Annotated in this window: 50 protein-coding genes (2 of these 50 only partly in view); 18 read left to right on the top strand and 32 right to left on the bottom strand. The window is 66.8% G+C overall.

Going from position 1 to position 56416, the window contains the following annotated elements:
• The 14 genes from ercA to ACQ5BL_RS25680 all read right to left on the bottom strand — a co-directional run.
• On the bottom strand, positions 1-44 hold the start of the coding sequence (gene ercA, locus ACQ5BL_RS25745; protein WP_243808243.1) for an alcohol dehydrogenase-like regulatory protein ErcA. 1120 nt of this gene lie to the left of the window's left edge; the window shows 44 of its 1164 coding nt (coding positions 1-44); it begins with the start codon at positions 42-44; the stop codon falls past the left edge of the window.
• Between the two features lie 98 nt (positions 45-142).
• Positions 143-1924: a S9 family peptidase gene (locus ACQ5BL_RS25740; RefSeq protein ID WP_243808242.1), complete on the bottom strand. Its 1782-nt coding sequence runs from the start codon at positions 1922-1924 to the stop codon at positions 143-145.
• Positions 1925-1926: 2 nt separating this feature from the next.
• Complete coding sequence (gene pqqE / locus ACQ5BL_RS25735) at positions 1927-3075, bottom strand: pyrroloquinoline quinone biosynthesis protein PqqE (protein WP_243808241.1); 1149 nt, start codon at positions 3073-3075, stop codon at positions 1927-1929.
• Positions 3047-3325 carry a pyrroloquinoline quinone biosynthesis peptide chaperone PqqD gene (gene pqqD, locus ACQ5BL_RS25730; RefSeq protein ID WP_243808240.1) on the bottom strand — a complete coding sequence of 93 codons (279 nt, stop codon included), beginning with the start codon at positions 3323-3325 and terminating at the stop codon, positions 3047-3049. Before pqqD ends, pqqE begins: the two co-directional genes overlap by 29 nt.
• A complete protein-coding gene (pqqC, locus tag ACQ5BL_RS25725; protein WP_243808239.1) occupies positions 3325-4074 on the bottom strand; it encodes a pyrroloquinoline-quinone synthase PqqC in 750 nt (249 codons plus the stop codon). The genes pqqD and pqqC overlap by 1 nt, the downstream gene beginning before the upstream one ends.
• Positions 4075-4099: 25 nt before the next feature.
• Positions 4100-5014 (bottom strand): pyrroloquinoline quinone biosynthesis protein PqqB, encoded by a 915-nt coding sequence (gene pqqB / locus ACQ5BL_RS25720; protein ID WP_243808238.1) that lies wholly within the window; start codon positions 5012-5014, stop codon positions 4100-4102.
• A 47-nt stretch (positions 5015-5061) separates the two neighbouring features.
• Positions 5062-5133 carry a pyrroloquinoline quinone precursor peptide PqqA gene (gene pqqA, locus ACQ5BL_RS25715; protein ID WP_003106462.1) on the bottom strand — a complete coding sequence of 24 codons (72 nt, stop codon included), beginning with the start codon at positions 5131-5133 and terminating at the stop codon, positions 5062-5064.
• Between the two features lie 518 nt (positions 5134-5651).
• Positions 5652-7172: an acetaldehyde dehydrogenase ExaC gene (gene exaC / locus ACQ5BL_RS25710; protein WP_243808237.1), complete on the bottom strand. Its 1521-nt coding sequence runs from the start codon at positions 7170-7172 to the stop codon at positions 5652-5654.
• Positions 7173-8105: 933 nt separating this feature from the next.
• A complete protein-coding gene (locus ACQ5BL_RS25705) occupies positions 8106-9878 on the bottom strand; it encodes a methanol/ethanol family PQQ-dependent dehydrogenase (RefSeq protein ID WP_243808236.1) in 1773 nt (590 codons plus the stop codon).
• A gap of 361 nt (positions 9879-10239) precedes the next feature.
• Positions 10240-11169: a quinoprotein relay system zinc metallohydrolase 1 gene (locus tag ACQ5BL_RS25700; protein WP_243808235.1), complete on the bottom strand. Its 930-nt coding sequence runs from the start codon at positions 11167-11169 to the stop codon at positions 10240-10242.
• A gap of 26 nt (positions 11170-11195) precedes the next feature.
• Entirely contained in the window at positions 11196-11945 is a 750-nt protein-coding gene (locus ACQ5BL_RS25695) for a quinoprotein dehydrogenase-associated SoxYZ-like carrier (protein ID WP_207888210.1), read from the bottom strand.
• Between the two features lie 10 nt (positions 11946-11955).
• The gene (locus ACQ5BL_RS25690; RefSeq protein ID WP_243808234.1) at positions 11956-12843 is read right to left on the bottom strand and encodes a substrate-binding periplasmic protein; all 888 of its coding nucleotides are present in this window, start codon (positions 12841-12843) and stop codon (positions 11956-11958) included.
• A 5-nt stretch (positions 12844-12848) separates the two neighbouring features.
• Positions 12849-13286, bottom strand: coding sequence for a cytochrome c-550 PedF (pedF, locus tag ACQ5BL_RS25685; RefSeq protein WP_207888212.1), 438 nt, complete (start codon positions 13284-13286; stop codon positions 12849-12851).
• A gap of 479 nt (positions 13287-13765) precedes the next feature.
• Positions 13766-13924: a hypothetical protein gene (locus ACQ5BL_RS25680; RefSeq protein WP_207888213.1), complete on the bottom strand. Its 159-nt coding sequence runs from the start codon at positions 13922-13924 to the stop codon at positions 13766-13768.
• A 169-nt stretch (positions 13925-14093) separates the two neighbouring features.
• Between ACQ5BL_RS25680 and ACQ5BL_RS25675 the strand changes: the two genes are divergently transcribed.
• From ACQ5BL_RS25675 to ACQ5BL_RS25645, 7 genes are all read left to right on the top strand, one after another.
• Positions 14094-15296 carry an ABC transporter substrate-binding protein gene (locus ACQ5BL_RS25675; RefSeq protein ID WP_243808233.1) on the top strand — a complete coding sequence of 401 codons (1203 nt, stop codon included), beginning with the start codon at positions 14094-14096 and terminating at the stop codon, positions 15294-15296.
• 26 nt (positions 15297-15322) lie between these two features.
• Complete coding sequence (locus ACQ5BL_RS25670) at positions 15323-16306, top strand: YVTN family beta-propeller repeat protein (protein WP_243808232.1); 984 nt, start codon at positions 15323-15325, stop codon at positions 16304-16306.
• A complete protein-coding gene (locus tag ACQ5BL_RS25665; protein ID WP_243808231.1) occupies positions 16303-17034 on the top strand; it encodes an ABC transporter ATP-binding protein in 732 nt (243 codons plus the stop codon). The genes ACQ5BL_RS25670 and ACQ5BL_RS25665 overlap by 4 nt, the downstream gene beginning before the upstream one ends.
• Positions 17031-17849 carry an ABC transporter permease gene (locus ACQ5BL_RS25660; RefSeq protein WP_243808230.1) on the top strand — a complete coding sequence of 273 codons (819 nt, stop codon included), beginning with the start codon at positions 17031-17033 and terminating at the stop codon, positions 17847-17849. The genes ACQ5BL_RS25665 and ACQ5BL_RS25660 overlap by 4 nt, the downstream gene beginning before the upstream one ends.
• A 105-nt stretch (positions 17850-17954) precedes the next feature.
• Positions 17955-18518, top strand: coding sequence for a PQQ-dependent catabolism-associated CXXCW motif protein (locus ACQ5BL_RS25655; protein ID WP_207888218.1), 564 nt, complete (start codon positions 17955-17957; stop codon positions 18516-18518).
• 54 nt (positions 18519-18572) lie between these two features.
• The gene (agmR, locus tag ACQ5BL_RS25650) at positions 18573-19238 is read left to right on the top strand and encodes a response regulator AgmR (RefSeq protein ID WP_207888219.1); all 666 of its coding nucleotides are present in this window, start codon (positions 18573-18575) and stop codon (positions 19236-19238) included.
• A 30-nt stretch (positions 19239-19268) separates the two neighbouring features.
• On the top strand, positions 19269-20129 hold the full coding sequence (locus ACQ5BL_RS25645) for a DMT family transporter (RefSeq protein WP_243808229.1): 861 nt from the start codon (positions 19269-19271) through the stop codon (positions 20127-20129).
• A 348-nt stretch (positions 20130-20477) separates the two neighbouring features.
• On the opposite strand, the gene nahK is transcribed toward ACQ5BL_RS25645, so the two are convergent.
• From nahK to ACQ5BL_RS25615, 6 genes are all read right to left on the bottom strand, one after another.
• Positions 20478-23105: a hybrid sensor histidine kinase/response regulator NahK/ErcS' gene (gene nahK / locus ACQ5BL_RS25640; RefSeq protein WP_243808228.1), complete on the bottom strand. Its 2628-nt coding sequence runs from the start codon at positions 23103-23105 to the stop codon at positions 20478-20480.
• Entirely contained in the window at positions 23035-24192 is a 1158-nt protein-coding gene (gene nosP / locus ACQ5BL_RS25635) for a nitric oxide-sensing protein NosP (protein WP_207888222.1), read from the bottom strand. Before nosP ends, nahK begins: the two co-directional genes overlap by 71 nt.
• Positions 24193-24947: 755 nt before the next feature.
• Positions 24948-25340: a hypothetical protein gene (locus tag ACQ5BL_RS25630; RefSeq protein WP_243808227.1), complete on the bottom strand. Its 393-nt coding sequence runs from the start codon at positions 25338-25340 to the stop codon at positions 24948-24950.
• 80 nt (positions 25341-25420) lie between these two features.
• Complete coding sequence (locus ACQ5BL_RS25625; RefSeq protein ID WP_207887663.1) at positions 25421-26620, bottom strand: porin; 1200 nt, start codon at positions 26618-26620, stop codon at positions 25421-25423.
• A 280-nt stretch (positions 26621-26900) separates the two neighbouring features.
• The gene (pqqF, locus tag ACQ5BL_RS25620; RefSeq protein ID WP_243808226.1) at positions 26901-29171 is read right to left on the bottom strand and encodes a pyrroloquinoline quinone biosynthesis protein PqqF; all 2271 of its coding nucleotides are present in this window, start codon (positions 29169-29171) and stop codon (positions 26901-26903) included.
• Positions 29172-29303: 132 nt separating this feature from the next.
• Positions 29304-30230 carry a site-specific integrase gene (locus tag ACQ5BL_RS25615; protein WP_243808225.1) on the bottom strand — a complete coding sequence of 309 codons (927 nt, stop codon included), beginning with the start codon at positions 30228-30230 and terminating at the stop codon, positions 29304-29306.
• Positions 30231-30410: 180 nt separating this feature from the next.
• On the opposite strand from ACQ5BL_RS25615, the gene ACQ5BL_RS25610 reads away from it, so the two are divergent.
• The gene (locus tag ACQ5BL_RS25610) at positions 30411-31382 is read left to right on the top strand and encodes a DNA-binding protein (protein WP_243808224.1); all 972 of its coding nucleotides are present in this window, start codon (positions 30411-30413) and stop codon (positions 31380-31382) included.
• A gap of 15 nt (positions 31383-31397) precedes the next feature.
• Here the strand turns inward: ACQ5BL_RS25610 and ACQ5BL_RS25605 are convergent, their stop codons facing one another.
• From ACQ5BL_RS25605 to ACQ5BL_RS25570, 8 genes are all read right to left on the bottom strand, one after another.
• Positions 31398-32306: a LysR substrate-binding domain-containing protein gene (locus tag ACQ5BL_RS25605; protein ID WP_243808223.1), complete on the bottom strand. Its 909-nt coding sequence runs from the start codon at positions 32304-32306 to the stop codon at positions 31398-31400.
• A gap of 200 nt (positions 32307-32506) precedes the next feature.
• The gene (locus ACQ5BL_RS25600; protein WP_243808222.1) at positions 32507-33931 is read right to left on the bottom strand and encodes an OprD family outer membrane porin; all 1425 of its coding nucleotides are present in this window, start codon (positions 33929-33931) and stop codon (positions 32507-32509) included.
• An 11-nt stretch (positions 33932-33942) separates the two neighbouring features.
• Entirely contained in the window at positions 33943-34884 is a 942-nt protein-coding gene (locus ACQ5BL_RS25595; protein ID WP_243808221.1) for a pirin family protein, read from the bottom strand.
• Between the two features lie 48 nt (positions 34885-34932).
• Complete coding sequence (locus ACQ5BL_RS25590) at positions 34933-35331, bottom strand: OsmC family protein (RefSeq protein WP_243808220.1); 399 nt, start codon at positions 35329-35331, stop codon at positions 34933-34935.
• Positions 35332-35397: 66 nt separating this feature from the next.
• The gene (ycaC, locus tag ACQ5BL_RS25585; protein WP_207887647.1) at positions 35398-36024 is read right to left on the bottom strand and encodes an isochorismate family cysteine hydrolase YcaC; all 627 of its coding nucleotides are present in this window, start codon (positions 36022-36024) and stop codon (positions 35398-35400) included.
• Between the two features lie 56 nt (positions 36025-36080).
• Complete coding sequence (locus tag ACQ5BL_RS25580; RefSeq protein ID WP_243808219.1) at positions 36081-36767, bottom strand: hydrolase; 687 nt, start codon at positions 36765-36767, stop codon at positions 36081-36083.
• 119 nt (positions 36768-36886) lie between these two features.
• Positions 36887-37753, bottom strand: coding sequence for a pirin family protein (locus tag ACQ5BL_RS25575; RefSeq protein WP_243808218.1), 867 nt, complete (start codon positions 37751-37753; stop codon positions 36887-36889).
• A gap of 195 nt (positions 37754-37948) precedes the next feature.
• A complete protein-coding gene (locus tag ACQ5BL_RS25570; RefSeq protein WP_243808217.1) occupies positions 37949-39148 on the bottom strand; it encodes an NAD(P)/FAD-dependent oxidoreductase in 1200 nt (399 codons plus the stop codon).
• Positions 39149-39285: 137 nt separating this feature from the next.
• On the opposite strand from ACQ5BL_RS25570, the gene ACQ5BL_RS25565 reads away from it, so the two are divergent.
• Positions 39286-40785: a PLP-dependent aminotransferase family protein gene (locus ACQ5BL_RS25565; RefSeq protein ID WP_243808216.1), complete on the top strand. Its 1500-nt coding sequence runs from the start codon at positions 39286-39288 to the stop codon at positions 40783-40785.
• Between the two features lie 118 nt (positions 40786-40903).
• Here the strand turns inward: ACQ5BL_RS25565 and katG are convergent, their stop codons facing one another.
• Both katG and mqo read right to left on the bottom strand, forming a co-directional pair.
• Entirely contained in the window at positions 40904-43090 is a 2187-nt protein-coding gene (gene katG / locus ACQ5BL_RS25560; protein WP_243808215.1) for a catalase/peroxidase HPI, read from the bottom strand.
• A 242-nt stretch (positions 43091-43332) separates the two neighbouring features.
• Positions 43333-44967, bottom strand: a complete 1635-nt coding sequence (mqo, locus tag ACQ5BL_RS25555; RefSeq protein WP_243808214.1) for a malate dehydrogenase (quinone) — start codon at positions 44965-44967, stop codon at positions 43333-43335.
• 465 nt (positions 44968-45432) lie between these two features.
• On the opposite strand from mqo, the gene ACQ5BL_RS25550 reads away from it, so the two are divergent.
• The 8 genes from ACQ5BL_RS25550 to ACQ5BL_RS25515 all read left to right on the top strand — a co-directional run bounded on the left by ACQ5BL_RS25550 (position 45433) and on the right by ACQ5BL_RS25515 (position 52978).
• Complete coding sequence (locus tag ACQ5BL_RS25550) at positions 45433-46182, top strand: GntR family transcriptional regulator (RefSeq protein WP_207887635.1); 750 nt, start codon at positions 45433-45435, stop codon at positions 46180-46182.
• Positions 46179-47930 carry a fumarate reductase/succinate dehydrogenase flavoprotein subunit gene (locus ACQ5BL_RS25545; RefSeq protein ID WP_243808213.1) on the top strand — a complete coding sequence of 584 codons (1752 nt, stop codon included), beginning with the start codon at positions 46179-46181 and terminating at the stop codon, positions 47928-47930. The genes ACQ5BL_RS25550 and ACQ5BL_RS25545 overlap by 4 nt, the downstream gene beginning before the upstream one ends.
• Positions 47931-48186: 256 nt before the next feature.
• On the top strand, positions 48187-48432 hold the full coding sequence (locus ACQ5BL_RS25540) for a 4Fe-4S dicluster domain-containing protein (RefSeq protein ID WP_207887633.1): 246 nt from the start codon (positions 48187-48189) through the stop codon (positions 48430-48432).
• 206 nt (positions 48433-48638) lie between these two features.
• The gene (locus tag ACQ5BL_RS25535; protein WP_243808212.1) at positions 48639-50045 is read left to right on the top strand and encodes an ABC transporter substrate-binding protein; all 1407 of its coding nucleotides are present in this window, start codon (positions 48639-48641) and stop codon (positions 50043-50045) included.
• 50 nt (positions 50046-50095) lie between these two features.
• The gene (locus ACQ5BL_RS25530) at positions 50096-50884 is read left to right on the top strand and encodes an ABC transporter permease (RefSeq protein WP_243808211.1); all 789 of its coding nucleotides are present in this window, start codon (positions 50096-50098) and stop codon (positions 50882-50884) included.
• Positions 50881-51729, top strand: coding sequence for an ABC transporter ATP-binding protein (locus ACQ5BL_RS25525; protein WP_243808210.1), 849 nt, complete (start codon positions 50881-50883; stop codon positions 51727-51729). The genes ACQ5BL_RS25530 and ACQ5BL_RS25525 overlap by 4 nt, the downstream gene beginning before the upstream one ends.
• On the top strand, positions 51726-52697 hold the full coding sequence (locus tag ACQ5BL_RS25520; RefSeq protein ID WP_430293330.1) for a HEAT repeat domain-containing protein: 972 nt from the start codon (positions 51726-51728) through the stop codon (positions 52695-52697). The genes ACQ5BL_RS25525 and ACQ5BL_RS25520 overlap by 4 nt, the downstream gene beginning before the upstream one ends.
• Positions 52694-52978: a DUF971 domain-containing protein gene (locus tag ACQ5BL_RS25515; RefSeq protein WP_243808208.1), complete on the top strand. Its 285-nt coding sequence runs from the start codon at positions 52694-52696 to the stop codon at positions 52976-52978. Before ACQ5BL_RS25520 ends, ACQ5BL_RS25515 begins: the two co-directional genes overlap by 4 nt.
• A gap of 136 nt (positions 52979-53114) precedes the next feature.
• On the opposite strand, the gene ACQ5BL_RS25510 is transcribed toward ACQ5BL_RS25515, so the two are convergent.
• A complete protein-coding gene (locus ACQ5BL_RS25510) occupies positions 53115-53888 on the bottom strand; it encodes an ABC transporter ATP-binding protein (protein WP_243808207.1) in 774 nt (257 codons plus the stop codon).
• Between the two features lie 131 nt (positions 53889-54019).
• Here ACQ5BL_RS25510 and ACQ5BL_RS25505 point away from each other — a divergent pair, with 131 nt between their 5' ends.
• A complete protein-coding gene (locus ACQ5BL_RS25505) occupies positions 54020-54358 on the top strand; it encodes a hypothetical protein (RefSeq protein WP_243808206.1) in 339 nt (112 codons plus the stop codon).
• A gap of 46 nt (positions 54359-54404) precedes the next feature.
• On the opposite strand, the gene ACQ5BL_RS25500 is transcribed toward ACQ5BL_RS25505, so the two are convergent.
• Positions 54405-56416 carry the 3' portion of a LuxR C-terminal-related transcriptional regulator gene (locus tag ACQ5BL_RS25500; RefSeq protein ID WP_243808205.1) on the bottom strand. Its footprint extends 631 nt past the window's final position, so only the last 2012 of its 2643 coding nucleotides appear in the window; the start codon falls outside the window, past its right edge; the stop codon is at positions 54405-54407.

The raw sequence follows: 56416 nt of genomic DNA, 5'->3' as shown, positions 1-56416 counted from the left end.
TCTGGCGAGACGAATTTGCGCAGTTGGCTGAGCTCGTGAGACATCGGGGGCTCTGTCGTTATTGTTATGGGATATTTCCCGCAGCCTACTGCATCCGTCAGGGTTTGCAATGCGACCTTGGCAGACGTTTCAGACAGCCAACTCAGACAGCCAACAGAGCCTGGTAGAAACGCCATTCCGCTTCCAGGGCGTGGGCCAGGTTGGCGCTCTGGCGAAAGCCGTGGCGTTCGCCCGCATAGCGATGAACTTCCACCGGCACACCCCGTCGCCGCAGGCTTTCGACCATGGCGTCGGTCTGCGCCGGCACCACCACCGCATCCAGCTCGCCCTGGAAGAAGATCACCGGCACCCGGATATCGCCGGCCAGCAGTACCGGCGTGCGATTGCGGTAACGCTCGGCGTCCTGCACGGGGTCGCCGATCAGCCAGTCCAGGTAGTCCGCCTCGAACTTGTGGGTCACCCGCGCCAGGGCCTGCGGGTCGCTGACGCCATAGAGACTGGCGCCGCCGCGCAGGCCGTCGAGTCGCGCCAGGGCCATCAGCGCGCTGTAGCCGCCGGCACTGGCGCCACGCACGAACACCCGCTGGCGGTCGATGCGCCCGGCCCTCGCCAGGAAGTCCAGCGCCGCGCCGATGTCCTCCACTTCCACCTGGCCCCAGCCCAGGTGCAGCCGTTCGCGGTAGGCGCGACCGTAGCCGCTGCTGCCCCGGTAGTTGAGATCGGCCACCGCGAAGCCGCGCCGCGTCCAGAACTGGATGCGGCCATCGAATACCGGGTAGCAGGCCGAGGTTGGCCCTCCATGCAGGAACACCACCAGCGGTGGCGGCCCGCTGGCTCCGTGGGCGGGATAGAAGAAGCCGTGGCCGCACTCCTCGGCGCCCACCCGGTAACGGAAGGCTTCGCCACGGGACAGTTCGGCCTCGGCCAGCGGCCGCTCGCCCCCGGCCAGCACCTGGGTGGAGCCGTCCACCCGGCGGATCGCCAGCAGCGTCGGCAAACGGTCCGGCGCGGCGGCTATGCAATAGAAATGCTGTTCGTCAGCCGCCAGCGAGCGGAAGCGGCTGTACTTCGGCGCCAGTCGCCGCTCGTTGCCGCGCCCGTCGTAGAGCACCAGCACGCCGCAGCCTTCCTCGTAGCGGGTCGCCAGCAGGTTGCCGTCCGCCAGCGGCAGGAAGGTGCTGCCGCCCAGCTGCCAGGGCGCGCTGGCGTGGTCCGCGGCGGCGCACGGCAACGCACCGCGCTCCTCGTGGTACGGCTGCCAGTAACCGTCGTGATCGCTCAGCCAATGCAGTCGTCCGTGGCTGTCGAAGCGTGGCTGCTGGATGGATTCGATCGCAGTCTGTCCGGCCAGGCAGCGCTGCTCCCCCGCGAAGGATTCGACCAGCCGGGTTCGCGTCCAGGGCTGGTCGGGGCGATCCCACTCGACCCAGGCGATGCGCCTGGCGCTGCTGTCGGCCACCGGTGACGCGTAGAAGTCCGCGCCTTCGGCGATCACCCGGCGCCGGCCATCGCCGTCGAGGCGGACTATCCGGTGGCGCATACCCTCTTCTTCCACCGCCAGCAACGCATTCCAGGCGGCGACGTAATGCAGATCGCCGTAGCGGCAGTCGCCGCGGTGGGTGATGGAGCGCGGCGTGCCGCCCAGGCGCAGCCAGCGCACCTGCTGGTCGCCCTCTTCCACCCAGGCCACGCCGTCGGCGGTGGCGCAGCAGGAGCCACCACCGTATTCGTAGACGCGGCTGCGCACCGAGGCGCCGAGCGGAGTCAGTTCGCGGCCCTGGCCGTCACGGTGCAGGAACAAGCGGCAGCGCGCGCTGGCCGGGTCGAAGGCAACCCACAGCAGGCCGCCGTGGGCCACATGCAGCTCGGTGAAATCTCCGGCGGCAGCTACCGCACGTTCGGCGTTCCAGTCGCTGCGGTGCATGCTCAGGCCTTGCAGATCAGCTGCGAGGCCCGCTCATTGCGCAGGGTCAGCGCGCTGAGCGGCGCGGCCGCCGTTTCCGCCTCGCGGCGGGCGTCGAGGATGATGCCGTGGTGGGCCGACTTGGCGCACACCGGGTCGGTCGCCTCGGCATCGCCGGTGAGCATGAAGGCCTGGCAGCGGCAGCCGCCGAAGTCGCGCTCCTTCTCGTCGCAGGAACGGCACGGCTCGGGCATCCAGGCATCGCCGCGGAAGCGGTTGAAGCCGAACGACTCGTACCAGATGTGCTGCAGGCTGTGCTCGCGCACATTGGGAAACTTCACCGGTAGTTGCCGCGCGCTGTGGCACGGCAGCGCGGTGCCGTCCGGGGTGACGTCGAGGAACACGCTGCCCCAGCCGCCCATGCAGGCCTTGGGGCGCTCCTCGTAGTAGTCGGGCACCACGAAGATCAGCTTGCACGGGTTGCCTTCGGCAGCCAGGCGCTCGCGGTACTGCGCGGTGATGCGCTCGGCGCGTTGCAGTTGCTCGCGGGTCGGCAGCAGTCCGGCACGGTTCAGCTCCGCCCAGCCATAGAACTGGCAGGTGGCAAGTTCGACGAAGTCGGCTTCCAGTTCGATGCACAGCTCGATGATACGGTCGATGCTGTCGATGTTGTGCCGGTGGGTGACGAAATTCAGCACCATCGGGTAACCGTGGGCCTTCACCGCTCGGGCCATGGCGAGCTTCTGGGCGAAGGCCTTGCGCGAGCCGGCGAGCAGGTTGTTCACCTCCTCGTCGGCGGCCTGGAAGCTGATCTGGATGTGATCCAGCCCCGCGTCGGCGAATTCCTTCAGGCGCGTCTCGTTGAGACCGATGCCGGAGGTGATCAGGTTGGTGTAGAAGCCCAGCCCGCGCGCGGCGGCGATCAGCTCGGCGAGGTCCTGGCGCACCAGCGGCTCGCCGCCGGAGAAGCCCAGCTGCGCCGCGCCCATCTCGCGGGCCTGGCGGAACACTTCGATCCATTGCTGGGTGGAAAGCTCCTCGCCGCCCTTGGCGAAGTCCAGCGGGTTGGAGCAGTACGGGCACTGCAGCGGGCAGCGGTAGGTCAGCTCGGCCAGCAGCCAGAGCGGCGGGCCCACCGGCGCCTCAGCGCAGCTCGATCCAGAATTGCGCATGGGCCACCTCGAGGAATGCCAGGATGTCTTCGTCGATGCCCGGCACGCCGGGGAAATCGCCACGCAGGCCGTCGATGATGCCGGCGACGTCACGTTGGCCGTCGACGCGGCCGAGGATCGCCCCAGCGCTCTCGTTGAGCTTCACCATGCCCTCCGGGTAGAGCAGCACATGGCAGCCCTGGGCCGGTTCGAATTGCAGGCGGAAGCCCCGGCGCAGCGCCGGTACGCTGTCCAGCGAAGGCAGACTCATCACAGCAACCCCCTGTGCCATACGCGCTCGGTCGTCACCGTGTGGTACGGCGGGCGCTGCAGTTCATAGGCCATGCTCATCGCGTCGAGCATGCTCCAGAGCACGTCGAGCTTGAATTGCAGGATTTCCAGCATGCGCTCCTGGGCCTCGCGGGTGCGATAGTGCTCCAGGGTGATGCGCAGCCCGTGCTCGACGTCGCGGCGCGCCTGGGACAGGCGCTTGCGGAAGTAGTCGTAGCCGGTGGCGTCGATCCACGGGTAGTGCTGCGGCCAGCTGTCCAGCCGCGACTGGTGGATCTGCGGGGCGAACAGTTCGGTCAGCGAACTGCTGGCCGCCTCCTGCCAGCTGGCGCGGCGGGCGAAGTTGACGTAGGCATCCACCGCGAAACGCACGCCGGGCAGCACCAGCTCCTGGGACAGCACCTGTTCGCGGTCCAGCCCCACGGATTCGGCCAGCCGCAGCCAGGCCTCGATGCCGCCCTCCTCGCCCGGCGCGCCGTCGTGGTCAAGGATGCGCTGCAGCCATTCGCGGCGTACTTCGCGGTCCGGGCAGTTGGCGAGGATCGCCGCATCCTTCAGCGGAATGTTCACCTGGTAGTAGAAACGGTTCGCCACCCAGCCCTGGATCTGCTCGCGGGTCGCACGGCCTTCGTACATGGCCACATGGTACGGATGGAAGATGTGGTAGCAGGCGCCCTTGGCGCGCAGCGCCTGCTCGAACTCGGTAGGGCTCATGGCTTCGCGGGTCATCGCGCGGTTCCTTCTACAAGGGCCGTCACAGGAAGATGCCCATGCCGTCGTAGGCCACTTCGACGCCGTGCGCATCCAGTTCGGCGCGTTCGGGCGAGGCGATGTCGAGGATGGGGTTGGTGTTGTTGATGTGGATGAGCACCTTGCGCGGCCCGTCGATGCCATCGAGCACGTCAAGCATGCCGCCGGGACCGCTCTGGGCCAGGTGGCCCATCTCGCTGCCGAGCTTGTCGCCCACTTCGCAGACGCGCATCTCGTCGTCGCGCCAGAGAGTGCCGTCCACCAGCAGGCAGTCGGCCTGGCGCATCCACGCCAGCAGCGCGTCGTCCACCTGTCCCAGGCCCGGCGCGTAGAACAGCTTGCCGCCGGTGGACAGGTCCTCGACGAACAGGCCGATGTTGTCCCCCGGATGCGGATTGCCGCGGTGCGGCGAATACGGCGGCGCGCTGCTGCGCAGGGCGATGGCGGTGAGGCGCAGGCCCGGACAGGCGGGAATGACGAAGGGTTCGGCGTCCAGCTCGATGAGCTTGTGCTTCAGCCCGCCGTTCCAGTGCGAGAGCATGGGGAACAGCGGGAAGCCCGTGGACAGGTCCTGGTGGACCATCTCCGTGCACCACACCTCGTGCGGGCAACCCTCGCGCAGGCTGAGAAGGCCGGTGGTGTGGTCGATCTGGCTGTCCAGCAGGACGATGGCGGCAATCGCCGAATCGCGCAGGCGTCGCGCCGGCTGCAGCGCCGGGAAGGACGCCAGCTGGGCACGGATATCGGGTGAAGCGTTGCAGAGAATCCAGTTCTCGCCATCGTCGGACAGCGCGATGGAGGACTGGGTGCGTGGCTGCGCGATCACGCTGCCGTCGCGTACGCCGCGGCAGTTGCGGCAGTTGCAGTTCCACTGGGGGAAGCCGCCACCGGCGGCCGACCCGAGAATTCGGATGTGCATGACAGTGCCCCGTGGGCAGGGGCCCCGGCGGACCGGGGCCGCGTGGATCAGCGGTTGGCGAAGTACAGGGTCACTTCGAAGCCAAGGCGCAGGTCGGTGAAGCTAGGCTTGGTCCACATGGGTCTGTCCTCTTGTTGTTGGGGATGTCGTTCGGGCATCGCACCGGTTGTCCCGGTAGATCGAGTTAACCACCGGGTGCGGACGCGCCGAATGATACTTTCGAAGGAGATTCCCCCCTGATTTGGTAGCGAGTGAGGGCCTTGCGGCGTAGGGCGTACAACTGTTCCGAGGTGGTACGCCGTTTAACCATAGTTCGCCGCTGGTGCACCGGTCGATTTCGGAGTGCCCTGAAAGCCAGGAGCATCGCGGGCATGGCCCGCTCCTACGGGTAGGCGTAGCGCAACAGCTCACTGTAGGAGCGGGCCATGCCCGCGAACAGAACCATCACCCGGAAAAAAGAAAACGCGACCGGAGTCGCGTTCGACGAAGGCCGTCACCCGAGGGAGTGGGCACGGAAGCGGACGGCCGCCCGGGCGGGCGCGTCGACACAAGGGATGCCCGTTGGAAAGACTGACGGGTACACCGGAGAGGTGGCCGACGGACCCGATGGGGGAAGGTCCGCCGGCCTGCTGCTCGCTTAGAAGAAGCCCAGCGGGTTGATGTCGTAGCTCACCAGCAGGTTCTTGGTCTGCTGGTAGTGGTCGAGCATCATCTTGTGGGTTTCGCGGCCGACGCCGGATTTCTTGTAGCCGCCGAACGCGGCGTGGGCCGGGTACAGGTGGTAGCAGTTGGTCCACACGCGGCCGGACTGGATACCACGACCCATGCGCCAGGCGCGGTTGATGTCGCGGGTCCAGACGCCGGCGCCGAGGCCGAACTCGGTGTCGTTGGCGATTGCCAGCGCTTCGGCTTCGTCCTTGAAGGTGGTCACGCCCACCACCGGCCCGAAGATTTCCTCCTGGAACACGCGCATCTTGTTGTTGCCCTTGAGCAGGGTCGGCTGGATGTAGTAACCGCTGGCCAAATCACCCTCCAGGCGCTCGCTTGAGCCGCCGGCGAGCAGCTCGGCGCCTTCGCTCTGGGCGATGTCGAGGTAGGAGAGGATCTTCTCGTACTGCTGCTGCGAAGCCTGGGCGCCGACCATGGTCTCGGTGTCCAGCGGGTTGCCGCGCTTGATCGCTTTGATCTTCTTCATCACCTCGGCCATGAACGGCTCGAAGATCGACTCCTGCACCAGCGCCCGCGACGGGCAGGTGCACACCTCGCCCTGGTTGAAGAAGGCCAGCACCAGGCCCTCGGCGGCTTTCTCGATGAAGGCCGGTTCGGCCTGCATGATGTCCTCGAAGAAGATGTTCGGGCTCTTGCCGCCCAGTTCCACGGTGGACGGGATGATGTTCTCCGCCGCGCAGTGGAGGATGTGCGAGCCGACCGGGGTCGAGCCGGTGAAGGCGATCTTGGCGATGCGCTTGCTGGTGGCCAGCGCCTGGCCCGCTTCCTTGCCGAAGCCCTGGACGATGTTCAGCACACCCGGCGGCAGCAGGTCGCCGATGATCTCGGCCAGCAGCATGATCGACAGCGGCGTCTGCTCGGCCGGCTTGAGCACCACGCAGTTGCCGGCGGCCAGGGCCGGGGCGAGTTTCCACGCGGCCATCAGCAGCGGGAAGTTCCACGGGATGATCTGCCCGACCACGCCCAGCGGTTCGTGGATGTGGTAGGCGACGGTGTTCTCGTTGATCTCGGCGGCGCCGCCTTCCTGCGCGCGGATGCAGCCGGCGTAGTAGCGGAAGTGGTCGGCGGCCAGCGGCACGTCGGCGTTCAGGGTTTCGCGCACGGCCTTGCCGTTGTCCCAGGTTTCGGCGACGGCCAGTTGTTCCAGGTTCTGCTCGATGCGGTCGGCGATCTTCAGCAGGATCAGCGCGCGGTCCTGCACCGAGGTGCGGCCCCAACTGCCAGCGGCGGCATGGGCGGCGTCCAGGGCGCGCTCGATGTCTTCGGCGGTGGAACGCGGGAATTCGGCGATGACTTCGCCATTCACCGGCGAGGTGTTGCTGAAGTACTGCCCCAGCACCGGCGCGACGAACTCGCCGCCGATGTAGTTGCCGTAGCGCGGCTTGAGGGTGACGACGGCGCCTGGGGTTCCGGGTGCGGCGTAGATCATGGTGGTGCTCTCCTGTCGGGTCCCGGCCTCCATCGGCCAGGTCATGGAGCGATCTTAGGCAGCGCCCTTGCCGGCTCGGAATGCACCCATGGGAGGGGTGGGTTACTCATTTGGTAGTAGACGCGGTGGGCATGGCTGTTTGTAGGAGCGGGCCATGCCCGCGATTGCGTCCATGGGGCGCTTCTGCAGGTTGAGACCGGCAATTCAGGCCAGCTACCGAGCCGCCTTGAACGCCGGCCCTGCCGGCGGATCGCGGGTATGGCCCGCTCCTACAAGGAAACGCCGGCGCTGGGCGGTTCGCGAGCGAGCTCGCTCCTACAGCTGGCGTGCGATCTCGATTTTCTTCTGAGACTCCGGGGTCCGCCGCGTGGGATTTCGCGGACAAGGGCTAGGCGCCCCCGTCTCTCCTACGGGCGCACCACCCGCGAGGCTCCCTGCGCTCTTCGCTCTTGAGCGATTTCCAGGGAATATCCGCACACTCCGAAGCGCCCCTTCAGGAGGCCGAGTGGAATCGGAGTTTCAGGGGTTGAGCGACATGGATGTCGCGAGAGCGTCGTTGGGCCATGGATGGCCCGTCGATGCGTGCCCCTGAAACTCCGATGGAGCGAGGGAAGTCCCGCGAAGCGGGACCCGGATGCAGGGGCAAGCCTTCTTGGTTACTTCTTCGGCGTTTGGAAGAAGTGACTCGCCCGAGGGGGCGAAACAAAATGTCCGAGCGCATGCCGAGGCGACGCTGAAACACCCACGTAGAAGCAGCAACCCTGCAACGTCATCGGAGCAGAGGCTAGGCGCCGGCCCTGCCGGCGGATTGCGGGCATGGCCCGCTCCTACAAGGTGAATTCCGTGTCGCCGCCCCCGGCAACGGCACCGGCGGTCGCGCCAAAAACAAAGGGCCAGCTCAACGGCCGGCCCTTTGCTCACCTCACAACACCATCACTTCTTCGCCACCAGATCCTTCGGCAGCTTGAAGGTCCAGATCATCCCGCCCTGGTCCAGGTCCTTGATGCGCTTGGCCACTTCGCCACCCCACAGCGGCACTGCCCCGCCCCAGCCGGACAGCACGGTCACATACTGCTCACCATCCATCTCCCAGGTGATCGGCGAGGCGATCACGCCCGAGCCGGTGTTGAACTCGTAGAGCTTCTTGCCCGACTTGGCGTCGAAGGCCATCAGGTAGCCCTCGGGGTTGCCGGTGAACACCAGGTTGCCGTGGGTCGCCAGCACGCCGCCCCACAGCGGCGCGTAGTTCTCGTAGCGCCAGACCTGCTTGCCGGTCTTCGGATCGATGGCGCGCAGCACGCCGATGTACTTGTCGTTCAGCGGCTTGATGGTGAAGCCCGCGCCGAGGTACGCCGCGCCCTTCTTGTAGGCAATGTTCTCGTTCCACATGTCCATGCCCCACTCGTTGGACGGCACGTAGAACAGCCCGGTGTCCTGGCTGTAGGCCATGGGCATCCAGTTCTTGCCGCCGAGGAAGGACGGCGAGACGAACACCGAGGAGCCCTTCTCGGTCCCCTGCCCCGGCGCGCCCGGACGGTGGGCGTCGTCGTAGATCGGCCGGCCGTCTTTATCCAGGCCCTTGGCCCAGGTCACCTTGTCCACGAACGGGAAGCCGCGGATGAACTTGCCGTTGGTGCGGTCGAGCACGTAGAAGAAGCCGTTGCGGTCGGCGGTGGCCGCCGCCTGGACGTTCTTGCCGCCGTCCTTGTAGTCGAAGGACACCAGCTCGTTCACGCCGTCGAAGTCCCAGCCGTCGTGCGGGGTGGTCTGGAAGTGCCACTTGATGGATCCGTCCTCCGGGTTCAGCGCCAGGCGCGAGGAGGAGAACAGGTTGTCGCCCGGACGCAGGTGCGAGTTCCACGGCGACGGGTTGCCGGTGCCGATGAACAGCGAGTCGGTGCTCGGGTCGTAGTAGCCGCCCAGCCAGGGCGCGGCGCCGCCGGTCTTCCACAGGTCGCCCGGCCAGGTCTTGCCCGCTTCGCCGCCGGAAATGCCGTTCTCGATGGCCTTGCCGTCCTTGTAGACGTAGCCCATGTGGCCTTCCACGGTCGGGCGGCTCCACAGCAGCTCGCCGTTGGTGGGGTCGTACGCCTCGATCTTGCCGACCACGCCGAACTCGCCGCCGGCCACGCCGGTGATCAGCTTGCCCTTGGCGATCAGCGGCGCGGCGGAGATGGAATAGCCGGCCTTGTAGTCCGCCACGGTCTTCTTCCACACCACCTTGCCGGTGTCCTTGTTCAGGGCGACCAGCTTGGCGTCCAGGGTGCCGAAGATCACCAGGTCGCCGTACAGCGCCACGCCACGGTTGATCACGTCGCAGCAGGGCATGATGCCGTCGGGCAGGCGCGCGTCGTACTGCCACAGCTTGCGACCGGTGCGCGCATCCACCGCGAAGACCCGCGAATAGGAGGCGGTGACGTACATCACGCCGTCCTTGACCAGCGGCTGGGCCTGCTGGCCGCGCTGCTTCTCGCCGCCGAAGGACAGCGCCCACACCGGCCGCAGCTCCTTCACGTTGTCGCTGTTCAGGGTCTTCAGCGGGCTGAAACGCTGGCCCTGCTGGTTGATCCCGTTGACCACGACCTGGTCGGTGCGCTTGGCGGAATCACTGATGTCCTGGTCGGTGACCCCGGCATGGGCACCCAGGCTGGCCAGGCTGATGGCGGTGAACAGCACGGTGCGGGCGAAAGGTTGGAGCTGTCTCATGGCGTGCGCCTCTGCGATTGTTGTTGTACCCGGGATAATTTCCCGGTCTGTCGCAGATTCTTGGTTGGGGGACGGTGGCCAACAATTGAACGCAGTGCCGAATTTTCTAGTTCCTTGGTAGCAATACCGGACCGCAGAGGCGCGGAAATAGTGGCGTGCGTAGGAGCGGATACGGCGGAGTTGACCTGTAGGAGCGGGCCATGCCCGCGATCGCGCGCATGGCGCGCTCCTACAGTTGAACCCGCAACAAATGTATCAGGGGGCGTCTCTGTAGGATGGGTGGAGCGCAGCGATACCCATGCGGTCGGCGCATGGAATTGATGGGTATAGCTTCGCTCCACGCCATCCTACGAAAGCAAAATCACTGCTCGTCGACGCGCGGCAAAGCCTTCTGCTCGTAGCGCGGATACAGATGGCTGACGCTGCGGATCAGCTCATAGCGCGTCAGGCTGACGCCGGCGAAGCGCTCGGGGATGGGAGTGCGCAGGAGATCGTTCATGTCCGCCCCCTGGGCGATGCCGTCGCGCATCACGCCGTCGAGCCAGCCGAGGTAATCGCGCATCTGCACAAAGGGCGCGGCGTCGGTGGCGATGGGACCGTGCCCGGGAACGATGAGTTTCCACGGCAGCTGTTGCAGCGTATCGAGATCGCCCAGCCACACGTCGAGCCCCGGACTGTTCGGCGTGGTCAGCGCGCGCTGGTAGAAGACGATGTCCCCGGCAAATAGCACGCCGGTGGTCTCGTCGAGGATCGCCAGGTCCGCGCCGGTATGCCCACGCAATCCCACCAACCGGAACCGGTGACTGCCCATCTGCAGAGTGCCCGGCTCCACCGTCTCGGTGGGCAGCACCACCTCCGTGCCGCGCATCCAGTCGCCGACCAGGCGGTACATGTTCTCCGCCATGGCATTGCCCTGCTCCTTCAGCAGCTTGCGGGTGCCGGCCAATGCGCCGATGGGCACGTCGGTGAAGGCCTGGTTACCCAGCACGTGATCGGGGTGGTGATGGGTCAGCAGCACGCGCTTCACCGGCTTGCCGGTGGTCTGCTGGACCACCGTACGCAAGGCTTCGCCGTAGCGTTTCGACGGACCGGTATCGATCACCAGCACACCGTCGCCGGTGTCGATGAAGGCGATGTTGACGATGGCGCCGCCATTGTCCTTGCCGAAGTTGTCGGTACTGCCCTCCACCAGCCAGGTGCCCTCGGCGATCTGCCGGGGCTGGAGGTGGTACTGCAGGTCGGCCAGTGCCGGCAGGCACAGGCAGGCCAGGGCGATCAGGAGGAAACGCATGGGCACCTCGTCAGTACAGGGCGGCGTCAGCGCAGAGCGGCCTGGAATTGGTTGCCGTTGTTGTCGTGCAGCCAGAGCTCGGTGTGCGGATGGCCGCGCACCTCGAAGGTGAAGGTCGGGTTTTCGCTCACCGCCGGGAACAGGTCCAGGCGGGCGAAGACTTCCCCGCCCGGCCCGCGCAGTTCGGCGTGGTCCAGGTAGAACTCGGGAATGCCGCCGACCAGCCCGTTGTCCATCGGGTGCGACACCGACAGGCGCACGCGGCTGTATTCGCCCCTCGGGTAAGACTCGCCATGCACCTGGCCGAGCCGGTCCTCCCAGCCCGGTTGCGCACGCACCACGCTGGGCGCGGTGCAGCCGCCACCGGCGGCGTCGACCCAGGCCGAGCCGACGTGCCAGACACCCTTCTCGTCCCGCAGCGCGGCACGGATCGGCGTGGCCTGCTCGATGCGGATGCGCACCGCCAGCAGCGGTTCCAGGTGCTCGCCCGGATAGAGCGTCAGCACGTGGGGAATCGGGTTCAGCTCGGCCCACAGCAGCAGGCGGTCGAAGCGCCCCGGCAAGGCGCGGGCGTCCACTTCCACCGGCACCTGCCGCGAGTCCTCGGCGAACGGCGGCACGCCCAGCTTCACGCGCTCATCGAACACGTACGGCTCGCCGTTCAGCAGGCGCTTGTGGTGGTACTCCCACATCACCGAGGGCATCGGGTCGCCCTCCACCGCCGCTGCCAGCAGCGGCAGCGCGCAGATTCCCAGCAGCAGTTCTCGCCTGCGCATCAGCTCTCCCTCATTGCACGTCCTGATAAAGCCCCGGCAGTTCGTAGCGCACGCCGTAGGCCGCGTAGAGCTTTTCCATCTCGCCGCTGCGCACCAGCTCCTCCAGTTCGCCGTCCAGGGCGTTGGAGAGCTGGCGATTGCTTTCATGCACCGCCATGCCGATATCCCACTCGGGCTGACCGAGGTTGGGATAGGTGTTTTCGGCATTCTTCAGGTGTTCGTCGCCGGCCTGCTTGCGCATCCAGTCCAGCTCGCCGCGCAGGGCCATCACCGCGTCCACCTTGCCCGCGCGCATACCGTCGAAGGCCGCCTGGGTGCTGGGGAAATGTACGGTCATGCGGCTGAGCTGGCCGCCCAGCACCGAGGTCAGGTAGAAGGACGGCACGCTGTCCAGTTCGACGCCGATGGGGTGTTCGCGGAAGGCGGCGATGGTGTCCACCTTCGCTAGCCGTCGGTCATCGTTGACCACCTGCCAGCGCTCGCGCTGGTACGGGCCGAACATCACCACCTGGGCGTTGGCAAACTCGCCCACGTCGTTGCGCCGGTTGGCGTATTCACGGTCGTAGGGCACGCGCAACATCACGTCGGCCACCACGCCGGGGCGCAGGTAATGCCCCTTCCAGATGAAGTTGCGCAGGTCATCGTCCAGGCGCTCGCCCGGTGTGACCCAGAGGAACTCCGCGCGCAGGCCCAGCCCGCTGGCCAGGCGTGTCGCCAGGTCGATGTCGATGCCATGCGGCTGCCCGCCCTGCATGAAGCTGTAGGGCGGGAAGTTCTCGTACACGGCCACCCGCAGCACGCCGCTGGCGACCATGTCTTCGTAGGGGCGGACCCCGGCCTGCGCCTGTCCCAGCAGGAGGCACAGGACCAGGCCGAACAGCACTCCGGGCAGGCGCATGGCGGTCACTCGTCCACGTGCACGCTGTCCAGGTAGGTGCGGATCGCCCAGAGGCCTTCCTGGCTGATGTAGTCAGCCATCTTCGGCATGTACACCGCGCCGTCGCGCACCGCGCCGTTGATCACCCGCTCCTTGAACCACTCATCACCCTCGGCACCCGGATCCAGCTTGCGCAGGTCGGGGGCGATGCCGCCGGACTTGGCCTCCAGGCCGTGGCAGCGGGCACAGTTCTGGTTGTAGGCCGAGGCGCCGATTTCCACCGCCTTGGCGTGGTTGGCGTAGGGCTCGCGGTAGGGGTTGGTGTCGCGCCATTCCTTGCCCAGAGGTTCCAGCCCCGTGGTATCCACTGCTTGGGGCGTCACATTGCCGTGGGACAGGGCCAGACCCGAGGTACCCAGGCCAGCCAGCAACAGCAGGCCGCACAGCACATTCTTGTTGTTCATCACTTCATCCTCATCGAGATGCTTGGCAAGGCTCGGCGCCTGAATCGGCGACCGTGGTGACGATGGTAAGAACGCTTGCGCGGATGCCGAATCCTGCTTTGGGTGATGCCGACTACTCCCTTGGTACTAGAGCGGCGGTAGGCCAAGGGGCGCTGCGCGCGCCGGGATCCGGCCGGCGCGATCTTCGGGATAGACGGAAACGGTTCGAAGGAGCGCCCAATGGGCGCTATCGCGGGCGTGGCCCGCTCCTACGAGAGCGCACCGATCTGCCCCGTAGGAGCGGGCCATGCCCGCGACAGTGTGTTGCACCAATACCCGGATCGACGATCTACGGCGCGCTTCGCCAACTCCCGAAGCACCCCGCCGGCGACACCGGCGCACGCACCTCCGCCGGGTTCCCACGAGAGCGCACCGATCTGCCCCGTAGGAGCGGGCCATGCCCGCGACAGTGGGTCGGCACCAATACCCGGATCGACGATCTACGGCGCGCTTCGGCAGCTCCCGATGCACCCCGCCGGCGACAATGGCGCACGCACCTCCGCCGGGCTCGGATAGCTGTTGCGGGCATAGAGGAAATCGAAGCCGAGCAGGCTGAGCATCAGCAGGATCGGCAGGACGAGAGTGACGGCGATACGCATGGCGACGTTTCTCTTCTGATTGTTGTAAAGCCATCCTAGGACGCGGGCCCGGCGCGCAACCTACTACCTTGGTACTGCCCCATCGGTACTTTCTGCATATTTGCCGCACCCCCGGCGCTTCCTATGCTGGCCGCACAAGAACATGTCGGCCCGGAACAAGGAGTCGCCCATGCGCCAGCTCGTCCTGCACGGCGTGGCCTATCTGCTCGCGGTTGCCTGCGCCGCCGCCTTCGCCCTCGATGCCCGCGCTGAAGAAGCGCCTGCGCTGGAAGTTCGCATCGGCTACCTGGGCTACACGCCCGACCCCGGCCCGCTGCTGTCCAACGTCATTCCCGAACCCGCCGATGCGGGCCTGCGCGGCGCCGAGCTGGCGATCACCGACAGCAATAGCACCGGGCGCTTCCTCAGGCACCGCTACAGCCTGGAAACCGCCAGCACCGACACCCCTGAAAAGCTGCTGGCCGAAGCCCGGCGCCTGCACGACGCTGGCCTGCGCCTGTTCGTGGTCAACGCCCCGGCCGACACCCTGCGCCAACTGGCCGCCGCCCTGCCGGACAGCCTGCTGTTCAACGCCGGCGCCGCCGACGACGAGTTGCGTGCCAGCCAATGCGCGCCGAACCTGCTGCACACCCTGCCCAGCCGGCTGATGCTGACCGACGCCCTCACCCAGTTCCTGGTACTGCGCAAGTGGACGCGCTGGCTGCTGATCGTCGGCCAGCGCCCGGAAGACACCGCCTATGCCAATGCCCTGCGCCGCTCCGCCAAGCGCTTCGGCGCGAAGATCGTCGAGGAGAAACCCTTCACCTTCGCCAACGACCAGCGCCGCAGCGCCCAGGCCGACATGGCGTTGTTCACCCAATCCAGCGAGGACTACGACGCCGTGCTGGTGGCCGACGAACACGGCGACTTCGGCGAGTACGTGCCCTACAACACCTGGCTGCCGCGCCCGGTCGCCGGCACCCAGGGACTGGTCGCCACCGGCTGGCACAAGACCGTGGAAACCTACGGCGCCGCGCAACTGCAGAAGCGTTTCGAGGAACGTGCCGGGCGCTGGATGAACGACCGCGACTTCGCCGCCTGGATCGCCGTGCGCAGCATCGCCAGCGCCGTCACTCGCCTGCGCGACACCGACCCCATGGCGATCCGCAAGCTGTCGCTCTCCCCGGACCTGCCGCTGGACGGTTTCAAGGGCTACAAGCTCGGCTTCCGCCCCTGGGACGGCCAGCTGCGCCAACCGATCCCGCTGGTGCAGCCGCGCGCCCTGGTCAGCACCTCGCCGCAGGAAGGCTTCCTGCATCCCGCCAGCGAACTCGACAGCCTCGGCCTCGACGCACCGGAAAGCCAGTGCCACCTCGCCGACGCCACGCCATAAGAAGACTGCCCATGAGGACCGCGTCCATGCCCTGCCCCTCCCTGCCCCGCCTGCTGGCCCTGGCCTGCCTGGGCGTCGCACTCTATCAGACGCCACCCGCCATTGCCGCCACCGCCTATGTGTCCAACGAGAAGGACAACAACCTCAGTGTCATCGACCTGGACAGCATGACTGTCACCGGCACCATCGACACCGGCAAACGCCCGCGCGGCCTGGCGCTGTCCCATGACAACAAGCTGCTGTACATCTGCGCGAGCGATTCGGACACCGTGCAGGTGCTGGACCTGGCCACCCGCAAGATCATCAAGCAGTTGCCGTCGGGCGCCGACCCCGAGCAGTTCGCCCTGCACCCCAACGACCGCTGGCTGTACATCTCCAACGAGGACGATGCGCTGGTCACGGTGGTGGATACCCAGACCGCCCAGGTACTCGGGCAGATCGACGTCGGCGTCGAGCCCGAAGGCATGGCGGTGAGCCCGGACGGCAAGTGGGCGGTGAATACCAGCGAGACCACCAACATGCTGCACTGGATCGATACCGGGACGCAGAAGCTGGTGGACAGCACCCTGGTGGACCAGCGCCCGCGCCACGCCGAGTTCACCCGCGACGGCTCGCAGGTCTGGGTCTCCGCGGAAATCGGCGGCACCGTCAGCGTGGTCGACACCGCCAGCCGCAAGATCCTCAAGACCCTGCGCTTCGCCATCCAGGGCGTGCACCCGGACAAGGTGCAGCCGGTGGGCGTACAGCTGACCCGGGATGGCAAGTACGCCTTCGTCGCCCTCGGCCCGGCCAACCATGTGGCCGTGGTGGATGCGAAGACCTTCGAGGTGCTCGACTACCTGCTGGTGGGCCGCCGGGTCTGGCACCTGGCGTTTACCCCGGACGAGAAGACCCTGCTCGCCACCAACGGCGTCAGTGGCGACGTGTCGGTGATCGACGTGGCTTCGCGCAAGGTCAGCAAATCCATCAAGGTCGGCCGCTATCCCTGGGGCGTGGTGGTGACGCCATGAACGCGCTCACTGTCCGCGACCTGAGCTTTGCCTACGGCCCACGGCGCGCCCTCGACGGGCTGGACTTCGAACTGCCCGCCGGGCGCTTCACCGCGCTGCTGGGGCCCAACGGCGCCGGCAAGTCCACTCTGGTGGCCCTGCTCACCCGCCTCTACGACCTGCAGCAGGGTGAGATCGAGGTGCTCGGCTGCAGCCTGCGTCGCCAGCCACGCCTGGCCCTGCGCGAGCTGGGCGTGGTGTTCCAGCAGAGCACCCTGGACCTGGACCTGAGCGTGGAGCAGAACCTGCGCTACCACGCCGCCCTGCACGGCCTGCCGCGCAGCGTGGCGAACGAGCGGATCGACGCCGAACTGGCCCGCCAGCAGCTGCAGGAGCGCCGCCGCGACAAGGTCCGCGCACTCAACGGAGGCCACCGTCGCCGGGTGGAAATCGCCCGCGCCCTGCTGCACCGCCCGCGCCTGCTGCTGCTCGACGAGGCCAGCGTCGGCCTCGATCCGGCGGCGCGCCAGGCGCTCAACGAGCACGTCCGCCGGCTGTGCCGCGAGGATGGCCTGGCGGTGCTCTGGACCACCCATCTGCTGGACGAAGTCCGTGCCGAGGACGCGCTGCTGGTGCTCGATCGCGGCCACCTGGTCGCTCGTGGCGAGGCGCGTGACATCTGCGCGCCGGACGCCGGCAGCCTGGAACGTACCTTCGACCGCCTGACCCGCCTGGAGGCCTGCGCATGAGCGCCCTGGAGAACCCGCGCTTCGGCCCCGCCGCCTACTGGCAATGCCTGCGCGGCATCGTCGTGCGCGAGTGGCTGCGCTTCGTCCTGCAGCGCTCGCGCTTCCTCAGCGCCCTGGTGCGGCCGCTGCTCTGGCTGCTGGTGTTCGCCGCCGGCTTCCGCGCCGCGCTGGGCATCTCGATCATCGAACCGTACGACACCTACGTCACCTACGAGACCTACATCGTGCCCGGGCTGTGCTGCATGATCCTGCTATTCAACGGCATGCAGGGCTCGCTGTCGATGGTCTATGACCGCGAGATGGGCAGCATGCGCGTGCTGCTGACCAGCCCGCTGCCCCGCGCCTTCCTGCTCGCCAGCAAGCTGCTGGCCACCGCGCTGGTCTCGCTGCTGCAGGTCTATGCCTTCCTGCTGATCGCCTGGCTGTACGGCGTGCAGCCGCCCGCCGTGGGGCTGGTGGCGGCGCTGCCGGCTCTGTTGCTCGCCGCCCTGCTACTGGGCGCGCTGGGGCTGCTGCTGTCCAACGGCATCCGCCAGCTGGAAAACTTCGCCGGGGTGATGAATTTCGTCATCTTCCCGCTGTTCTTCCTCTCCTCCGCGCTCTACCCGCTGTGGAAGATGCGCGAGGCCAGCCAGTGGCTGTACTGGCTGTGCGCGCTGAACCCGTTCAGCCATGCGGTCGAACTGGTGCGTTTCGCCCTCTACGAACGCTTCAACCCGCTGGCCGCTGGCGTCTGCCTTGGGCTGACGCTGCTCTTCGCCGGCCTCGCCGTACTGACCTTCAACCCGCAGCACGCCGCCCTGCGCAAGGGGTGAAACCTACTACTTTGGTACTGGTTCGCCCCTCCTCACGTCGAATTTCCAAAGACGCGCCGCTGGCATGTAATGGCCAGCACAAGAAGAACTATCAGAGATACCGCCATGCCTCGCCTTGCCTCTGCCCTGCCCGGCTGCCTGGCCGCGTGCCTGCTCAGCCTGACCTTCGCGCTCCCGACCGCGCAGGCCGACGACGCGCCGCTGTTTTCCGCCGACGGCTACCGCCAGACCCAGTACCGTAGCCCGACGCCGCCTTCCGCCGACCACGCGACCACCCTCGACACCCCTGCCCTGCAGGCGCTGCTCAAGCGCGAGCCGCAGACCCGGCTGGTGGACGTCTACCGCCGCACCGTCCTCAACGGCCAGTTCGTCGAGGACGAGAAGCACCGCAACCTGCCCGGCAGCCTGTGGCTGGCCAACGTCGGCACCGGCACCCTGGAGCCACAGTGGCAGGCCTACTTCGAGCAGAACCTCGCCCGCCTGACCGAAGGCGATGCCAAGCGTCCGCTGGTGTTCTACTGCCGTTCCGACTGCTGGATGAGCTGGAACGCCATCCGCCGCGCACACGCGCTGGGCTACTCCAGCCTCTACTGGTACCGTGACGGTATCGACGCCTGGGAACAGGCAGGACTGCCCCTGCAGGATGCACAACCGCAACCGCTGAAGTAGACCAACGGCGCCTTGCCGCTCGCCACCCATAACGACAATAACGAGGTGTAGGCCATGTACAAGATACTGATCGCCGACGATCACCCGCTGTTCCGCGAGGCCATCCATAACGTCATCGCCGATGGCTTCCCCGGCAGCGAAGTGATGGAGACCGCCGACCTCGACAGCGCCCTGGGCCTGACCCAGGAACATGACGATCTCGACCTGATCCTGCTCGACCTGAACATGCCCGGCATGCACGGCCTCAACGGTCTGATGAGCCTGCGCAACGAGGCGCCGACCATCCCGGTGGTGATCGTCTCCGCCGAGCAGGACAAGCAGGTCGTGCTGCAGGCCATCACCTATGGCGCCGTGGGCTTCATCACCAAGTCCTCGCCGCGCGTGCAGATGACCGAGGCCATCGAGCAGATTCTCAACGGCAACGTCTACCTGCCGTCGGACATCATCCGCACGCAGAAATCCTCGCCGCGCCGCAGCGGCCAGGAAGACCACAGCATCCCGCCGGAACTGCTGCAGGCACTGACCCGCAAGCAACTGCTGGTGCTGGAACGGATGACCAAGGGCGAATCCAACAAGCAGATCGCCTACAACCTGGAGATCGCCGAAACCACGGTGAAGGCCCACGTCTCCGCCATCCTGCGCAAGCTGAAGGTGCACAACCGCGTGCAGGCCATCCTCTGCGCGAGCGATATCGACTTCACGGCCTATCTGCGCCGCTGATTGATCAAGTGCCGTTCCGGGAACCCCTCGATGCCTTCCACCCGCACTTTGAGCCTCACCGGTCTGGCGATGATCGCCTTCGCCGGCAATTCCATCCTCTGCCGCCTGGCGCTGAAGGCCACCAGCATCGATGCGGTGAGCTTCACCGGCATCCGCATCTGCTCGGGCGCACTGATGCTGACCCTGCTGCTGCAACTGCGCCGCCGTGCCGCCAGCCAGGGCGGCAACTGGCGTGCGGCGGCGGCCTTGTTCGTGTACGCCGCGGCATTCTCCTATGCCTATGTGCAACTGGACGCTGGTACCGGCGCGCTGCTGCTGTTCGGCGCGGTACAGGTGACCATGATCCTGGTCGGCCTGCTGCGCGGTGAAAGCCTGCGTGGGCAGGCGCTGCTCGGTTTCCTGCTGGCCCTGGGCGGGCTGCTCGCCCAGTTGCTGCCCAGCGCCAGTGCGCCGCCGCTGGCAGGTGCGCTGCTGATGCTGCTCTCGGGCGTGGCCTGGGGGCTGTATTCGCTGCTCGGGCGCAAGGGCAGCGATCCGCTGGCGATCACCACCGGCAACTTTGTCCGCGCCATTGCCTTTGCGGCATTGCTGGCGGTGTTCTTCCACTCGCATTTGCGGGTCGACACCCTGGGCATTGCGTATGCCGTGCTGTCCGGCGCGGTGGCCTCGGGGATCGGCTATGCGATCTGGTACAGCGCGCTGCCCGGTTTGTCGGCGATTCAGGGCGCTTCCGTGCAGTTGAGTGTACCGATTCTGGCCGCCCTCTCCGGCGCGCTGCTATTGGGCGAGATGATCAGCCTGCGCCTGGCGCTGGTTTCTATCGCCGTGCTGGGCGGGATCGGCCTGATCCTGCTGGCCAAGGTGCGCGCGCCCGTCGCCCAACGCGCCTGATCTGCCTTTGCTCTTTGTAGGAGCGAGCTTGCTCGCGAACAGACTCCGCTGTGGGACCAGGTTCGCGAGCAATAACGATGGCGTCCCCCTCGCTCCTACAGGTAACTTGATACCTCGGCGCAGTCGACTCTCCCTCACCCCAACCCTCTCCCAGAGGGAGAGGGTTGGGGTGAGGGCAAGCCCAAACGACGGAGCCTCCCTGTAGGAGCGGACCTTGTCCGCGAAATCCATCGCGACGAAATCCACTCTCACCAGGAAACGCCGACGTACAGCGCCCATCTGTAGGAGCGGGCCATGCGCGCGATCGCGGGCATGGCCCGCTCCTACAGGAGGAATGCCGCAGCCGAATCAATGAGCGCTATCGATGAGATGGCACAGCGCTGTCTTCAGCTTCATCGGCCGGACCGGCTTGTGCATCAGCGTGTGCCCCAGTTCGCGGACCTGCTGCTTCAGCTCGTTGCTGTAGTTGGCGGTGATCATCAGCGCCGGCAGCGGTGTGGCGCGGCGGGCGTTGATCGAGGCCACCGCGTCGATGCCGTTCACCCCGTCGTCCAGGTGATAGTCGACGATCAGCAGGTCGGACTCGGCATGGAAATTGTCCACCTGCCGCGCCAGGTCCTCCTCCGACAGCGCCGTGATCACCTGGCAGCCCCAGGTTTCCAGCAACGTACGCATGCCGGCGCAGATCGAGGCATCGTTATCCAGCACCCAGACCCGCGAGCCGCGCAGCCGCTCCACCAGGTCGTCGGCGGTGCGCTCCGGCTCGGGGGCAACACGGGCCACACGGCGTGCCAGCGGCACTTCGATGGCGAAGCGCGAGCCCTTGCCCGGCACCGACTCCACCTGGATACGATGGCCGAGCATGCGGGCGATCTTCTCGACGATGGCCAGACCCAGGCCGAGCCCGCGATCCTGGTGGAAGCGCTGCACGTCACCGCGCTTGAACTCCTGGAATATCTCCCCGAGCTTGTCGCCGGCAATGCCCACGCCGGTGTCCCAAACCTCGATCCACAGGCTGTGCCGACGCCGCCGGCAACCCAGCAGCACCCGCCCGGAAGGCGTGTAGCGGATCGCATTCGACAGCAGGTTGCGCAGGATCCGCGCCAGCAGCTGCAGGTCGCTGCGCACCTGGGCGCCGCAAGGTACGAAATCCAGCGCCAGCCCTTCGCTGGCCGCCACCTGGCGATACTCGGCGGCGAGGTTGCCGAGCAGCTCTCCAACGTCGAAGGACGCGATGTCCGGCTTGATCACCCCGGCGTCCAGCTTGGAGATGTCCACCAGCGTGCCGAGCAGGTTCTCCACGTCCTCCAGCGACTGGCTGATGTTGCGCACCAGCGCATCGCCGCCACGTTCCTGCAAGGCGCTGGTGAACAGCCGCGCGGCGTTCAGCGGTTGCAGCAGATCGTGGCTGACGGCGGCGAGGAACTTGGTCTTCGACAGGTTGGCCTGCTCCGCCTCGCGCTTGGCCTCGCGCAGGCGTCCCTCGACCTGGCTGCGCTCGTCGATCTCGCGCTTGAGCTGGTCGTTCAGGCTGGTCAGCTCGGCGGTCCGTTCGCGCACCCGCTGTTCCAGGTTCTGGTAGGCCTGGTGCAGCGCCTCGGCGGTACGGCGGCGCTCGGTGATGTCGCGGATCAGCACGAACAACCCGCTCACCGTGCCGTCGGCCTGGCGGTTGGGCACGTAGGAGCGCTGCATGTAGCGCTCCTGCCCGGACAGGTTGGTCTCGGCGATCTCGAAGGTGACGCTCTCGCCGGACAGCGCGCGCTCGAAGTACGGTTCCAGGCGCTGGCAGTGCTCCGCGCTGTGTACCTCGCGCAGGTTGCGCCCGAGCATCGAGCCGCTGGGCCAGCGGTACCACTCCTCGTAGACCTTGTTGGTGAAGTCGTAGTCGAGATCGGCAGTCAGGTAGGCGATCAGCGCCGGCACCTGGTCGGTGATCAGGCGGATCCAGCGCTCGCTCTCGCGCAGCGCCTCGGCGTGGCGGTAGCGCTCGGTGATGTCGGTGAAGGTGTTGACGAAGCCACCGGTGGGCAGCGCATGGGTGCGGATTTCCAGCATGCGCCCGTCGAACAGGCGTTGCTCGATCACCCCTTCCGCCTCGCCCTTGCGCGGGCGGCTGCGCGGGGTCAGCAACGGCAGTTCGCTGTCCGCCATGACCTCGGCGAAGGGCCGGTGCGCCTCGATCGGCGCCAGCCCGCAGAGTTCCAGGAAGCGCCGGTTCCACAGCTCCAGCGTGCCATCGGCGCCGACCATGGCCACGCCCTGGGACAGGTTGTCCACGGCGCGTTGCAGCAGGTGCGACTTCTGCGCCACCGCCTGCTCGCGGCGGGCCATTTCGTTCTGCTTGATCTCGGTGATGTCGCTGTAGAGCACCACCAGCCCGCCGTCGCGGGTCGGCCGCTCGGTGACGCGCACCCAGCGGTCGTTGCGCAGGCGGTAGAGGGTGTGTTCATCGTCGCTGCTGCGCTGCTCTTCGACGATCAGCCCGCTGCTCTGCGCCAGCCGGCGGACTTCGCTGAGCCGCGTTCCGGCGCCGACGCGCGCACGGGTCTGCGCCCAGAAGGCACGGAAGCGCTCGTTGTAGAGGACGATGCGCTGCTGCGGGTCGAACAGCACGAAGGCGTCGGAGATGCTCTCGATGGCGTCCAGCAGGTGCTGGTGCGCGGTCTCGGCGCGCAGGCGCGCGTCGCTGAGCAGCTGATTGCTGGATTTCAGCTCGACCATCGCCTCGCTCAGCGCATCGGTGCGCTCGCGCACCTGCTCGGCCAGCACCACCGAATGCTGGAAGGCGCCGTAGGCGTTGTCGCCGCGCGAAGTGGCGGACTCGACGCGTTCGATCAGCGCCGCGTTGATCCGCTGCAGCTTGCGATTGTCGCGCTCCAGCTCCTCGATGCGCGCGCGCAGCTCAGCGTCCGCCGTTGCCCCGGGGACGGCCAATGGCGACACCGGTGAAGGTCTGGTTGATGTGCATGCCATTGAACTGCTCTCCGTAGGTGTTGAAGCCGATCACCTGCTGGCTTCGGAGAAATTCGGCGGTGGGTTCGGTATCGCCGGCCACTTCCAGCTCCAGGCGACGCAGGAAGCAGTCGCAGCCGATGGTCAGGAGTGGCGGGCCGAGGCGTTCGTGCAGGCGCTGGAACTGCGCCTGAAGGCCTGGCAGCAGCGGGCCGGTGCGCATGGCGGTGAGGACGATGCCGTTCTCCACCGCGCAGTAGAAGGTCAGGCTGAGGTCGTCGTTGATCTGCTGGATCGAGCGCACGTAGTACTGGTCGCGCACCCGTACCGCCAGCGGATGCGCCGGGAACAGCGAGAAATCCAGCTGCTCCAGCGGCACCCCGACCAGCCGGGCGAACTCCAGCGCGGCCGGTTCGGCGTTGAGTTCCAGCACCCGGCGGCTGTCGCTGTCGGCACGGGTGACCACCAGCTTCTCCTCGCTGGGCAGTACGTGGTGGGTGGTGAACACCTCGAAATCCAGCCAGGTGTTGAACAGCACGACCACCGCTGCCCCGGTGTGGAACTGGCCCTGGTAGTAGACGTGGGTGTGGGTCAGGTGGTTGTCGTCGCCGGCCGAACCGCCGAAATGCGGAATGGCGCCGAGGGCGGCGCTGAGCGCGGCGAGCACCACTTCCTCGCGGCTGGAGAGGCCGTCGAGCAGGGTCAGGGCGAAGCTGTGGTCCTTGATCGGCGCGAGCCCGGCACTGCGGCAGTCGGCCACCAGGGATTCGACCATCTGCTGCGCGTCGATCAGGCTGAAGCGCTCCATCTCGTCCACCAGCGCGCAGGAGATGGCGAAGCTGCGCAGGTCGAAGCCGACGGCGGTGACACAGCCACGGCCATAGCCCTGCGGGGTGATTTCCCCGGCGGTGGTGCAGCCGGCCAGGTCGATGCCGCCGAAGTATTGCTCCAGCGCGGCGGCCAGCGCCGGCAGGTCGTACTCGGCGGAGCAGAAGAACAGCACGAAGCCGAGATTGGGGTGCAGCAGCTGGCGCGCCAGGTCCTGGGCGACTTCCTCGGCGTCGCGGGCGCTGGACGTGCCGCGAACGACTCCTTGTGTTTCGTGCATGGCGGGCGCCTGGTCAGGATATCGACGTTGGCATTCTACGAAGGGGCTGGCGCGGGCCCCATGCTACTTGGGTCTTGGCGGGGTTATCCGAAAGTAGCGGGATATCTTGCAGGAGCGGAGCTTCTCCTCGATCCGCCGGCAAGGCCGGCGTCAGTCGGGTTCGCGAGCAAGCTCGCTCCTACGGACTGGCCACACACATCGGAATCAATCTGTCAGCGCTGCTTCCGCCGCGATGGATTTCGCGGACAAGGTCCGCTTACGTTGTTTTCTGGGTCCCCGCGTTCGCGGGGATAACGCAGGGGAACGCGAATCACCCCCCGTCACTCCCGCGAACGCGGGAGCCCAAAAGACAGTTGCTCCTACGAAAGCGCATCATGCCCTTTGCTCTGGCTTTGGCTCTTGATGACTTCCAGAAAAACCTCCGCGCACTCCGAGCGCCCCTTCAGGAGGCCGAGTGGAATCGGAGTTTCAGGGGTTGAGCGGCATGGATGCCGCGAGAGCGTCGTCGGGCCAGGGATGGCCCGTCGACGCGGGCCCCTGAAACTTCGATGGAGCGAGGGGAGTCCCGCGAAGCGGGACCCGGATGATGGGGCAAGACCTTTTGGTTCCTTTTGTGTCGTTTGACAAAAGGGACTCGCCCGAGGGGGCGAAACAAAAAGTCCCAGCGCACGCCGAAGCGGCGCAGAAACACCCAAACGAAAAGCATCGCGGACGGAGTCCGCTCCTACGAGAGCTGATACGCCATCAGGTCCGCATCAGGTAACCGGCCAGAACAGCAACGTCAGCACCAGCATCCCCACATAAAACCCGGTCTCCACCGTCTCCGTCCATGGCTGAACCCGCCGCAGCGCCCCGTAGACATGGACGACCACCATGAACCCCGCCACCGCCGCCAGCACCTCGAAGGTCGTCACCAGCGCCTCTCCCGTCAGCGCCGCACGCAGCATCAGCCCCTCGACGATCAGAATGAACGCCCCCAGGCAGCGCCCGAAATACACCGCCAGATCAGTCTGCTCCGGCAACGTCCAGCGCATCACCCGCGCCCACAGCAGCGGCACCAGGAAGATGGGCAAGGCAAATACCAGGGTGGTGGCGATGGATAGAACCACCAGGTACGTCTGCGCGTGTGCGCTCCACAATCCGAACATGACAATCCGTCCTTGAGATAAAAAAAGCGGGCAACCCGAAGGTCAGCCCGCCGAAATGGAGCCAAAGGAGTCTTGGAGAATTACCAGTTGAGCACCGCTCCCACGGCGAGCGTGTCGGTGTCTTCGCTGACGGTCGAACCCTTGCGCCCGTCGATCTCGTACACGTTGTACTCGGCCACCAGCTTCAGGTTGTCGTTGATGGTGCGGAAGTAGGCAATGCCCTTGGTCGAGTAGTCGGCGGCAGTGCCCAGGCCGTTGCCGTCGTCGCGGGTTTCGCCGTAGGACAGCGCCATGCGGTTCTTGCCCCAGGTGTAGGAGCCCTGCAGCAGCATGCCGTTGCTGTCCACTTCGCGCAGCGCAGCTTCGCCGGCGTTGTTGGTGAAGAAGGGGTTGATGCCCTTGGCGGTGAAGCCCGAGCCGGTCAGCGAAATGCCGCCCATCTTCGCCTGGATGCCGTAACCCAGGCCCTTGGAGGTCACGTCGTCGACTTCGTCGTTGGTGTTCTTCGAGGTCTGGTAGGCGCCGTTGACCCAGCTGTAGATCTGCGCGCCGGCCAGGTCGAACTGGTAGCTGACCTCGCTCTCGTAGCGCGGGTTGTCCTGGTAGGCCTTGTCGTCGAGGCCGTCGCTGGCGTCCTTGTCGATCTGGTTGGTGTCGATCGGGTCCATGATACCGACCGCCACGCGCAGGCCTTCCACCAGGTTGTTGTTGCGGTAGGTGATCTGCGAGGTCGGGAACGGGTACGGGTAGCCGGTGCCGATGTTGCCGAAGGACACGCCCTTGCCGTCCACCAGGCCCAGGGTGTCGCTGGCGTTGCCGAAGCCGGCGAGGAGTTCGTCGAGGAAGATGTTGGAGCGCGAGAACAGGCCGAAGTCCTTGCCGATCAGCACCTCGCCCCAGTCGCCGGCGACGTTGCCGTAGAACTGGCGGACATCGATGGCGGTGCTGGTGCCGTCCTGCTCGCTGTCGTTGATGGTCACCCAGAACGAGGAACGCCCGGTGAGGGTCAGGTCGTTGACCTGCTTGCCGAAGGTGAAACCGATGTAGTTGGGCAGAAAGCCCATCTTCACCCGCGACTGGCGACGGTCGTAGGTTTCGCCGTTCCGGTCCACGTCGCTGTTGACGTAGAAGGTATTGAAGTAGCCGTCGGTGGAGAAAGTGGTTTCGTCCTTGTCGTACAGCTTGATGTCGGCGACGGCCGCCTGCAGGAAACCCAGCGCCCCAAGGGAAACCAGGGACAGGGGCAGGATACGGCGAATGGCGGTGTTGTTCTTGTTCATGACGCTCTCCGCGTGGATGTAACGACTGCGGTTCAGTCGTGGCGGAAGCGATTATCGAAACGGGGCGACAGCGGCCATACGCTGCATTGGGCGCGTTTTGCCGCTGCCTTGGCCGGGGCGCGGGGCCTGCTGCGCAAGGCCATGGCCCGTCCCCGACGCTGGGACGGGCACCATGGTCGAGACGGTATTGCCACCTAGGGAGCAGTCCTTGCGGCGCCGGACAAAAGTCGCAGGAAAGCCTCCAGGGCGACAGGCCCCGGAAGCGGCGTAAGGAAGGATTTCAGGCGCGGTTGGCGAGCAGCCACCAGCCGCCGTTGGCTGCGAGCAGCTCGGCGTGGGCGGCCTTGAGGTCGGCGCGGGTCAGGTGGCGGGTGCAGTCGATCAGGCGTTCGTGGTGGTCGTCCGTGACGCCGGCCAGGCGGTCCTGCCAGGCATCCCTGGGGCCGGCCAGGTGGCTGGCCAGGTCGTGCAGCTGTTGTTCGGTCATCACGTCCAGGGCGGCGCCGTCGAGGAAGTCCTGCAGATGACGCAGTAGCTCGTCAGGCCCGGCGTGGGGCGATTGCACCGCGAACAGCAGGCCGCGCCAGCCGCCGACCTGGCGGAAGCCGCAGTACAACGCATAGCCCAGGTTCAGTTGGCCGCGCAGGCGCTGGTGAAAGCCGGGCTCCAGCGCCCGTGCGAGCAGCCGCCAGCGGGCCTCGCAGGCCGCATCCCGATCGGGCAAGGGGCAGAACAGCGCCAGCGCCGCCTCCCCTTCGGCCGCCCAGCGCTGCCAGTGACGTCCGCCGGGCAGCACCGGCAAGGGAAGCGGTATGGTGGCACGCACACCGGGGATATGGACGTTTGCCGGAAGCGCCGCCCCTTGTTCCAGCAGGTCCCAGCGCGCGGTCGCCCAGTCTGGAGCGGCCATGGCGCTCCCTGCCAGGACGGAGGGCAAGGCGGCGAGCAACTGGCGGATGGGCAGGTCCGCCGTCTGGCGGTCGCGCTCGCGCCGCAGCAGACGCTCGCCTTGCTCCAGTACCGAGGGTGACGGCTGTTGCAGTGCCTTCAGCGCATCGGTCAGGGGCGCTTCCAGACGGTCGCGCGGCCCGCTCACCGACAACGCCCAGTCAGGGCCCTCCTCCTCCAGTTTCAGTGTCACGCCGCCGGATCGCGCCTGGCCGCCGATGGGGCGCAAGGCCAGGCGCAGGGCGAGGAAATGGCTGCGGCACGGACGCTCCGCAAAACGCCAGCGCAGGTGCAGCGCCCCCGCCTCAGCCGTGCTGGCTGGCAAGGGCGCGGTGAAGGTCCAGGGCTGTGGATGCAGATCGCAGGTGGGCAGCGCGGGTCGATCGAGCCGCAGCGGGAAGCCTGCCGTCTCGACTGCCTTGCCCTGGACATCCGGTGCGACCAGCATGAGGACCCTGGGTGCCCGGCCGAGGCTCTCCAGCCAATCGCCAGCCGGAGCAGCGGGCAGCCCCCGTATGCGCAAACGCAATTGCTCCAGCGCTGGCAGTTGCTCGAAGTCTCCCAGGCTGGTCTGTATCACCTCGCTGGCGCATTCGCCCAAGGCACCTAGCCAGTCGAGAAACGCGGCTTCCACGACTGCGGCGGCGCTGACCTGCGCCAACTCGAATGTCACCGCCAGCAGGGCCTGCCCCTGGGCGTGATAGACAACACGCAGGGCGGCGTCATCCGCCAGCCCGCGCTCGCCCAGCCAGGCCAGCAGACCGCCGGAAGACTCGTCGCGAAGGCGCTCGCCCAGACTCTCCACGGCCTGCTCGGCGGACGCGTCCAGCCCGTCGAGGGCGAATGCCAGCACCAGTCTCGGTACTCCGGGGAGCCGCAGGGCCAGGGCGTCCTGCGCCCAGGGCAACAGCGGAGGCGCTGAGCTTCGGGGGCACGAGGGCTGTGCCGGCCAGTCCGAGCAGCTGTGTTCCGCCAAACCCTGCAGTTCATCCAGCGGTTGCGGGCCCAGCAGCCAGAGTTCCAGGTTGCCGGGGTGATAATGCGCTCGATGATAGGCGGCCAGGGCATGCTGGAAAGTCGCGCTTTCCACCGGCAGGCTGGCACGCCGGCCCGCCACGAAACGGCGCAGCGGGTGATCCAGGGCCACGGCAGCCGCCAGGGCCGCATCGATCAGCGTGTCGGCATCCGCCGAGCGCGCGATGTATTCGGCCTCCAGCACTTCGCGCTCGCTCAATTGCGCGGAGGGGTCGAGCAGCGGCCGGGCCAGCATGTCCACCAGGCGCAGCAGGCCGTCACCCAGGTCTGCGGCCGCCACCTCGAAGAAGAAGTCGGTCGTACGCGCCTGGGTACTGGCATTCAGGCGGCCGCCGTGCCCCTGCACCCAGGGCATCAGCCGCTGCTGCGCGCGATGGCCGGCGCTATCGAGAAACAGCAGATGCTCGAGGAAATGCGCGAGCCCCGGAAAGTCCGCCGGCTCGTCGTGGCTCCCCGCCGCGACCCGGACCAGCGCCGCGGCCCTCGACGACTCCGGCGCATGGACGAGCACGACGCGCAGGCCGTTGGGCAGGCACAGCTCTCGTATCCGGGCAGAAGGGGTTGCCATTGCGTGGATCGGCTCCAGTGGCGGTCAGACTTCCAGATACCTTAGCGGCATCGCAGGGGAAGCAAAATACTCCGTTAGGCAGGCTCCAAGCCGCTCGATTTCTTCATCTGCCCCCAGAACAAAGCAGGCGGTCTAGGTAATGGCGAACTGACCGGGAAACGAACCTGCCGGATCGACATAGCGCAAGGCCGACTTCGGGTCCCGCCAGCCCACATAACTCATCAGGGTCTTCTGATCCCAACCGCTGCGCGTCGCCCAGGTCGCAAAGCCGCGCCGCAGCGAGTGGCTGCTGTAACGCTCCGCAGACAGGCCGCATTCACTCAAGGCGGCGCGCAGGATCGGAATGACGCTGTTGGGATGCAACTGGGCATCGCCCGCGTGTCCCCAGCGGTCGATACCCCGAAAAACCGGCCCTTGCCGTTGGCCAAGCTCGGCCATCCAGTCCAGATATGCCTGCACTGGGCACAAACGGGCCAATGCCGGCGCATGGAAGGTCTGGCCAAGGTTTTCCCGGTCGCTCTTGCTCCATGGCAGGAAGATCGTCATGCCTTTGCCTGGCGTTACCTCGATGTGCTCGATGCGCAACCGGCAAAGCTCTTCGCTGCGGAACGCTCGCCAGAACCCCATGAGGATCAGCGCCCGGTCGCGCAGGCAGCGGCGGCGCCGTGGCGCGTCTCCGGCCTGGTGAGCTGACAGGGCCGCCTCCTCCAGGTGCCGGACGCACAGTTCCAGCTCCTGGAGCTGCATGGGGTACGCCTGCTTCTCCGGCCTGGGGTGCAGCACGCGAATGCCCTTGAGCACCTTGCGCACCACCGGCGCCTTGGTCGGATCCGGGAAGCCCTGGCTGAGATGCCACTGCGCAAGCGCCGCCAGCCGGGTCTTCAGCGTATTGGCGCTGAGCACGCCGGCATGGTCGGCCAGGTAGCGGGCGATGGTCTCGCTGGTGGTGGGCAGGAAACCGCCCCAAGCGACCTCGAAGTGCTCGATGGCGGCCTGGTAGCTGCGCCGCGTATTGCTGCGCGTCGCAGCTTCTATATAGCGCTCCAGATTCCGGGGCATCGCCACCCTCCTCCTTTCCTGTATCGGCCTTCAGCGTCGTTTACGCCCAGCCTTGGCCATCACACGTGATAATTCGTGATTATCCATCCTCAACTTGTTCAGAACAAATATTGATTATTTTTGTTAAGATGCTACGTACTTACATATTACATACCACATTACGAAATCGTCGGAGACCCCATGGCACGCGGCGGAATCAACAAGGCCCTGGTACAGAAAGCACGCTCAGCCATACTGGCGCGTGGGGAAAATCCGAGCATCGATGCCTTGCGTGTCGAGCTGGGCAATACCGGCTCGAAGTCCACGATCCATCGCTATCTGAAGGAAATCGAGGCGGAACAGGCGCCTCGCGCCGGGCAGCCACGCTCACTCAGCGACAACCTGAGCGAACTGGTGGAGCAATTAGCGGGGCAGTTGCAGCAGGAAGCCCGGCAGTCCGTGGCGGAAGATCGAGCCGCCCTCTCCCGCGAGCGCCTGGACTACCAGCAGCAGGTGCGCAACGCCCAGGCGCAGATCGAGCTGTTGAAAGGCTCCATGCAAACCCTGGAGGCCCAGCTGCAGGAAGCTCGCACCCAGCTCCAGGCAGCCCAGGAGCAGAAGCACCAGGCGGACCTGGCGAACGCCCGGCTACGCCAGCTGGGCAGCGACCTGGAAACCCGCCTGCGCGAGCGGGATGCGCAGATTCTCTCGCTGGAGGAGAAACACAACCATGCGCGCCTGGCGCTGGACCACTTCCGCCAGGCGGCCAAGGAGCAGCGCGAGCAGGAGCAGCGGCAACACGAAGGTCAGGTCCAGCAGCTGGGTGTGGAGCTTCGGCAATTGCAGCAGTCGATGATCGTGCGCCAGGACCAGCTCACCCAGCTCAACCGCGACAACGAACGTCTGCTCACCGAGGCGCGGCTACTGCGTAATGAACAGGAGGCGAAGCACCAGCAGCTCATGCGGGAAACCCTCGCCAGCGAAGTGCTCCGGCAGGACAAGGCGCGGCTGGATGGACAGCGCATCGAGATCGAGGAGCGCAACCAGGAACTGACCGATGAGCTTCGCCTGTCCCAGCTGCTGGTGAGAGAGCAGGCCATCCGGATTGCCGCACTCGAAGAGCAGCTGCAGCAGGCAGCCCTGCGCGAGGAGGATGCTGCAGCGTCCGAGTGAAGCTGGCGGCGCTTCTCAGGAAGCCAGCGACTCCCGCTCGAACGCCTCGGCAAGAAAGTCGATCAGCTTGCGCACGGCGGGCATCAGGCCGCGTCGGGAGGGAAAGATTGCGACCACATCGCCCATCTTCGGCGTCCAGTCGTCCAGTACGTTGACCAGCCGGCCGCTGGCCAGGTCGTCGATCACCACTTCCTCCGGGAGAAGCACCACCCCTCCCCCCGCCAGCGCCCCCTGGAGCAATACGGAAACGTCGTCGGAAACGATGCGTGGGCGCAGGTGGATGGAGGCCGAGGCGCCGTTCGGCCCGTCCAGCTCCCACACATAGTCCTGCACGTTCGGCCCCCAGCAGAGGCTGGGCAGCTCGACCAGGTCTGCCGGCCCCAGCGCGCCCTCTGTGCGGGACAGCACGGCGGGCGCTGCCACCAGGCAGAAGCGGCTCTGCGCCAGTTTGCGCATGATCAGCTCGCTGCTTTCCAGTGGCTGGTGACGGACGCTCAGGACCAGGTCGAAGCCTTCGCTGATGACGTCGACGCGACGGTTGAAGCTCTTCACCAGCAGCTCCACCACCGGGCATTCGGCCATGAACCGCGCCAACAGGGCGGCAACCCGCGCGTCCAGCAGCGCGGTCGTGCAGGCCACCCGGACCATGCCACGCGGTTCGGCGCGACTGCGCTCGATGGTGTCCTCGGCGGCGAGGGCCTGTTCCATCATCGCCACACAGTGCTGGTAGTACTCCTGACCGATTTCGGTGACCGCGAAATGCCGCGTCGAGCGCTGGATAAGGCGCACGCCCAGGCGCTCTTCCAACCTGGAAACCCGGCGGCTCAGGCGCGACTTGGGCAGCCCCAGCATGCGGCCGGCGGGTGCGAAGCCGCCGTGTTCCACCACCTTGGCAAAGAGGAACAGGTCGTTCAGATCAAACATGGACAACGGACACCCACACCATATCGAATCGACTCATGAACGCTGACGCCCATCCTCGGGACGGGAGCAACAGGGGCCCGCCGAGCCGGGGTGGCCCGGGGAGCTGTCTAAGTGGAAACCGGCCTGCAAGAACCGCTCGGCTAAACGCCGCGAAGGCCCTGCACGCCAGGGTTATCGGGGCTCCAGGATTGAAACCAGCCTCAAAACAGGCTGACCGGATAATCGACGATCAGGCGGTACTCATCGGCGCTGGAGTTGCCCCGCGTGTTGCCCGGTGCGGTATAGCCGTCGCCCTCGCGGTGGGCGGCCCAGCGCACGGTCAGCGTCAGGTCCTTGGCCGGCCCGGAAGGCACCAGGTACTTGAAGGCGAGGTCGCGCTCCCAGTGCTTGGCGTTCTTGCCGTCCGGGTTGTAGATGTAGCCGTAGCCGGCGCTGTTGGGATCGACCCGGGTCAGGTCCGCTTCACCCTGCGTATAGGCGGCGATGAACTGCAGCGTCGGTGCGCCCAAGAAGCTCAGCGGCGTTTCGTACTGCAGCCGCCAGGACTTTTCCCCCGGCCCGTTGAAGTCGGCGAACTGCTGGGAGTTGCTCAGGTAGAGGAATATCCGGTCATTCTGCGTCATGTAATCGAAAGGCGTCCGCCCATCGACCTTCTGCAAGCCAAGGGTCACGGTCTGCCCGTAGGCCGTTGCGGCGAGCCCGGCGCTATAGGTGTCGTTGTCGATCTGCCCCAGTTGGCTGCGGCCTTCGTCACGGGTCTTGAAATAATGCAGGTAGGGCTTGAGCACCAGCGTGTCGCTCACCGGGATGGCATCGGTAATGCCCAGGTAGTACTGATTCCAGATGTCCGCGAGCTGGCCGCCATAGGCCGTCAGTTGCACGCCCCACGGGCCACTGTAGATGGCGCCTGCCCAGCCCAGATGGGGGCTCTCCCGGTCGGCCGGCACGCCGGCCTTGTTGCGCGCGCCGTAGGCGGTGACCAGGTGGCTGTAGCCGCTCTGGTTGCGCAGGCGCGTGGACTCGACGAAGCCGCCATCCACCCAGAGGTCCTGCAGGCCATGGTTCTTCAGCGTGATGCCGCGATAAGCCTGCGGGAACAGGCGGCTCGTGCCGCTGGCCACCAGCGGGTTTTCCACCAGTTGATCCCCCGCCTTGACCAGGGTTTCGAGGTAGCGGAGCTTGAGCGCGGCTCCCGCGCTGGAAAACGCGTCGTCGGGCTTGCGCTGCGAGTCCAGCGGCAGCAGGCCGGCGCCGCCGCTGCCACCGCCGCCATCCAGCTTGAGCCCCAGGAAAGCGTGGGCATCGATCCCTACCCCGATCGGCGTGTCGGTGAAGCCGGAGCGGAACGACAGCAGGAAGCCTTGTGCCCACTCGGTGGGATCACGCCTGACCAGGTCGGAATGATTGTCGCGCTGGAGGTAGTAGTTCCGCACCAGTCCGTCCAGCCGCGAGCCTTCCACCAGCCCGGGCGGAATGGCCAGCTCGACGGCCTGCCGGTCGTTGACGCCGGTGAAGATGTTGTCCTTCTGCCCCAGGGAGTTGTCGGCCTGGACGGGCAACGCCAGGAACAGGCCGATCCCCAATGGGCACAACAGCCAGCGTCGCTCGACGCCCCGGCTCTTCATCGTCGTCATCCTCAGGCGCGCCAGGGCAGCGGCGGCGCAACCAGGCGCGGTCCGTCGAACCCCGTCACCTCGCCGAAGCGGGCACCACCCTCCTCCCATTCGCGCTGCGCCTGGGCGATTTCCGCCTTGCTGTGGCCGACGAAGTTCCACCAGAGGAAAATCTCCTCGGCGAAAGGCTCGCCACCCAGCAGAACGGCGCGGGCGCCCGCCGAGGCCTCCAGTTCAAGCGACGCCAGGCCGCGCCCCAGGTAGGCGAATTCGTTCGGACCGAAGACCTCGCCGTTGATGCTCCACTCGCCGGTCAATGGCAGCACGCCGTATTCATGGCCCTGCTCAAGGGCCAGACGGGTACCTGTCGCATCCTTCGCGGCCAGGTCGAGCCCCACCAGCGGCGAGAAGGTGTGGGCGGGCGCGGTGTATTGCCCGAAGCTCCCGGCCAGCAGCGTCACCTCGAAGTCGTCCGCCTGCCATCGGGGCAGTTCGGCGTAGTGATCGAACATCGGCGGGCGGTCCCGCTCGGCGGCCGGCAGGGCGATCCACAACTGCACCGCATGCAGCTGCGCCTCGCCGGACAGGGATTCCTCGGTGTGAGTGATGCCGTGGCCGGCAGTCATCAGGTTCACCTGGCCCGGACGGATCACCTGGACATGGCCCAGGCTGTCGCGGTGCAGCACTTCGCCGGCGATCATCCAGGTGAAGGTCTGCAGGCCGATATGCGGATGCGGCCCGACGCGCAGACCGTTCCCGGACGTGAAGGTCGCCGGCCCGGCATGATCCAGGAAGCACCAGGCCCCGACCATACGCCGTTGCCTTGAAGGCAGCAGCCGGTTGACGGGAATGCCGCCGCCGACCTCGGCACTGCGTGAAGCCACCCGCTGGATGGCCCGCACGCCGTTGTTCAGCGGGCAGTCGGAGGAATGCGACAGCTCGCATTGGGTTTCGTGTGTACTCATCTTCAGACCTCCCCAGCCACCGGGATACTCACGACGGCTGCACGGACCTCACTCCACCAGCTTGCTGGTGATGAGGATTTCCCCGCTCAGCACCTTGTGGATCGGGCAGGCATTGGCGATCTCCAGCAGGCGTGTGCGCTGCTCGTCGGTCAGCGCCCCGGACAGGTGAATATCGCGGCCAATTTCCGTCTGCCCTGGCCGCTCCTGTACAACACGCAGGTCCACGTCGACGGACTCCAGCGGCATGCCCTTGCGCTGTGCGTACATGGCCACCGTGATGGCCGTGCAGGCACCCAGCGCGGACAGCAGGAGCTGGTGCGGCGTCGGCCCGGTGTCGCCACCACCCAGCGCTGCGGGTACATCGCCGAGCCACTCGTGCCGGCCATCGCTCAACTTCACCTGGAACGCGGTGCCGGCATAGACCGCGCGGACTGTCGGTTCTGCCATGGGAACTCCCCGAATTCGATGGTCGGACGGGGAACCATGCCTCCGGGCATGGCTCCCCGCAGCGGATCACTTGGCCGCGGTCAGCAGGCTGTAGCTGGTGATCAGGTTGCGATAATCCGGGATGTGCGCGGAGAACAGCGCCGCCAGCCCTTCGATGTCGTTGCGCCAGTCGCGGTGCAGCTCACAGGCTACGCCGAACCAGGTCATCAGCTGTGCGCCGGCGGCCTCCATGCGGCGCCAGGCGGCATCGCGGGTCACCTCGTTGAAGGTACCGGAAGCATCCGCCACCACGAACACATCGAAGTCTTCCGCCAGCGCCGACAGCGCCGGGAAGGCCACGCAGACCTCGGTCACCACGCCGGCGAGGATCAGCTGCTTCTTGCCGGTGGCCTTGACCGCCTTGACGAAGTCCTCGTTGTCCCAGGCGTTGATGTTGCCGGGACGAGCGATGTACGGCGCGTCCGGGAACATTTCCTTGAGCTCCGGCACCAGCGGGCCGTTGGGGCCGTTCTCGAAGCTGGTGGTGAGGATGGTCGGCAGCTTGAAGTACTTGGCCAGGTCGGCCAGGGCCAGGACGTTGTTCTTGAACTTGTCCGGCTCGATGTCGCGAACCAGCGAAAGCAGACCTGTCTGGTGATCGACCAGCAATACGGCGGCCTGGGTCTTGTCGAGACGGACGTAGGGCTTGCTCATGGCGTTTCCTCGCTCTCAGGTTGGATGTCCGGTGTGGTTCACCGGACAAGGGGATTTCAGCGTTGCGAGTCCAGCACCTCGTGGTTGGCCACCACCTGCTGGGCCTTGGTGTAGCTCTCGATCAGCAATTGGTAGTGCGGGAACACGGCGCTGTAAGCCTCCGCCCACTGGGCGGCATCCGCGCGGTTCCAGGTCTGCTGGACTTCGGAACACACTGCCGCGGTGTCCATCGGCACCACGCCGGCCTGTACCACGCGGGCCAGGGTGATTTCCTGGGCCATCTTCGAATAGGTACCGGACGCGTCGATCACGGCGAATACCTGATAACCGGCGTTGACCGCACTGATGCTGGGGAAGGCCATGCACACGCTGGTGATGGTGCCGGCGATGATCAGCTGCTTGCGGCCGGTCTTCTCCACCGCGGCGACGAAGTCCGCGTTGTCCCAGGCGTTGATCTCGCCCTTGCGCGCCACGTACTGGGCATGCGGCGCGGCTTCGTGGATTTCCGGGATCAGCGGGCCGTTCGGCCCCTGCGGCACCGAGGCGGTGGTAATGACCGGGATCTTCGCCAGCGTGGCGATCTTCGCCAGGGTGATGGCGTTGGCGCGCAGCGTGGTCATCGGCATGTCCTTGACCGTCTGGAACAGACCGCTCTGATGGTCAATCAACAGCATCGCTGCGTTATTCGGATCGATCTTCGGGATTTGACCGTTGAAGTTCGCGACCTGTGCAAAGTTGCTCATAGTCCTCTCCTCTTTCTCGGGATCAGGGCCATCCTGGCCCTGGCGGCTGAACCGCGGGCCCCACATTCTTTTGCAGGGATTTAACAGGTTAGATTCGCGCCCAACCGACACCGTGACCGTCAGTCGTTCAATCGCCCGAACCGCCCGCTTTCGAAGTCCTGAATGGCCTGGCCGATCTCTGCGTCGCTGTTCATCACAAAGGGGCCGTAGCCGACGATCGGCTCGTCAATGGGTTCGCCCGCCAGCAGCAGTACGTGCGCCTCGCCGTTCGCCTCCAGCACCACCTCTTCGCCGGCGCGGTCGAACAACACAGTCTGCGCCTCCCGCACCACCTCGCTGCCGTTCACCAGCACGGTGCCGTGCAGCACTACCAGAGCGGCGGTGTGGCCAGCGACCAACGGCAGGCCGAGCGGAATACCCGGCTTGATCCGCAGGTCCCAGACATCGATCGGCGTGAAAGTCTGCGCAGCGCCCTGCCGCCCGCCGAACTGCCCGGCGATCAGGCGCAGCGTGCCGGCCCCATCGGCCAGCTCGATGCTCGGAATGGTGCTGTCCAGGAGCGTCTGATAACGCGGCGGCGCCATCTTGTCGCGAGCCGGCAGGTTGACCCACAGCTGCACCATTTCCAGGCTACCGCCGCTGCGGGCGAAGGCTGCGGAGTGGAACTCCTCGTGAAGAATCCCCGAGGCCGCCGTCATCCACTGCACGTCGCCGGGGCCGATGCGCCCGCCGGCTCCGGTGGAGTCGCGGTGCTCCAGTTCGCCCTGGTAGACGATGGTCACCGTCTCGAAACCGCGATGGGGATGCTGCCCCACGCCCCGGCGAGCGGTGGTCGGCGGGAAGTCCTGCGGGCCGGCGAAGTCGAGCAGCAGGAAGGGACTGACGTGCTTACCCAGGCTGTCGTAGGAAAACAGCGTACGGACCGGAAATCCGTCACCCACCCAATGGGGCCTGGGGCTGGAATAGACACCGAGAATCTTCTTCATTGCGCACCTCCCGCAATCACTGTCGATAACGGTAGTGCCGCAACGCTGCTCCCGGTAGAGCCATGAAGTGGCCCTCAGCGTTCTATTCCTGGAACGCTAAACGGGCTTCAATTGATGGTAAAAGCGGCTCTCCCGCAAGCAACAAGAGCCGTACGCTTTCGCGTGCGGCTCCCGGCCTTGCTTGACCCGCGGTGATCACGCCACCACGGGAATCAGCGGATCGGCCGCCGCCAGCGCCACCGCGCGGTCGGCCGCCGGCGGGTAGATCCACTGGGTGTTGATCTGGGTCTTGAGCTGCTTGCCCTCCTCCCCGGTCAGCTTGATCTGGCGGTCCCAGCCCTCGGTGTACACCGCGCCCCAGCTCCCCAGGTCCAGGCAGGTGACGTACTTGGGCTGGCTGTAGGGAATCGGCTCGACGCCCAGCAGGTCGGCGGCGGCGTTGTTGCCGGCCGAGCGACCCAGGGAAATGGCGTGCTGGCAGGTCATCAGCGCGTAGTTGCCCAGGTCGTCCGTCGCCGCGTAGGCGGTATCGCCGGTGGCGTAGATCCGCTCCTGGCCCAGCACCTTGAGGTTGCGGTCCACGTGCAAACGGCCACGGGGATCGCGCGGCGCGTCGATCTGCGCGGTGAGCGGCGAGGCTTTCACCCCGGCGGCCCAGATCACCGTGCGGGTATCGATGCGCTCGCCATTGGCCAGGGTCACGCCCTGCTCGTCCACCGAGCTCACCGGCGCACCCAGGCGCCACGACACACCGAGGGTTTCGCTGGCATGGGCGATGATCTCGGCGATCGAATCGCCCATGGCCGCGCCGATGCGCTGGCCCGGATCGACGATGATCACCTGCACCTCGGTGCTCTCACCGAGAATCGCCCGCAGCCGGCCGGGCATCTCGGTGGCCGTCTCGATGCCGGTGAATCCGCCGCCCACGACGACCACGGTGTTGCGTGCCGGGCTGTCCGGCAGTTCGGCCAATGCGTGCAGGTGTTCTTCCAGCTTCAGCGCCGACTCCAGGCTGTCCACGTCGAAGGTATGACGCGAGATGCCGGCGGAGGCCGGGCGGGCCACTTCGCTGCCGGCCGCCAGCACCAGGCGATCGTATGCCAGCTCACCCTGGCCATTGGCGCCGTTGTAGCGGACGCGCCGAGCCTGGCTGTCGATGCCAGTGGCGCTGCCCTGGACAAAGTTCACGCCAACCGCCGCGAACAGCTCACCCAGCGGCGCGGTGGTGCCGGCCACGTTGTGCTCGTAGAAGCGCGGACGGATGCGCAGTTCGGCCTGCGGCGCGAGCAGCGTGACGTCCACGTCCGCGCCCTGCTGGTCGAGCAGGCGTACTGCGCTGAGGGCACTCCAGAGGCCACCGAATCCGGCGCCGATGATCAGGATCTGTTGTTTCATGATGTGCTCCAGAAAGAGGTCGTGGGGGAAGCTCACCGGCCGGGTGCCGGACTACGGGGTGGATTGTGCAGGCGAGGATGGCCAGCGTATTGATCCAATTCCGCCTAACATGACTGATCCACTTCGAGGCCCCGGTCATGTCCGCCAACAAGAACGCTCCCCTGGTCGTTTCCCTTCCGCTCGGCGCCCCGGAACCGGGCGTCACCCTGCAGCGCTGGCTGTACGAGGCGCTGCGCGAAGCCATCCTCGGCGGACGCCTGCCCGGCGGCAGCACGCTGCCCAGCAGCCGTGCACTGGCGGCGCACTATTCGGTTGCTCGGGGCACGGTACAGGCGGCCTACCAGCAGCTACTCTCCGAGGGCTACCTGCAATCGCGCACCGGCAGCGGCACCCAGGTCAGCGAAGTGCTGCCCGATGCGACCCTGAACAGCGGCTATGTACGACGCAGGATCACGCCAACCGCCGAAATGCCCGCCCCGCTGCCGGACACGCCCTGGATCGAACGCCTGAACGCCATCACCCCGATCTTCGCCCGACGCAGCATTACCCCGGGGCTGCGACCGTTCTTCCCCCACCGTGGCGATGTCGGCGCCTTCCCGGTGGACCTGTGGCGCAAGCTCCACCTGCACCAGCTGCGCAGCTCCAGGTTGCCGGCCCTGCTGGACGGCGACCCGGCCGGCCTTCCGGCCTTGCGCGAAGCCGTCGCCAGTTACCTGGCCATCGCCCGTGGCGTGCAGGTCTCCGCCGACTGCATCGTCATTCTCGGCAGCGTGCAGCAGGGGCTGGACCTGTGCCTGCGGCTGCTGGTCCCACCGGGGGAAAAGGTCTGGATGGAAGATCCCGGCTACCCCGGCGCCCGCCAGTTGATGGAGATCTCCGGCATCGCGCGGGTGGATGTCCCGGTGGACCGCGACGGCCTGCGGGTGGATGACGGTATTCGCCTGGCCCCCGATGCCCGCCTGGCCTACGTCACGCCTTCGCGGCAGGCGCCGCTGGGCGGCGAGATGTCCCCGGCGCGCCGGCTCGCCTTGCTGGACTGGGCCACTCGGCGGCGCGCCTACGTGTTCGAAGACGACTACGACAGCGAATTCCGCTTCATCGCCAAGCCCATTCCGGCGCTGCGCTCGATGCCGGGCGCGAGCAGCTCGGTGATTCTCGCCGGCACCTTCAGCAAGCTGCTGTTCCCGGCGATCCGCCTGGCCTACCTGGTGCTGCCTGCGCAACTGGTGGAAAGCTTCACCCGCGCCGTCGCCCTCACCTCCCGGCACGCCAACAGCCTGGGCCAGGCGGTGCTGGCCGACTTCATCAGCGAGGGGCATTTCGACCGCCACGTGCGGCGCATGCGCAAGCTCTACGCTTCGCGGGCAGAAGCCTTCGCCGACGCCGCCGAACGCCACTGGCGCGGGCTGATCCGGGTGCCGGAAATCCGCGCCGGCCTGGATATTGCCGTCGAGCTGGAACTGGACGACGAAGCCGCCGCCCACGGCAGGATCGCCGCGGCGGGTATCGATCTGCTGCCACTGGCGCGCTACTGCACCCAGCCCCGTGCGCCGGGACTGGTAATGGGGTTTGCGCCCTATGACGAAGCGTCGATCCAGGCCGCCGCAGAGACGCTGGGGCAGGCCTTGCGAAGCTGAGCGGTGAACAGGCGTACAGTCCGCGCCGATCCCTGGGTTGCGAGTTGACGGCAGGCAGGGAAAACAGAACGCCCCGCGAGACGGATACCGCTCGCGGGGCGTTGTTTTTTACCGAGGATCAGCGCAGGTCGAAGCGATCCAGGTTCATCACCTTGGTCCAGGCCCTGACGAAGTCGTCGACGAACTTCTGCCCCGAATCACTGCAGGCATAGACCTCCGCCAGTGCGCGCAGCTGAGCGTTGGAGCCGAACACCAGGTCGATGCGGGTGCCGGTCCACTTCACGTCGCCGCTCTTGCGGTCGCGGCCTTCGTAGAGGTCGTTGGCGGACGAGGTCGGTTTCCACACCGTGCCCATGTCCAGCAGGTTGACGAAGAAGTCGTTGCTCAGGGTGCCCGGGCGGCTGGTGAACACGCCGTGCGGCGACTGCCCGACGTTGGCGCCCAGCACGCGCAGGCCGCCGACCAGGACGGTCATTTCCGGGGCGGTCAGGGTCAGCAGCTGGGCCTTGTCCACCAGCAGGTGCTCCGGCAGGACCGGGTACCTGGCCTTGAGGAAGTTGCGGAAGCCATCGGCGCGCGGTTCCAGCATGCCGACCGATTCCACGTCGGTCTGGTCCTGCCTGGCGTCCATGCGGCCCGGCGCGAAAGGTACGCTCGCGCTGTGGCCGGCATCCTTGGCCGCCTTCTCGATGGCGGCCCCGCCAGCCAGCACGATCAGGTCGGCCAGGGAGACTTTCTTGCCGCCGGAGGCGGACGTGTTGAAGTCGGCCTGGATGCCTTCGAGCACCTTGAGCACCTTGGCCAGCTGTTCCGGCTGGTTGACCGGCCAGTCCTTCTGCGGTGCCAGGCGGATGCGCGCGCCGTTGGCACCGCCACGCTTGTCCGAGCCCCGGAAGGTGGATGCCGAAGCCCAGGCGGTGGAGACCAGTTCAGCGACGCTGAGCCCCGAGGCCAGCACCTTGGCCTTGAGCGCGGCGACGTCGTTGGCGTCCACCAGCGGGTGGTCGACGGCAGGGATCGGGTCCTGCCAGATCAGTTCTTCGGCGGGGACTTCCGGCCCCAGGTAGCGGGCACGCGGGCCCATGTCGCGGTGGGTCAGCTTGAACCAGGCGCGGGCGAAGGCGTCGGCCAGTTCGTCGGGGTTCGCGTGGAAGCGCCGGGAGATCTTTTCGTAGATCGGGTCGGTGCGCAGCGAGATGTCGGTGGTGAGCATGGTCGGACCACGGCGCTTGTTCGGGTCGAACGGGTCCGGGATGCTGCCGGCCCCGGCACCATGCTTGGGCTGCCACTGGTGGGCGCCGGCCGGGCTCTTGGTCAGTTCCCATTCGTAGCCGAACAGGTTCCACAGGAAATTGTTGCTCCATTTGGTCGGGGTGGAGGTCCAGACCACTTCCAGGCCACTGGTGATGGCATCGGCGCCGACGCCGGTCTGGTAGCTGCTGCGCCAGCCCAGGCCCTGCTCTTCCAGGGGCGCGGCTTCGGGGTCGGCGCCGACGTTGTCGGCCGGGCCCGCGCCGTGGGTCTTGCCGAAGGTATGACCGCCGACGATCAGCGCCACGGTCTCTTCGTCGTTCATCGCCATGCGCCCGAAGGTTTCGCGGATGTCGACGGCGGCGGCCAGCGGGTCGGGGTTGCCGTTGGGGCCTTCCGGGTTCACGTAGATCAGGCCCATCTGCACGGCGGCCAGCGGGTTTTCCAGGTCGCGGTCGCCGGTGTAGCGCTCGTCGCCCAGCCAGGTTTTCTCGTCGCCCCAGTACACGTCCATGTCCGGTTCCCACACGTCTTCACGGCCACCGGCGAAGCCGAAGGTCTTGAAGCCCATGGACTCCAGCGCAACGTTGCCGGTGAGGACGATCAGGTCGGCCCAGGACAGCTTGTTGCCGTACTTCTGCTTGATCGGCCAGAGCAGCCGGCGGGCCTTGTCCAGGCTGACGTTGTCCGGCCAGCTGTTGAGCGGGGCGAAGCGCTGTTGGCCACGCCCGGCGCCACCCCGGCCGTCGCCGATGCGGTAGGTGCCGGCGGCGTGCCAGGCCATGCGGATGAACAGCGGGCCGTAGTGGCCGAAGTCGGCCGGCCACCACTCCTGGGAGTCGGTCATCAGGGCCGTCAGGTCCTTCTTCACCGCATCCAGGTCGAGGCTTTTGAAGGCCTCGGTGTAGTTGAAGGACTCCTCCATCGGGTTGGACTTGGAGGAATGCTGGTGGAGCAGGTCCAGCCTCAGCTGGTTCGGCCACCAGTCTCGGTTCGTGGTGCCGCCGCCAGCGGTGTGGTTGAACGGGCAGCTGGCTTTTTTCTCGTCACTCATCACAGGCTCCTCGTCTGCGCCCATCCAATGGCGCTGTGGCTTCGCTTGACCTTGAGAAGATAGATCAAACGAGCCGCTGCGCTATGAGCGATCCATTGGACTTATCGATCGGCCCCTGCGGTAAAAGGCTATAAAGGCTGCAGGGTGCGGAGCAGAGCGTCGCGAGCAGAGCCGTTCGTCTACAAAGGAGGCGCTGAAATGAACAGCGGGGCATCGAGCGCCCCGCTGTTCATCGGCATGGCTCAGAGCGCCATGTCGTTGGCGGCCTTCTCCGCCGGTGCGGCAGCGGCGGGCTGCACGGCGGGGGCTGGGTCGATGGCCGGCGGCGGGTCCAGTTGCAGGACTTCGCTGGTGTAGGCCCACTCCTGCTGGGTCTTCTCCGGGCTGTCGTTCAGCTTGGTGCCATAGCTCGGGACGATCTGGTGGACCTTGGCCTGCCACTCGGGGGTGGCGAGTTTGTCCTTGAACACCTTCTCCAGCACGCTGAGCATGATCGGCGCGGCGGTGGAAGCGCCCGGCGAAGCACCGAGCAGGCCGGCGATGCTGCCGTCGGCGGAAGCGACGATCTCGGTGCCGAGCTTCAGCACGCCGCCCTTGTCGGCGTCACGCTTGATGATCTGCACGCGCTGGCCGGCCTGCCACAGGCGCCAGTCTTCGGCCTTGGCTTCCGGGAAGTACTCGCGCAGCGCGGCAAGACGGTCGGCGTCGGAGAGCATCAGCTGGCCGGCGAGGTATTCCACCAGCGGGTACTCGTCGATGCCCACGCGGGTCATTGGCCAGACGTTGTGCACGTTGGTGCTGGCCAGCAGGTCGAGGTAGGAACCTTCCTTGAGGAACTTGGTGGAGAAGGTGGCGAAGGGCCCGAACAGGATCACGCGCTTGCCATCGAGCACGCGGGTGTCCAGATGCGGCACGGACATCGGCGGTGCGCCGACCGACGCCTTGCCGTAGGCTTTGGCCAGGTGCTGCTGGGCGATGGTCGGGTTCTCGGTGACCAGGAACGAGCCGCCCACCGGGAAGCCGGCGTAATCCTTGGCCTCTTCGATGCCGGATTTCTGCAGCAGGCGCAGCGCGCCACCGCCGGCGCCGATGAAGACGAATTTGGCGTCGGTCCGGGTGACGCTGCCGTCCTTGAGGTTCTTGTACTCGACGCGCCAGGAGCCGTCGTCGTTGCGGGTGATGTTCTCCACCTCGCTGGACAGCTTCATGGCGAAGTTCGGCTGGCTCTGCAGGTAGCCGGCGAACTGGCGGGTGATCTCGCCGAAGTTGACGTCGGTGCCCAGCGGCGACCAGGTGGCGGCGACTTTCTGCGCGGGGTCGCGGCCCTGCATCATCAGCGGCACCCATTTGGCGATCTGCGCCGGGTCCTCGGAGTACTGCATGCCGCGGAACAGCGGGCTGGCCTGCAGCGCCTCATGGCGCTTCTTCAGGAAGGCGACGTTGTCATCACCCCAGACGAAGCTCATGTGCGGCGTGGAGTTGATGAAGGAACGCGGGTTCTTCAGCACGCCGTTCTTCACCTGCCAGGCCCAGAACTGGCGGGAGACCTGGAAGGATTCGTTGATCTCGATGGCCTTGGCGATGCTGACCTTGCCGTCCTTGTCTTCCGGCGTGTAGTTCAGTTCGGCCAGCGCGGAGTGGCCGGTGCCGGCGTTGTTCCAGCCGTTGGAGCTTTCCAGGGCGACGCCGTCCAGGCGCTCGACCATCTCCATCGACCAGCCCGGCTCCAGCTCGTTGAGCCAGACGCCCAGAGTGGTGCTCATGATGCCGCCGCCAATCAGCAGCACATCGACCTTCTTCGATTCGGCCGCAAAGGCCGGCGCGCAATTCACTGCCAAGGCGAGGCCCAGCAGCGCCCCGCTCACTTTCTTGATCATTGGAGAGTTTCTCGTCGTTAGGGCTTGGCCTGCCCCACCGGCGTCATGCAGCGTGAAGGCCCGGGCTCGTGGGAAGCCAGGGCGACAGTACGACGGGATGGAATCAGGGCTCAGTTCCCCGCTCCGCCGGCTCTGGGGCCGGTTCGATGAAGCGGGGGACACGTCCTGCGCAGAGAGACACGCAAAGCCTTCGGCTTTGGCTTTTGTTGTGGGAGGGATGCATGGTCTGCTGAAACGTTTGCGCATTCTATAGAAACAGCACGGCTTCACCAACCGTTGTGCTCGGTTATCCGGCGTAGCCCGGCCATTCGCGGGCATTTCTGCCCGCTCCTGAATCACTGCATGACGAATTCGGAAATCACCGGCAGCGCTCTACCGCCGCATAACCTTATGCAAATTCGTTCCTTCATATCGATCAGTTATTCCACCTATAGTCACTTAACTCGTCATAACAAGTAATGACTCATGGCCGAACTACTCCCACTCTCCCCCGTGCCGTTGTACAGCCAGCTCAAGGAGCTGCTGCGCACCCGCATCCTCGACGGCACCTATCCGCCGCTCAGCCGCATGCCCTCCGAGGCCGAGCTGGGCAAGGCCTTCGAGGTCAGCCGCATCACCGTGCGCCAGGCGCTGGGCGACCTGCAGAAGGAAGGGCTGATCTTCAAGATCCACGGCAAGGGCACCTTCGTCGCCAAGCCCAAGGCGTTCCAGAACGTCAGCACCTTGCAGGGCCTGGGCGAATCCATGAGCCAGCGCGGCTATGAAGTGATCAACCGCCTGCGCAGCTTCAAGGTCGTCCCCGCGGATGCCCAGGTCGCCGCTCGGCTGCAGGTGGCCGAGGGCGCGAACGTGGTGCAGATCAAGCGTGCCCGCCTGGTGAACCGCGAGCTGGTATCGCTGGAGATCACCTGGCTGCCCGAGGCCATCGGCAAACGGCTGGAAAAGGCCGACCTGGTCAGCCGCGACATCTTCCTGATCCTGGAGAACGACTGCGCCCTGCCCCTGGGCCACGCCGACCTCGCCATCGACGCCATCCTCGCCGACGCCGAGCTGGCCGGCGCGCTGGAAGTGCAGGAAGGCTCGCCGGTGATGCGCATCGAGCGCCTCACCCACACCGCCGACGGCACGCCGCTGGACTACGAACACCTCTACTACCGCGGCGATGCCTTCCAGTACCGCCTACGCATCGACCGTCACAAGGGACAGCATCAATGAGCCAGTTCGACCTTTCCCAGGTTCCCGAGGACAAGGAACTCGCCTACGACATCGTGGTGATCGGCGGCGGCACCGCCGGCCCGATGGCCGCGATCAAGGCCAAGGAAGCCAACCGCGAGCTGCGCGTGCTGCTGGTGGACAAGGCCAACGTCAAGCGCAGCGGCGCCATCAGCATGGGCATGGACGGCCTGAACAACGCCATCATTCCCGGCCACGCCACGCCCGAGCAGTACACCAAGGAAATCACCGTCGCCAACGACGGCATCGTCAACCAGGCGGCGGTCTACGCCTACGCCACACACAGCTTCGAGACCCTGCAGCAGCTGGACCGCTGGGGCGTGAAGTTCGAGAAGGACGAGGTCGGCGACTACGCGGTGAAGAAGGTCCACCACATGGGCGCCTACGTGCTGCCGATGCCCGAGGGCCACGACATCAAGAAGGTGCTGTACCGCCAGCTCAAGCGCGCGCGCATCGAGATCACCAACCGCCTGGTGGTCACCCGCCTGCTCACCGATGCGGACGGCGCGGTCAACGGCCTGCTCGGCTTCGACTGCCGCACCGCGCAATTCCAGGTGATCCGCGCCAAGGCCGTGGTCCTGGCCTGCGGCGCCGCCGGCCGCCTGGGCCTGCCCTCCTCCGGCTACCTGATGGGCACCTACGAGAACCCCACCAACGCCGGCGACGGCTACGCCATGGCCTACCACGCCAGGGCGGAGCTGGCGAACCTGGAGTGCTTCCAGATCAACCCGCTGATCAAGGACTACAACGGCCCGGCCTGCGCCTACGTCACCGGCCCGCTGGGCGGCTACACCGCCAACAGCAAGGGCGAGCGCTTCATCGAGTGCGACTACTGGAGCGGCCAGATGATGTGGGAGTTCCACCAGGAACTCGAAGGCGGCAACGGCCCGGTATTCCTCAAGCTCGACCATTTGGCCGAGGAAACCATCCAGACCATCGAGGAAATCCTCCACAGCAACGAACGCCCCAGCCGTGGCCAGTTCCACGCCGGGCGCGGCACCGACTATCGCCAGCAGATGGTGGAAATGCACATCTCCGAGATCGGCTTCTGCTCCGGCCATTCGGCCTCGGGCGTGTGGGTCAACGAGAAGGCCGAGACCAGCGTCAAGGGCCTGTACTCGGCCGGCGACATGGCCGCCGTGCCGCACAACTATATGCTCGGCGCCTTCACCTACGGCTGGTTCGCCGGCGCCAACGCCGCGCAGTACGTGACCGGGCGCGAGTTCAGCCAGGTGGATACGGCGCAGGTCGAGCGCGAGCGCGAGCGCGTCTTCGCCCCGCTCAAACGCGAACACGGGCTGCCGCCGGCGCAGGTCGAGTACAAGCTGCGGCGGATGGTCAACGACTACCTGCAGCCGCCCAAGGTAACGAAGAAGATGGAGATCGGCCTGCAGCGCTTCGCCGAGATCGCCCGCGACCTCGACCAGCTCAAGGCCAACAACCCCCACGAGCTGATGCGCGCCATGGAAGTCAGCGTGATCCGCGACTGCGCCGAGATGGCCGCCCGCGCCTCGCTGTTCCGCACCGAAAGCCGCTGGGGCCTGTACCACCACCGCGTCGACTACCCGCTGCGCAACGACGCCGAGTGGTTCTGCCATGCGCACCTGAAGAAGGGCGAGGACGGCGCGATGACCAGTTTCAAGAAGCCCATCGAGCCCTACGTGATCGCGCTGGATGAGGATGAGCAGCAGGCTTACGAGAAGCTGCGGGTGAAGAGCGAGGCGGCTTGATAGATGGGACTGACGGCCCGAAAGGCCCCTCACCCTAACCCTCTCCCGGAGGGAGAGGGGACTGTCCTGAGCGGCGAATGGGTCGGAGCTCCCCGGCTGACTCAGTGCTTTCCAACCCCACCGAACGGCCCCCTCTCCCTCTGGGAGAGGGCTGGGGTGAGGGAAACCCCGAGCACCAGAACCACCCCAGCAACACCGAACAGAACCAGCCCGCCGCCACGACGGCCGGCAAGCAACACCATGAGGACCGCGTGCAATGGCCTACCAATCCCAGGAAATCTTCTTCCGCTCCAGCGCCCCGGTGACGGTGGACGAGGACAAGTGCATCGCCGACAAGGGCTGCACCGTCTGCGTCGAGGTCTGTCCGATGGACCTGCTGGCGATCAACCCCGCCACCCAGAAGGCCTACATGGCCTTCGACGAATGCTGGTACTGCATGCCCTGCGAGAAGGACTGCCCGACCGGCGCGGTGAAGGTCGAGATTCCCTATCTGCTCCGTTGAGCCGCGCACGACACCGCTTTTTGTAGGAGCGCGCCATGCGCGCGATCGCGGGCATGGCCCGCTCCTACAGGTGAACGCCGAGCGACGCCGATAACGGGATACGCCATCCGGCCCCACCGCCGGACGCCTGACGAACCGCCCCTCGTTTCCCACCGCAGACCCGCGGCGGAGACGATTCCAACACTCATGATTCGAGGGGAACCCCCATGACCTTGCGCACCACCCTGGCAGGCCTCGCGCTCGCCATTGCCAGCCTTTCCGCCCATTCGGAAACCATCCGAGTCGCCATCGGCACCCAGGACACCACCATCAACTGCGCCGCCGGCGGCCTGCTGATCCGCGAACTCGGCCTGCTCGACAAGTACCTGCCCCACGACGGCCAGTACAAGGACGCGCAGTACGACGTGCAGTGGAAGAACTTCACCAGCGGCGCCCCGCTGACCAACGAGATGCTCGCCGGCAAGCTCGACTTCGGCGCCATGGCCGACTTCCCCGGCTCGCTCAACGGCGTCGCCCACGAGGCCGCCGGCAAGCGCAGCCTGTTCATCAGCGTGCTCTCGGGCAGCATCGAGGGCAGCGGCAACGGCATCGTCGTGCCTGCCGAGTCCAAGGTACAGTCGCTGGCCGAACTCAAGGGCCAGACCATCTCCGTGCCCTTCGCCTCCACCGCCCACGGCCTGCTGCTGCGCGCCATCGCGGCGCAGGGCTGGGACCCGGAGAAGGACGTCACCATCATCGCGCAGCCGCCGGAAGTCGCCGGCTCCGCCCTGCAGGCCAACAAGATCGCCGCCCACGCCGACTTCGTACCCTTCGCCGAGCTGTTCGAAAGCCGTGGCATCGCCCGCAAGATCTACGACGGCTCCCAGGCCAAGGCGCCGACCTTCCACGGTGCGCTGGTGGAAGCCGACTACGCGCAGAAGTACCCAGAAATCGTCGAGGCCTACCTGCGCGCAACCTACGAGGCCAACCAGCTGCTGGCCAAGGAGCCTGAGAAATACAGCGAGCTGATCGAGAAGGTCGCCGGCATTCCGGCCGAAGTGAACTACCTGTTCCACGGCCCGCTCGGCTTGCAGACCCGCGACCTGACCTGGAAGCCGGAGTACCGCCAGGCCGTGGCCACCGCCATCGACACCCTGAAGCTGCTGAAAAAGGCCGACCGCGGGCTGAACGTCGAGCAGTTCGTCGACGACCGTTACATCCGCGCCGCCTTCAAGGCCTCCGGCGCCGACTACGACGCCGCGCTTGCGAACTACGCGCAGCAGCCGCTGCTGGGCAACGATGCGCTGACCCACAAACCCATTAGCGACACCCGCAAGGTCGCGCAGATCTGGGTCCGTGGCGAGCCGAAGGTGCGCAGCTACGCCTCCGCCAAGGAAGCGCTGGGCCAACTGGCCGAACTCAAGCAACAGGGCAAGGACATCCGCGCGGTGTACGCCCAGGCCAGCGACAGCGGCATCAAGCTGCTCGCCGGACAGGCCTGGTTCGTGCGCGGGAAGGACGGCGCGCTGGATGCCTTCCTGCTGCGCGAACAGGCCGACGCCTTCGCCCGCCAGCACGGCGGAGAGGTCGCCGACTTCACCGCTGCCAGCCAGCAGGCCGTGGCCAGCCGCTGACCTGAAGACCAGCCCCGGCGCCTAACCGTCGGGGCTGCGGAGACAAGCCGATGAACAGCACCACCCTCACCCGCTGGAGCCTGCGCCTGGCCTCGCTGCTGGCCTGCCTCGCGCTCTGGCAGGTGCTCAGCACGCGCCACGTCGATCTTGGCGTGGTCACCTTCGCCAACGTGCCCGGCCCGCGTGACGTGCTCGATGCCGCCTGGAACCTCGCACAGTCGAGCAAGCTCGGCCGCCACCTGGGCAGCAGCCTGCTGCGGGTGCTCGCCGGTTACCTGCTGGCGGCAGTCGCCGGCATCCTCCTCGGGCTGCTCATCGGCCGTGGCCGCTGGGCGCGGGACAGCCTGTTGCCGCCGCTGGAAGTGCTGCGACCGATCCCGGCGGTGGCGTGGATTCCGCTGGCGATCCTGATGTTCCCCAGCTCCGAGCTGTCGATGATCTTCATTACCTTCACCGGTGCGCTGTTCCCCATCCTGCTCAACACCATCCACGGCGTCGAAGCGGTGGACCCGCGCCTGCTCGCCTCCGCCCGCAGCCTCGGCGCCGGCCGCCTTGCGCTGCTGCGCGAGGTGGTGCTGCCAAGCGCCGCGCCGAGCATCGTCACCGGCCTGGCCATCGGCATGGGCACCTCCTGGTTCTGCCTGGTGACCGCCGAGATGATCTCCGGGCAATGGGGCATCGGCTACTACACCTGGGAGTCCTACACCTTGCAGAACTACCCCGACATCGTCGTCGGCATGCTGCTGATCGGCGTGCTCGGCATGGCCAGCAGCTTGCTGGTGCGCCAGCTCGGCGCCCTGGTCACGCCCTGGCAGCGCCAGGCCGGAGGCAAGCCATGAGCCTGCCCGCCAGCGCGCCGGGGCGCGTGCGCGTCGACGGCCTGTCGATCCACCTGGGCAATGGCCGCGACGCTTTCGAGGCCGTGCAATCCCTGAGTTTCGCCATCGAGCCGGGCGAGTTCGTCTGCGTGCTCGGCCCCTCCGGCTGCGGCAAATCCACCCTGCTCGGCGCCCTGGCCGGGCACCTGGCGCCCAGCGCCGGCCTGCTGGAAGTGGACGGCCAGACCGTCGCCGGCCCCTCCCCCGAGCGCGGCATGGTGTTCCAGCACCACACTCTGCTGCCCTGGCGGCGGGTGCGCGACAACGTCGCCTTCGGCCTGAAGATGCGAGACGTGCCCCGCGCCGAGCGCCACCGCCAGGCGGAAGAGATGCTCCAGCTGGTGGGCCTGAACGGCTTCGCCAATCGCTGGCCATCGCAGCTCTCCGGCGGCATGCAGCAACGCGTGGAAATCGCCCGCGTGCTGATCAATCAGCCGCGCCTGCTGCTGATGGACGAACCCTTCGGCGCCCTCGACGCGCAGACGCGAATGATGATGCAGGAGCTGCTGCTGGACATCTGGACGCGCCTGCGCACCAGCGTGCTGTTCATCACCCACGATATCGACGAGGCGCTGTTCCTCGCCGACCGCATCCTGGTGATGAGCCCGCGCCCCGGCCGCATCCTCGAAGACATCCGCCTCGACTTCCCGCGGCCGCGCCACGCCGACCTGCTCACCACGCCTGAATTCTCCCGGCTCAAGCGCCACTGCCTGGAACTGCTGCGCCACGAAGACGGCCGCCAGCTGCCACGCCTGACGCCACTGGGCCTGCCCACTCCACAACGGATACCGCGATTCGCCATATGACTACCTTCACTGTGAGCACCGACAACCCCGACATCCTCGACCTGCAACCGCGCCTGCAGGACACCGACGCCGGCGTGCGCCGCATCGCCCTGATCGAACTGGCCGACCTGGAAGAGCCCGACGGCCTGCCCTGGCTGGCCCATGCGCTGAACCATGACGACGCCGCCAACGTCCGCGCTGGAGCCGCGCGCCTGCTGGAGGCTTGGGAAGAGCCGGAAGTAGTGGACGCCCTCTGCCGGGCCCTGGCCGACAGCGACGAAGAAGTGCGCGAAGCCGCCGCCCAGAGCCTGAGCGAGCTGAAGACCGCCGAAGCCGGCGTGCGCCTGCTGCCGTGGGCGAGCCATGCCGATATCTTCGTCCGCCGCAGCGCCCTGCGTGCCCTGCGCGAATTGCGCCTGGAAGACGCCGCCGAACCGGCCCTGAATGCGCTGGAAGACAGCGACGCCGGCGTACGCCGCGAAGCCGTGGGCATCCTCGGCTGGCTCAAGCGCACCGACGCCCTGCCGCACCTGGCACGCCTGACCCGCGACGATCCGGACGCCGAAGTCCGCCGCGCCGCTGCCGGCGCCCTCGGTCTGGCCATCGATGCCAGCGTCCTGCCGGCCCTGCAGGCGGCGCTGGCCGACCCCGCCTGGCAGGTGCGCGAGGAAGCCGCCGGCACCCTCGGCAAACTGGCCCTGCCGGAAGCGGGAGAAGCGCTGGTGCGGGCACTGGAAGACGACTTCTGGCAGGTGCGCCTGCGTGCCGCCCGTTCGCTGGGCAAGCTGCGCTACCTGCCGGCGCTGGAAGGCCTGAAGGTGGTGCTTGGCCACGGCATCAGCAACCTGCGCAAGGAGGCCGCGCTGGCCCTGGGCGAACTGGGCAGCGGCGACGCCATCGACGCGCTGCGCAATGCCGAGCACGACGGCGATCCGGAAGTCCGCAAGGCGGTGCGCATCGCGCTCACGCAACTGGGGCAATCGGCATGAACACACCGGTCGCGCTGCACCGCTCCAGCGCCGACGGCGAGCTACGCATCCGCTGGGACGACGGCGTCGAACAGGGCATCGCCTTCGCCCGCCTGCGCGGCGCCTGCCCCTGCTCGCAGTGCCGGGCGGCGCGGCTGCAAGGGCGGATCGACCTGGTGCCGGCATCGGTGGCCTTGCAGGCAGTCAACCTGCAAGGCTATGGCGTGCAACTGGTGTTCGACGACGGCCACGACCGGGGTATCTACCCGTGGGAGTACCTGCGCGGTCTGGGGCCCCGATAATGGTTGGTCGGGTGCAATGCCGGGTTCGCGAGCAAGCTCGCTCCTACGAAAAGCGGGTCAGCCTATCCTGTAGGAGCGAGCTTGCTCGCGAACCGCACGACACGACGCCAATCACGGAAGAAATCCGCTCCTGCCATCAGGCATGCCAGCAGCGGTACCAGCCATCCTGCTCGGTGACTTTCAACGGCGCATGATAGAGCGCGGACAGATGCTCGCTGGTGAGGATGTCCGCCTTGGCGCCATCGGCCACCACCTTGCCCTCGGCGATCAGCACTACGCGCTCGATCTCCGGAATGATCTCGTCGATATGGTGGGTGGTGATGATCATGGCGTGTTCTTCGCCGCAGAAGCGTCGCAGCAGCTTGAGCATCTGCAGGCTGGCGCCCATGTCCAGGCCGTTGGCCGGCTCGTCGAGGATCAGCGCGCGGGGCTCATGGATCAGAGCGCGAGCCAGCAGCAGGCGGCGCTTCTGCCCGGTGGACAGGCGCTGGAACATGCGGTCCGCGTACCCGTCCATCTCCACGGTGGCGAGCAATTCGCGCGCCTTCGCGACCTGTTCCGGCGTGGGTTGCAGATGGCCGTGGCTGCCGATGGCGCCGAAGAAGCCGGAGATCACCACGTCCAGCGCCTGGGTGAAGGGTGTGTAGTCTTCCTGCAGGTCCTGGGAGACGAAGCCGATGCGGCTGCGCAGGTCCCAGAGGGTGACGTTCTGCAGGCCGAACAGGCTCAGCGAACTGCCCTCGCGCTCCACCGGGTAGAGTTCGCGGCTGATCAGCTTGAGCAGTGTGCTCTTGCCGGCGCCGTTGGGGCCGAGGATGGCGACTTTCTCGCCTTCGCCAATGTGCAGGGAAAAGCCGTCCAGCACGCGGGTCTGCTGCTGGTAGGCGGTGACGTTGTTGAAATCGATCATGCGGGTCATTCGTCGACGGTCAGGCGGGGGGACTGTTCTACCATGAGCGATGCCATGCTGTCTTAAGCGCCCCCTAACCAGAAGTGGCCAGCATGAGGTCCGCCTGTCTCCCATCCCAGGGGTACGTCGCGATGAACGACCCGGAAAAACCCTCGCTGGACGATGACATCTGCGTCCATATCTTCTCTGTCTCGGCCACCATGGTCGGGGTCTGCCTGACGGTCATCGGCATCATCCAGGTGATCATCACCCTGCACCAGAAGGACCTCATCATCGATGACCTGGTGACCGTGAACATGATCTTCTACCTGGTCTCCGCCTTCTGCTCCTACTGGAGCCTGCGCACCCACCGCACGCGGCGCGGTCGGCGGATGCTGCACGTCGCCGACACGGTGTTCCTGATCGCGCTGCTGTTCACCGCGCTCAATGCCGGCATCATCACCTGGATGATAAAGCTGACCCCGGCCTGAACCGTCGACCGCCAGCAAGCGGCCACTCCCTGTGGTGCCTTGGCGCTCAACGAGGGCCGCCGTTGCGCCGGGCGAACAGGATCGCCTCGTAACGGCTGGAAATGCCGAGCTTGGCGAAGATGTTGCGCAGGTTCCACTTTACCGTCTGCAGGCTCAGGTTCAGGGCCAGGGCGATACGCTTGTTGGACATCGACTGCTCCAGCAGTGCGAGGATTTCAACCTCGCGGGGCGTGAGCATGGGCGCATCGATGACCAGCGGCCCGCGTTCCGCGCTCGCCTCGGGCACCGGCGGCGCATCCTCGGCGGCCTGCGACACCAACCGGGCGAGGTAGCGGTCGAGCTCCGCTTGCCCCAGCGTCCCCAGCTTCGCCAGCAGCCGCAGCAGCGGCTCCCCCTCGTCGTGGAAGGTCCGCTGCAGGCCCATCCGGTACCCCTGCAGGAGCGCTTCGCGCAGGCACTCCCGCGCCTCCTCGTCGCGCCCCAGGTGCTCCAGCGCCAGGCCGCGAAGGATGGCACCGGCGACGCTCCAGGCGCCCCGTGCGTAGTCGCGGATCAGCCCCTGGATCGAGTCGAGCACCTGGATCGCCAGTTCGGGCTGTCCGCGAACCAGCACCAGGCGCGCCTTGGACAGGGCCGCCAGCACGCTCACCTCGGCGTGCTGCGGCGTTGCTATATGGGCCTGGCGCAGGTCTTCCAGGGCCGCGAGCAGAGGCTCCGCCCGGCGCCAGTCGCCGTCCAGGAGCAGCAGGCGAACCTGCTCGGCGAGCATGTTGGCCGCGCAACGGTCCAGCTCGCGCTCGCGGAAGTACTCCTCGCGCTGGCGCAGGTAATCCAGCGCCACAGTTCGGGGCTGCAGGCGCGCATGTGCCAGGGCGGCGACGATCATGTACTCCGGCACCGAGAAATGCAGGATGTCCAGGCGATTGGCCAGGGCCTCGTGGGCCGCCTCGTCGCGGCCGAATTCGCAATAGGCGAATGCCAGCAGCGCGGCGCAGTGGCAGGCGCTGACCGAGCGCCTGCCGTGGCTGCGTTCGGCCTTGGCCAGCGTGGTAAAGGCGATCTGTTCCAGCTCCAGCAACTGCCCCTCGAACAGGGCCACCAGGGCCGTGGAGGTTGCCCCGATCAGCGCCATCTCGTCGGTGCTGCCCCGCGCGGCCCGCGCGGCAGCGGAGTTCAGGTAGCGCCGCGCCGCCGCGTGGCGGCCCAGTCCGCTCAACGCAGGCACATAGAGGCTGGCCCGTACCTGCTCGAGGAAACTGTTGTTCAACGGCTCCTCGGCGATCGGCTCGAGCAGTTGCACGCACAGGGCGCCGTCGTCGCGCTGGGTGGCCAGGGCCGCCCGCAGCAACAGGACCTGATGGCGGCTCGCCAGGGCCTCGGGCAAGGTTTCGAAACGCTCCAGCCACGCCTCGGCCTGTGCGGTGCGCACGGTCATCACCGCGCCCCAGGCACCGAGCAGGAGCAAGGCCGGGTGACGCTCCAGCCGCTCCAGCGGCACCCGCTGCAGCCAGCGGACGAACTGGCCTAGGTGGCTGACGCTCTTCTGCGGCGGCTGCACCCGTTCCAGCAGGGCCACCAGGTAGTCGAGGTCGTCCATGGCCAGCGCGTGCTGCATGGCATCGCCCAGCAGCCCGACCTGCTCGAACCAGGCGGAGGCGCGCCGGTGCAACCCGGCCAGGTCGGCGCTGGAGGCTTTCAGGCGCTGATAGAGAAACTCCTGGAACATCGGATGGAAGCGGTACCACGGGGCTTCGTCGGGGATGTCAACCAGTTGCACGAAGAGGTTGCGCTCTTCGATGAGGCAGATGAAGCGCTCGGCGTCCTCGGAGCCGGTGATGTACCGGGCCACCTCGAGGTTGTAGCGACGCAGGATGGAGAGCTGCTGGAGAAAGCCCAGCATGTCCGCCGGCAGCCCGGCCAGCACGTCCTCGGCGAGGTATTCCGCCAGCCCCGGCGCGCCGGGCTGCAGGGCGACGGCGCGATCCTTGCGGCGGGGGTTGGCCTTCATCGACAGGGACAGCAGTTGCAGCCCGATCGGCCAGCCGTCTGCCTGCCCGT

The organism is Pseudomonas sp. B1-22, assembly GCF_050474425.1.
GTDB lineage: Bacteria > Pseudomonadota > Gammaproteobacteria > Pseudomonadales > Pseudomonadaceae > Pseudomonas.
This window is presented reverse-complemented; position numbering and strand designations above follow the sequence as displayed.

Bases quoted from the DNA above. Each gene is read 5' to 3' on its own strand.
- mqo (WP_243808214.1), bottom strand. From the start codon at position 44,967: ATGATCAAGAAAGTGAGCGGGGCGCTGCTGGGCCTCGCCTTGGCAGTG.
- ACQ5BL_RS25595 (WP_243808221.1), bottom strand. From the start codon at position 34,884: ATGAGTACACACGAAACCCAATGCGAGCTGTCGCATTCCTCCGACTGC.
- ACQ5BL_RS25505 (WP_243808206.1), top strand. From the start codon at position 54,020: ATGAACGACCCGGAAAAACCCTCGCTGGACGATGACATCTGCGTCCAT.
- ACQ5BL_RS25690 (WP_243808234.1), bottom strand. From the start codon at position 12,843: ATGCGCCTGCCCGGAGTGCTGTTCGGCCTGGTCCTGTGCCTCCTGCTG.
- ACQ5BL_RS25590 (WP_243808220.1), bottom strand. From the start codon at position 35,331: ATGGCAGAACCGACAGTCCGCGCGGTCTATGCCGGCACCGCGTTCCAG.
- ACQ5BL_RS25655 (WP_207888218.1), top strand. From the start codon at position 17,955: ATGCCTCGCCTTGCCTCTGCCCTGCCCGGCTGCCTGGCCGCGTGCCTG.
- ACQ5BL_RS25615 (WP_243808225.1), bottom strand. From the start codon at position 30,230: ATGCCCCGGAATCTGGAGCGCTATATAGAAGCTGCGACGCGCAGCAAT.
- ACQ5BL_RS25695 (WP_207888210.1), bottom strand. From the start codon at position 11,945: ATGCGCAGGCGAGAACTGCTGCTGGGAATCTGCGCGCTGCCGCTGCTG.
- ACQ5BL_RS25610 (WP_243808224.1), top strand. From the start codon at position 30,411: ATGGCACGCGGCGGAATCAACAAGGCCCTGGTACAGAAAGCACGCTCA.
- ACQ5BL_RS25550 (WP_207887635.1), top strand. From the start codon at position 45,433: ATGGCCGAACTACTCCCACTCTCCCCCGTGCCGTTGTACAGCCAGCTC.
- ACQ5BL_RS25605 (WP_243808223.1), bottom strand. From the start codon at position 32,306: ATGTTTGATCTGAACGACCTGTTCCTCTTTGCCAAGGTGGTGGAACAC.
- ACQ5BL_RS25665 (WP_243808231.1), top strand. From the start codon at position 16,303: ATGAACGCGCTCACTGTCCGCGACCTGAGCTTTGCCTACGGCCCACGG.
- ACQ5BL_RS25680 (WP_207888213.1), bottom strand. From the start codon at position 13,924: ATGCGTATCGCCGTCACTCTCGTCCTGCCGATCCTGCTGATGCTCAGC.
- katG (WP_243808215.1), bottom strand. From the start codon at position 43,090: ATGAGTGACGAGAAAAAAGCCAGCTGCCCGTTCAACCACACCGCTGGC.
- ACQ5BL_RS25565 (WP_243808216.1), top strand. From the start codon at position 39,286: ATGTCCGCCAACAAGAACGCTCCCCTGGTCGTTTCCCTTCCGCTCGGC.
- ACQ5BL_RS25525 (WP_243808210.1), top strand. From the start codon at position 50,881: ATGAGCCTGCCCGCCAGCGCGCCGGGGCGCGTGCGCGTCGACGGCCTG.
- ACQ5BL_RS25660 (WP_243808230.1), top strand. From the start codon at position 17,031: ATGAGCGCCCTGGAGAACCCGCGCTTCGGCCCCGCCGCCTACTGGCAA.
- ACQ5BL_RS25515 (WP_243808208.1), top strand. From the start codon at position 52,694: ATGAACACACCGGTCGCGCTGCACCGCTCCAGCGCCGACGGCGAGCTA.
- ACQ5BL_RS25675 (WP_243808233.1), top strand. From the start codon at position 14,094: ATGCGCCAGCTCGTCCTGCACGGCGTGGCCTATCTGCTCGCGGTTGCC.
- pedF (WP_207888212.1), bottom strand. From the start codon at position 13,286: ATGAACAACAAGAATGTGCTGTGCGGCCTGCTGTTGCTGGCTGGCCTG.
- pqqB (WP_243808238.1), bottom strand. From the start codon at position 5,014: ATGCACATCCGAATTCTCGGGTCGGCCGCCGGTGGCGGCTTCCCCCAG.
- nahK (WP_243808228.1), bottom strand. From the start codon at position 23,105: ATGGCATGCACATCAACCAGACCTTCACCGGTGTCGCCATTGGCCGTC.
- pqqE (WP_243808241.1), bottom strand. From the start codon at position 3,075: ATGCGCAATTCTGGATCGAGCTGCGCTGAGGCGCCGGTGGGCCCGCCG.
- ACQ5BL_RS25540 (WP_207887633.1), top strand. From the start codon at position 48,187: ATGGCCTACCAATCCCAGGAAATCTTCTTCCGCTCCAGCGCCCCGGTG.
- ACQ5BL_RS25530 (WP_243808211.1), top strand. From the start codon at position 50,096: ATGAACAGCACCACCCTCACCCGCTGGAGCCTGCGCCTGGCCTCGCTG.
- ACQ5BL_RS25740 (WP_243808242.1), bottom strand. From the start codon at position 1,924: ATGCACCGCAGCGACTGGAACGCCGAACGTGCGGTAGCTGCCGCCGGA.
- ACQ5BL_RS25625 (WP_207887663.1), bottom strand. From the start codon at position 26,620: ATGAACAAGAACAACACCGCCATTCGCCGTATCCTGCCCCTGTCCCTG.
- ACQ5BL_RS25700 (WP_243808235.1), bottom strand. From the start codon at position 11,169: ATGCGTTTCCTCCTGATCGCCCTGGCCTGCCTGTGCCTGCCGGCACTG.
- pqqF (WP_243808226.1), bottom strand. From the start codon at position 29,171: ATGGCAACCCCTTCTGCCCGGATACGAGAGCTGTGCCTGCCCAACGGC.
- exaC (WP_243808237.1), bottom strand. From the start codon at position 7,172: ATGATCTACGCCGCACCCGGAACCCCAGGCGCCGTCGTCACCCTCAAG.
- ACQ5BL_RS25600 (WP_243808222.1), bottom strand. From the start codon at position 33,931: ATGAAGAGCCGGGGCGTCGAGCGACGCTGGCTGTTGTGCCCATTGGGG.
- ACQ5BL_RS25545 (WP_243808213.1), top strand. From the start codon at position 46,179: ATGAGCCAGTTCGACCTTTCCCAGGTTCCCGAGGACAAGGAACTCGCC.
- pqqC (WP_243808239.1), bottom strand. From the start codon at position 4,074: ATGACCCGCGAAGCCATGAGCCCTACCGAGTTCGAGCAGGCGCTGCGC.
- ACQ5BL_RS25705 (WP_243808236.1), bottom strand. From the start codon at position 9,878: ATGAGACAGCTCCAACCTTTCGCCCGCACCGTGCTGTTCACCGCCATC.
- ACQ5BL_RS25535 (WP_243808212.1), top strand. From the start codon at position 48,639: ATGACCTTGCGCACCACCCTGGCAGGCCTCGCGCTCGCCATTGCCAGC.
- pqqD (WP_243808240.1), bottom strand. From the start codon at position 3,325: ATGAGTCTGCCTTCGCTGGACAGCGTACCGGCGCTGCGCCGGGGCTTC.
- ACQ5BL_RS25670 (WP_243808232.1), top strand. From the start codon at position 15,323: ATGCCCTGCCCCTCCCTGCCCCGCCTGCTGGCCCTGGCCTGCCTGGGC.
- ACQ5BL_RS25630 (WP_243808227.1), bottom strand. From the start codon at position 25,340: ATGTTCGGATTGTGGAGCGCACACGCGCAGACGTACCTGGTGGTTCTA.
- ACQ5BL_RS25520 (WP_430293330.1), top strand. From the start codon at position 51,726: ATGACTACCTTCACTGTGAGCACCGACAACCCCGACATCCTCGACCTG.
- ACQ5BL_RS25580 (WP_243808219.1), bottom strand. From the start codon at position 36,767: ATGAGCAACTTTGCACAGGTCGCGAACTTCAACGGTCAAATCCCGAAG.
- ACQ5BL_RS25645 (WP_243808229.1), top strand. From the start codon at position 19,269: ATGCCTTCCACCCGCACTTTGAGCCTCACCGGTCTGGCGATGATCGCC.
- ACQ5BL_RS25570 (WP_243808217.1), bottom strand. From the start codon at position 39,148: ATGAAACAACAGATCCTGATCATCGGCGCCGGATTCGGTGGCCTCTGG.
- ycaC (WP_207887647.1), bottom strand. From the start codon at position 36,024: ATGAGCAAGCCCTACGTCCGTCTCGACAAGACCCAGGCCGCCGTATTG.
- nosP (WP_207888222.1), bottom strand. From the start codon at position 24,192: ATGCACGAAACACAAGGAGTCGTTCGCGGCACGTCCAGCGCCCGCGAC.
- agmR (WP_207888219.1), top strand. From the start codon at position 18,573: ATGTACAAGATACTGATCGCCGACGATCACCCGCTGTTCCGCGAGGCC.
- ACQ5BL_RS25575 (WP_243808218.1), bottom strand. From the start codon at position 37,753: ATGAAGAAGATTCTCGGTGTCTATTCCAGCCCCAGGCCCCATTGGGTG.
- ACQ5BL_RS25510 (WP_243808207.1), bottom strand. From the start codon at position 53,888: ATGATCGATTTCAACAACGTCACCGCCTACCAGCAGCAGACCCGCGTG.